General features: G+C 59.3%; 43 protein-coding genes (1 of these 43 cut by a window edge). 20 read left to right on the forward strand and 23 right to left on the reverse strand.

Going from position 1 to position 51,151, the window contains the following annotated elements; translation table 11 throughout:
• Together VJU77_17570 and VJU77_17575 are read right to left on the reverse strand one after the other, a co-directional pair.
• On the reverse strand, positions 1–3,559 hold the 5' portion of the coding sequence (locus VJU77_17570; GenBank protein ID HKP05163.1) for a hypothetical protein. It extends 230 nt beyond the left edge of the window; 3,559 of the gene's 3,789 nt are visible here — the first part of the coding sequence; it begins with the start codon at positions 3,557–3,559; the stop codon falls past the left edge of the window.
• A complete protein-coding gene (locus VJU77_17575) occupies positions 3,556–4,908 on the reverse strand; it encodes a toll/interleukin-1 receptor domain-containing protein (protein HKP05164.1) in 1,353 nt (450 codons plus the stop codon). The genes VJU77_17570 and VJU77_17575 overlap by 4 nt, the downstream gene beginning before the upstream one ends.
• 102 nt (positions 4,909–5,010) lie before the next feature.
• On the opposite strand from VJU77_17575, the gene VJU77_17580 reads away from it, so the two are divergent.
• The 3 genes from VJU77_17580 to VJU77_17590 all read left to right on the forward strand — a co-directional run bounded on the left by VJU77_17580 (position 5,011) and on the right by VJU77_17590 (position 10,509).
• On the forward strand, positions 5,011–5,817 hold the full coding sequence (locus VJU77_17580) for an FG-GAP repeat protein (protein ID HKP05165.1): 807 nt from the start codon (positions 5,011–5,013) through the stop codon (positions 5,815–5,817).
• A 141-nt stretch (positions 5,818–5,958) separates the two neighbouring features.
• Positions 5,959–8,031: an oligopeptide transporter, OPT family gene (locus VJU77_17585; GenBank protein HKP05166.1), complete on the forward strand. Its 2,073-nt coding sequence runs from the start codon at positions 5,959–5,961 to the stop codon at positions 8,029–8,031.
• Positions 8,032–8,142: 111 nt separating this feature from the next.
• Positions 8,143–10,509, forward strand: a complete 2,367-nt coding sequence (locus VJU77_17590) for an oligopeptide transporter, OPT family (protein HKP05167.1) — start codon at positions 8,143–8,145, stop codon at positions 10,507–10,509.
• A gap of 37 nt (positions 10,510–10,546) precedes the next feature.
• Here VJU77_17590 and VJU77_17595 read toward each other — a convergent pair whose 3' ends face one another.
• Positions 10,547–11,323, reverse strand: a complete 777-nt coding sequence (locus tag VJU77_17595; GenBank protein ID HKP05168.1) for a CPBP family intramembrane glutamic endopeptidase — start codon at positions 11,321–11,323, stop codon at positions 10,547–10,549.
• Between the two features lie 14 nt (positions 11,324–11,337).
• Entirely contained in the window at positions 11,338–11,655 is a 318-nt protein-coding gene (locus VJU77_17600; GenBank protein ID HKP05169.1) for a YkvA family protein, read from the reverse strand.
• A gap of 269 nt (positions 11,656–11,924) precedes the next feature.
• Between VJU77_17600 and VJU77_17605 the strand changes: the two genes are divergently transcribed.
• Together VJU77_17605 and VJU77_17610 are read left to right on the forward strand one after the other, a co-directional pair.
• Complete coding sequence (locus tag VJU77_17605; protein HKP05170.1) at positions 11,925–12,344, forward strand: YciI family protein; 420 nt, start codon at positions 11,925–11,927, stop codon at positions 12,342–12,344.
• Positions 12,345–12,357: 13 nt separating this feature from the next.
• Complete coding sequence (locus VJU77_17610) at positions 12,358–12,834, forward strand: hypothetical protein (GenBank protein HKP05171.1); 477 nt, start codon at positions 12,358–12,360, stop codon at positions 12,832–12,834.
• Positions 12,835–12,849: 15 nt separating this feature from the next.
• Here VJU77_17610 and VJU77_17615 read toward each other — a convergent pair whose 3' ends face one another.
• Both VJU77_17615 and VJU77_17620 read right to left on the reverse strand, forming a co-directional pair.
• A complete protein-coding gene (locus VJU77_17615; protein ID HKP05172.1) occupies positions 12,850–13,740 on the reverse strand; it encodes a DUF1684 domain-containing protein in 891 nt (296 codons plus the stop codon).
• 396 nt (positions 13,741–14,136) lie between these two features.
• Positions 14,137–14,610, reverse strand: a complete 474-nt coding sequence (locus tag VJU77_17620; protein ID HKP05173.1) for a VOC family protein — start codon at positions 14,608–14,610, stop codon at positions 14,137–14,139.
• Positions 14,611–14,851: 241 nt separating this feature from the next.
• Between VJU77_17620 and VJU77_17625 the strand changes: the two genes are divergently transcribed.
• Positions 14,852–16,405, forward strand: coding sequence for an alkaline phosphatase family protein (locus VJU77_17625; protein ID HKP05174.1), 1,554 nt, complete (start codon positions 14,852–14,854; stop codon positions 16,403–16,405).
• A gap of 31 nt (positions 16,406–16,436) precedes the next feature.
• Here VJU77_17625 and VJU77_17630 read toward each other — a convergent pair whose 3' ends face one another.
• From VJU77_17630 to VJU77_17640, 3 genes are all read right to left on the reverse strand, one after another.
• On the reverse strand, positions 16,437–16,772 hold the full coding sequence (locus VJU77_17630; GenBank protein HKP05175.1) for a helix-hairpin-helix domain-containing protein: 336 nt from the start codon (positions 16,770–16,772) through the stop codon (positions 16,437–16,439).
• Between the two features lie 71 nt (positions 16,773–16,843).
• On the reverse strand, positions 16,844–18,964 hold the full coding sequence (locus tag VJU77_17635) for a choice-of-anchor Q domain-containing protein (protein HKP05176.1): 2,121 nt from the start codon (positions 18,962–18,964) through the stop codon (positions 16,844–16,846).
• Positions 18,965–19,083: 119 nt separating this feature from the next.
• Positions 19,084–19,257, reverse strand: a complete 174-nt coding sequence (locus VJU77_17640) for a YqaE/Pmp3 family membrane protein (GenBank protein HKP05177.1) — start codon at positions 19,255–19,257, stop codon at positions 19,084–19,086.
• 133 nt (positions 19,258–19,390) lie between these two features.
• Between VJU77_17640 and VJU77_17645 the strand changes: the two genes are divergently transcribed.
• Complete coding sequence (locus VJU77_17645) at positions 19,391–19,522, forward strand: hypothetical protein (GenBank protein ID HKP05178.1); 132 nt, start codon at positions 19,391–19,393, stop codon at positions 19,520–19,522.
• 36 nt (positions 19,523–19,558) lie between these two features.
• On the opposite strand, the gene VJU77_17650 is transcribed toward VJU77_17645, so the two are convergent.
• The 6 genes from VJU77_17650 to VJU77_17675 are packed head-to-tail and all read right to left on the reverse strand — an operon-like array spanning position 19,559 to position 24,247.
• Positions 19,559–19,999, reverse strand: coding sequence for a hypothetical protein (locus VJU77_17650; GenBank protein HKP05179.1), 441 nt, complete (start codon positions 19,997–19,999; stop codon positions 19,559–19,561).
• The gene (locus tag VJU77_17655; protein ID HKP05180.1) at positions 19,996–21,504 is read right to left on the reverse strand and encodes an amino acid permease; all 1,509 of its coding nucleotides are present in this window, start codon (positions 21,502–21,504) and stop codon (positions 19,996–19,998) included. Before VJU77_17655 ends, VJU77_17650 begins: the two co-directional genes overlap by 4 nt.
• Positions 21,505–21,515: 11 nt before the next feature.
• Positions 21,516–22,283, reverse strand: a complete 768-nt coding sequence (locus tag VJU77_17660) for a 5-oxoprolinase subunit PxpA (GenBank protein HKP05181.1) — start codon at positions 22,281–22,283, stop codon at positions 21,516–21,518.
• Positions 22,280–23,269, reverse strand: a complete 990-nt coding sequence (locus VJU77_17665; protein HKP05182.1) for a biotin-dependent carboxyltransferase family protein — start codon at positions 23,267–23,269, stop codon at positions 22,280–22,282. The genes VJU77_17660 and VJU77_17665 overlap by 4 nt, the downstream gene beginning before the upstream one ends.
• On the reverse strand, positions 23,266–23,976 hold the full coding sequence (gene pxpB / locus VJU77_17670) for a 5-oxoprolinase subunit PxpB (GenBank protein ID HKP05183.1): 711 nt from the start codon (positions 23,974–23,976) through the stop codon (positions 23,266–23,268). The genes VJU77_17665 and pxpB overlap by 4 nt, the downstream gene beginning before the upstream one ends.
• 7 nt (positions 23,977–23,983) lie before the next feature.
• Positions 23,984–24,247: a hypothetical protein gene (locus VJU77_17675; GenBank protein ID HKP05184.1), complete on the reverse strand. Its 264-nt coding sequence runs from the start codon at positions 24,245–24,247 to the stop codon at positions 23,984–23,986.
• Between the two features lie 111 nt (positions 24,248–24,358).
• Between VJU77_17675 and VJU77_17680 the strand changes: the two genes are divergently transcribed.
• Genes VJU77_17680 through VJU77_17695 form a run of 4 tightly spaced genes read left to right on the forward strand, consistent with a single transcriptional unit; the run spans position 24,359 to position 27,027 of the window.
• Positions 24,359–24,934, forward strand: coding sequence for a hypothetical protein (locus VJU77_17680; protein HKP05185.1), 576 nt, complete (start codon positions 24,359–24,361; stop codon positions 24,932–24,934).
• Entirely contained in the window at positions 24,931–25,677 is a 747-nt protein-coding gene (modA, locus tag VJU77_17685; protein ID HKP05186.1) for a molybdate ABC transporter substrate-binding protein, read from the forward strand. The genes VJU77_17680 and modA overlap by 4 nt, the downstream gene beginning before the upstream one ends.
• A gap of 10 nt (positions 25,678–25,687) precedes the next feature.
• Positions 25,688–26,359 carry a molybdate ABC transporter permease subunit gene (gene modB, locus VJU77_17690; GenBank protein HKP05187.1) on the forward strand — a complete coding sequence of 224 codons (672 nt, stop codon included), beginning with the start codon at positions 25,688–25,690 and terminating at the stop codon, positions 26,357–26,359.
• A complete protein-coding gene (locus tag VJU77_17695) occupies positions 26,356–27,027 on the forward strand; it encodes an ATP-binding cassette domain-containing protein (GenBank protein HKP05188.1) in 672 nt (223 codons plus the stop codon). The genes modB and VJU77_17695 overlap by 4 nt, the downstream gene beginning before the upstream one ends.
• A 32-nt stretch (positions 27,028–27,059) precedes the next feature.
• Here VJU77_17695 and VJU77_17700 read toward each other — a convergent pair whose 3' ends face one another.
• From VJU77_17700 to VJU77_17720, 5 genes are all read right to left on the reverse strand, one after another.
• Positions 27,060–29,243 carry a hypothetical protein gene (locus VJU77_17700; protein HKP05189.1) on the reverse strand — a complete coding sequence of 728 codons (2,184 nt, stop codon included), beginning with the start codon at positions 29,241–29,243 and terminating at the stop codon, positions 27,060–27,062.
• A 120-nt stretch (positions 29,244–29,363) separates the two neighbouring features.
• Entirely contained in the window at positions 29,364–29,945 is a 582-nt protein-coding gene (locus VJU77_17705; GenBank protein ID HKP05190.1) for a YceI family protein, read from the reverse strand.
• An 83-nt stretch (positions 29,946–30,028) separates the two neighbouring features.
• The gene (recO, locus tag VJU77_17710; protein ID HKP05191.1) at positions 30,029–30,571 is read right to left on the reverse strand and encodes a DNA repair protein RecO; all 543 of its coding nucleotides are present in this window, start codon (positions 30,569–30,571) and stop codon (positions 30,029–30,031) included.
• Between the two features lie 177 nt (positions 30,572–30,748).
• Complete coding sequence (locus VJU77_17715; GenBank protein HKP05192.1) at positions 30,749–32,311, reverse strand: glycosyltransferase family 39 protein; 1,563 nt, start codon at positions 32,309–32,311, stop codon at positions 30,749–30,751.
• Positions 32,312–32,347: 36 nt separating this feature from the next.
• Positions 32,348–33,334, reverse strand: a complete 987-nt coding sequence (locus VJU77_17720; protein ID HKP05193.1) for a hypothetical protein — start codon at positions 33,332–33,334, stop codon at positions 32,348–32,350.
• Between the two features lie 285 nt (positions 33,335–33,619).
• On the opposite strand from VJU77_17720, the gene VJU77_17725 reads away from it, so the two are divergent.
• The 3 genes from VJU77_17725 (at position 33,620) to VJU77_17735 (ending at position 38,587) form a co-directional block, all read left to right on the forward strand.
• On the forward strand, positions 33,620–34,618 hold the full coding sequence (locus VJU77_17725) for a hypothetical protein (GenBank protein HKP05194.1): 999 nt from the start codon (positions 33,620–33,622) through the stop codon (positions 34,616–34,618).
• Between the two features lie 31 nt (positions 34,619–34,649).
• On the forward strand, positions 34,650–36,863 hold the full coding sequence (locus tag VJU77_17730; protein ID HKP05195.1) for a hypothetical protein: 2,214 nt from the start codon (positions 34,650–34,652) through the stop codon (positions 36,861–36,863).
• 104 nt (positions 36,864–36,967) lie between these two features.
• The gene (locus VJU77_17735; protein HKP05196.1) at positions 36,968–38,587 is read left to right on the forward strand and encodes a glycosyltransferase family 39 protein; all 1,620 of its coding nucleotides are present in this window, start codon (positions 36,968–36,970) and stop codon (positions 38,585–38,587) included.
• A gap of 17 nt (positions 38,588–38,604) precedes the next feature.
• Here VJU77_17735 and lpdA read toward each other — a convergent pair whose 3' ends face one another.
• The 3 genes from lpdA to VJU77_17750 form a co-directional block, all read right to left on the reverse strand.
• The gene (gene lpdA, locus VJU77_17740) at positions 38,605–40,011 is read right to left on the reverse strand and encodes a dihydrolipoyl dehydrogenase (protein HKP05197.1); all 1,407 of its coding nucleotides are present in this window, start codon (positions 40,009–40,011) and stop codon (positions 38,605–38,607) included.
• A gap of 118 nt (positions 40,012–40,129) precedes the next feature.
• Positions 40,130–41,377 (reverse strand): 2-oxoglutarate dehydrogenase complex dihydrolipoyllysine-residue succinyltransferase, encoded by a 1,248-nt coding sequence (odhB, locus tag VJU77_17745; protein ID HKP05198.1) that lies wholly within the window; start codon positions 41,375–41,377, stop codon positions 40,130–40,132.
• Between the two features lie 88 nt (positions 41,378–41,465).
• Complete coding sequence (locus VJU77_17750; GenBank protein ID HKP05199.1) at positions 41,466–44,219, reverse strand: 2-oxoglutarate dehydrogenase E1 component; 2,754 nt, start codon at positions 44,217–44,219, stop codon at positions 41,466–41,468.
• Here VJU77_17750 and VJU77_17755 point away from each other — a divergent pair.
• The 6 genes from VJU77_17755 to VJU77_17780 are packed head-to-tail and all read left to right on the forward strand — an operon-like array spanning position 44,196 to position 51,106.
• Positions 44,196–44,831, forward strand: coding sequence for a hypothetical protein (locus tag VJU77_17755; GenBank protein HKP05200.1), 636 nt, complete (start codon positions 44,196–44,198; stop codon positions 44,829–44,831). The genes VJU77_17750 and VJU77_17755 overlap by 24 nt on opposite strands.
• Positions 44,828–45,958: a trypsin-like peptidase domain-containing protein gene (locus VJU77_17760; GenBank protein ID HKP05201.1), complete on the forward strand. Its 1,131-nt coding sequence runs from the start codon at positions 44,828–44,830 to the stop codon at positions 45,956–45,958. Before VJU77_17755 ends, VJU77_17760 begins: the two co-directional genes overlap by 4 nt.
• 58 nt (positions 45,959–46,016) lie before the next feature.
• Complete coding sequence (locus VJU77_17765; protein HKP05202.1) at positions 46,017–46,952, forward strand: ATP-binding cassette domain-containing protein; 936 nt, start codon at positions 46,017–46,019, stop codon at positions 46,950–46,952.
• A 13-nt stretch (positions 46,953–46,965) separates the two neighbouring features.
• Entirely contained in the window at positions 46,966–47,721 is a 756-nt protein-coding gene (locus tag VJU77_17770) for an ABC transporter permease (protein ID HKP05203.1), read from the forward strand.
• A gap of 2 nt (positions 47,722–47,723) precedes the next feature.
• Positions 47,724–49,265 carry a GldG family protein gene (locus VJU77_17775; protein ID HKP05204.1) on the forward strand — a complete coding sequence of 514 codons (1,542 nt, stop codon included), beginning with the start codon at positions 47,724–47,726 and terminating at the stop codon, positions 49,263–49,265.
• The gene (locus VJU77_17780; protein ID HKP05205.1) at positions 49,262–51,106 is read left to right on the forward strand and encodes a DUF4340 domain-containing protein; all 1,845 of its coding nucleotides are present in this window, start codon (positions 49,262–49,264) and stop codon (positions 51,104–51,106) included. Before VJU77_17775 ends, VJU77_17780 begins: the two co-directional genes overlap by 4 nt.
• The last annotated feature ends 45 nt before the right edge of the window (positions 51,107–51,151 follow it).

Raw genomic sequence — 51,151 nt, forward strand, 5'->3', positions numbered from 1 at the left:
GCAAAAGACCGGCCTTCTCATCCAGGCCGAGGTAGGTCGTTTTGATTTCATTGCCGCGCTCGTCGTACTCCGCTTCCCATCCGTGGTGGCCGTTCTTGTGCAAAACGGGCTCGTCATGGGCGCCGTGAAACGTCATCCGGGTCATCCTGCCATGGACATCGTAGGTACCCTTGACGATCGCGAAGCCATTTTCCTGCGTGATTGGCTCCCCATCCAGACCGATAAACGTCCGGACGATCTCATTGCCATGATCGTCAAATTGCGCCTTCCAGCCGTGATACGATTTTTGGTAGAGCGCCGGACGATCATCGGGCCCAAAATAGGTCGCGCTGGTTTCATTTCCGCGCGCGTCGTAGCTCCACTTCACCGTGGCGTAACCGTCCGGCAGCAGGAGCGGTTTTCCGTCGAGACCAAAAAACGTTTTCGACGTCCTTCTTCCCCGCTCGTCAAAGCGCGCGTCCCAGCCGTGATGGCCTTCCTTGTGCAAAACCGGTTCGCCATTGACCCCATGCAAGCTCAGGCGGGTCTGCTTGCCGCTGGCGTCATAGTCCGACTTGATCGTCGCAAAGCCGGCGACAAGCAGCATCGGTTTCTCATCCAGGCCTACATAGGTATCGACGATCTCGTTCCCTCGCTCGTCGTATTCGGCGTTCCAACCGTGGTTGCCGTCCTTATGCAGCACCGGTTCGCCGTTGACGCCGCGATATCTCTTCCGGATCACCTTTCCCCGGCCGTCATAACTATTAACCGCCTTGTGAATCCCGGATTCCTTTTCAATCGTCGGATTCCCGCCCGCGTCGAAATAAGCGTGCTCCAGCTCATTGCCGTCGGAATCGTATTTCTTTCGAACGATGGCGTAACCGGCCAGCAAGGCAGCAGGTTTATCGTCCACTCCCAGGAAGGTAGTCGAGATTTCGTTTCCCCGGCCGTCGTATTCGGATTCCCAGGCATGGTTGCCATCCTTGTGCAGGACTGGTTCTCCATTGACGCCGAAGTAAGCTTGCCGGGTCTTCCGGCCCCTGGCGTCGAAGGTCGACTTCATCATCGCGTAACCTGAGGTCACCAGGGTCGGTTTCCCATCCAAACCGACGTAAGTGAGGGCAACCTGATTTCCGCGGCCGTCGAACTGTGCTTTCCAGGCATGGTTGCCGTCCCGGTGCAGAACGGGCTCACCGTTTAGGCCGTGGTAACTCATCCGCGTGGTCTTGCCTTGCTCATTATAAGTAGACCTGAAGATAGCGACCCCGGCCGCCAGCAGGGTTGGCTTCCCGTCCAGCCCCAGATAGGTCGACGTGATCTGGTTTCCGTGTTCGTCAAACTCGACTTCCCAGCCGTGATAACCATCCTTGTGCAGGACCGGCTCGCCATTTGCCCCGTGGAAGGTGCTGCGACGCAGCCTCCCATGTTCGTCAGTTTCGCTCTTGGAAATATACCAGCCATCCTTGACCGGCATCGGCTTCAGGTCGGGCCCCACGGAACGGACCTCGGTGACAAATCCCTTTTCATTGTAGGTGTACTGCAAGCCACAGTTGCCGGCGCTGTCGCGCATGTTCTTGCCGTCGGCGTCGAGCGAAAGCAGCTGAGTGACCTGGCCGCGAGAATTGTAAGTCACGCTTTGTCCAAACGCGCCGTCGGGTCCGGCAGCAGGGAGGTTCTTACCATCTCGATAAGTAATGCGGTCCTCCCATCCGTCTTTGTCGTAGTGGATGGAAACATACTCGGCCTGGGAGGCGCGTTGTATTTGCGGGAATCCATCCGGCCCCACGAAGTGAGCCAGCCGGGTGGACGACCGGTCCGTCCCAGGCAACGAATAGACGAAGCCAAATACCATGTTGCCGTCCCGGTCCAGCCCGCGCTCGTAGATGATTTCGCCGTTGTCGTTCGACACTAACTCCCATTGGCAGAAAGTGTGGAGACCGAGCCGCTCGGCGCGCGCTTGCGATTGGCCGCTTTCGCTGTCACCGGAATCCGAATCGCGTTTCCACAAGTAGGTCCCGAGGTTGTGATTCGTCGTTGGCTTCAGGTTGGAATCAACGACGACGACTCTGAAGGCGGGTTTCCACCGGACCCGCCACCCTTCCAAAGTAACGCCTTTGTTGATTAGGAGGTAGGAAACACCATGGTGGCGTGCTTCCTCCTCGGAGATGGGAATCGATCCCACGGGGAACCCGTTCCGCTTGATGAACTCGCTGTAGTAGGCCTTGTGTTCCTTGACGAAAACGTAGTAGCCGCCCCACAGGGTAGCCACCAGGGCGACCGCCAGGGCGCAGGCGATCGCGAACGTTAGGCGTTGCTTCCGCTGTTGCGCTACCTGTTGAACGCGGAGACGCTCTGCCTGGGCCAGAGCGTCGCGGGTCAGCCGCGAATCCCGGCTGGCTTTGATGACGGGAACGAGGACGTCATGGGTAAGTTCCACCCTGCGGGTGTGGTGGCGGTCTTCGTAGGCCAGAAGCCGGCGATTCACCAACTCATTGAGAATCGGCAGGGTCACATCCGGCCGGGTTAGCGCGTCATCCAGCGCGGAACTGTTGCGATGCCCGCTCGCGGTGAGGAGTTCGTCTTCGATAAAGAGGCGCACGCCCGGCGGAAAATCGTGAAGCGTGCGAAGGTAAAAATCCTCGAAGATCTTGTGCTGCTCGACATCCAGGAGGTCGGGCGTAATCTTCGCGTCCGGACCGCGCGTGAGGCGGCGCTCGTTCAATTCCCTCAGCACGAGACTGAGCAAGGCCGGGGCAACGGTCATCTCGCCGGTTTCAGCCGTGGCCCCGGCCACGTACTTCACGATGCGCTCCTCGACGCCCGGAGCCAGTAACCCGGCTCCGAGAGCAATCACCTGCCGCGCCTGTTTTTCGCCCATCGGCAAAAGGCGCAGGCGGTTCTGGCCGAGGGCACGGAATTGGGAGCGAATGCGATCGAGGTCCGCGAGATAATCTTCCCGCATCGCCAGGAGGACCTTGAGCGGCGCCGGCTTGAAGTTGAAACCTTTCACGCGTGAAGGATCCTCGCGCAAGGCCGCCGGCGGACGGTTCTCGACCAGGTCGGCAAGCTCGACGATGAATGCTTCCACCCGCGCCACGCGCGACGCCGTTTCCCGCCCGAGCGTGAAAGCTTCCTCGAATTGATCGAACGCCAGGAACGGCGTCACCAGGTCGTTCCGCGCGCTCCAGAAATGGTTGCCCTCGCGATGGAAATATTCCCAGAGCGTTTCATCCGGCTGCGGCTGCGGCGCTTCCACTCTCGCCGCGACCGCAGCCTCGGTGATGGCGTTCAGGATTTGTCGGGCCAGGGGCGCGGCGTCTTCGAGGAAATCCAACCGGATGGGGACGGGCAGAAAATTATCTTCCCGCAACGCCGGAAACAAACCGGCCTGGACCAATGATGTTTTCCCAAGACCCGAGACACCGTAGAGCAAAGTGAGCGTATCGCGCCGGACCAGGCGAACGAGGTCCTCAATCTCATCGCCGCGGCCGGCGAAAAATTCGCGATCGCCTTCGGTAAAGGAGGCCAGCCCGATCCAGGGATGCTGCGCGTCGGCCCGCTCGGCCACCGGTTCGCTCATTGGGCAGCGGCCTTCAAGCGGCGCTCGCGCACGATGTCGGTCAGAACCTTGACGAACTCCGGCTTGGGCTCGCCGCCGGCCGCGCGGGAATAGTGGAACTCGCGGAAGCCGCTAAAGCTCACCGCGCTCTCGGGCGTTTCATCAATGATCACCGGATGAATCAGCCGGGCCGTCGCCCGGTCCATGTCGCGCAGCCGCTCAAGGGCGCGATTCCATTCCCGAATAAAAATGCCTTCGTCGCGTTTGTTGGTGTTCGCGGAGATGACCGGCACAAAAACGTCGCAGCTGGCGATGTTCTGCTCGATCACCGGCCACCAGGGATCGCCCGAGCCCAGCCGTCCCTTGTCGAACCAGACATCGAGTCCGGCGCTGCCGAGCGTGCTTTGGAGCCGCTCCACCGATTCGACATCCTGGCTCGCATAACTCACGAAAACCGCCGGCGGCTTGGACGAGGTGAACGAGGCGTGCACCTCGGAAGGGGCGGGCTTGTCCGTGAATGCTTCCCATTTTTCGGATAACTGATCGACAAACTGGATCGGATTGGCGACGCCAAATGATTTCGTCTGCGGGCTGAAGTTCTCCAGGAAATCGCGCAGGTGAGCGTCGGACACCACCGCCCCATCGGCGACGAATTCCCGCGCTTCGTTGCCGCTATAAAGGCGCTCGCGGCGGCTGAGCCGGACGAAAAACCGCGCGAGCCAATCGGGGTGGGCATTGCCGATGAGCAACAGGCGCTTGGTCCGCAACTCGTCGAACAGATTCGCGAGACGCCCCGACATCGATTCTTCGTGGAGCTTCCAGATAAACTCGAGCGTCTCCTCGTCGATCAACGCGCTGTCCGGGATGCCGGAAATTCTTCCGAAAAGATGAAAAACGACTCGGTGAGGCGAGCGCGCGTAATCGCGCGGGATGTCGCAGAGAGCGGAATTCGGAGCGTAGGCGAAGACGTGATCCGCCGGGGCGCCGAGGGCTTTGGCAAGCAACGAATCCACCGTCGTGCTCACGAACAGACGAAGCGGCTCGATGGCGGCCAGCTTTCGGAGCGGCTCGGGAACTTCAACCTGTCCCTGCACCTCCGCGAGAATCTCGAAGCTCTTGACGTTAACGTCGTCGCGGGAATTGCGGCGGCTGGCGTTGAGATAGGCGGCGACCACCTGGTCGATGCTCGAGCAGGGACCGCATTCCTCGACTTCCAATTCCCGGGCCAGACGCCGCGCCAGATATTCGTAAAGAAGCTGTGATTGGCCCTCGATCTCGATTCGCAGGAGATCGCGGCCAACAATCGGGACCACAACGCCCTTGGAAATCGCCTGGAGCAATTTGCTCCATTGTTTCGAGTCGTCGTTCACGCTGGGCGTGAGATTGTCAGGAACCGGGCAAAATCGCAACTGTTCGCGTGCCGCCCTTTCCGGTCTTGTGTCGCTCTGGGGCGAACGGGCAGACTCCGCTTCATGAACCCACCCCGCGCCCTCGCGCTTACCGCTTTCCTGATGCTCTGCTTCTGCCGCCTGGCGGCGGGCGGCCCGGCGAACGTGATTATCGATTTGAAGAACAACTACATCCTCGGAGCGCTGGATAATGGAAAATGGCTCGATAGCGCCAAGGCCGGCGCTCTGCTGAAAGAGGGCACTTCGTTTCGCGCTTACGGCCTGGATCGAGAAATGGGCTCGACCAAAGCGGGCACACCAGAGTCGATGAGCGAACCGTGCCCCGATACGTGGACGGTGAAACTTTCTCCTCCGCGGGAAGAGGGGGCGATCGCGCTGAGTGGTTCGTGGAACGCCTTGCCGCGCAAACCGCGCAGCGCCGATGTTACCCAGCCCGTTTATGTGCAGGCGGTCCGCGAATTTCTTCAAACAAAAGGCCTGAAGGATCCCGAGGTCCACATCACGCAAATCCTGCGCGTCGACCTCGATGGCGACAAGGAAGAGGAGGTGTTGATCAGCGCGACCAATTACCTGACGAAGAAGAAGGGCATGCCGTCGAGCGCCACGGCCGGAAGTTATTCATTTGTCCTGTTGCGGCGGGTCGTGGAGGGCAAAGTGAAAACGCAGTCGGTCGAGGGCGAATTCTATCCGAAGCAAAAGGAATTCAACGCGCCCAGTCGGTATCGCGTCCTCGCCGTGCTCGATCTGGACGGCGACGGCAAAATGGAAGTGATCGTCGACAGCGAGTATTACGAAGGCGGCGCCACCACAATCTACCGATGCACGCCGGAGAAAATCGAAGAGCTGATCTCGACTGGCTGCGGGGCGTGAAGTTGGAGCGACGGCGTCGCTCCAAGGCGCGGGGACAGCCAGCCCACGCTTTCCTGTTGCAATTCGCGCCGGGAATCGTTCTCCTCGCGCAAGCGCAAGGATCCGCCGCCAGCCGAATTCATTCATAACCGGACGCCAACCATGGACCCAAATCCGCCAAGCCCAACTGCCGACCTCAGCGAACGAAGTCGCCCCGAATTAACGATTCGTGGCCTGATCATCGGCGTGATCATCACGCTCGTCTTCACGGCCGCCAACGTTTACTTCGGCCTCAAGGCCGGCCTCACTTTTTCAACCTCCATCCCCGCCGCGGTCATCTCGATGGCGATCCTGCGCTATTTCAAAAACGCCACTGTGCAGGAAAACAATATCGTCCAGACCGTTGCCTCGGCGGCCGGCACCCTGTCGTCGATCATCTTTGTTTTGCCGGGCCTCATCATGATCGGCTGGTGGACCGAGTTTCCCTTTTGGATCTCATTCCTGATTTGCGCGCTCGGCGGCATTCTCGGCGTGATGTATTCGATTCCGTTGCGGCGCGCTTTGGTGACCAATTCCGATCTGCCGTACCCGGAAGGGGTCGCCTGCGCGGAAGTGCTCAAGATCGGCAGCGGCGATCAAGCCCATGCGGCCGACATCGAACATAGCCGCGCTGGATTGCTCGCGGTGTTGTGGGGTTCGATCGTTTCCGCGGGTTTCGCCATCATCGTCGCGACGCAAATCTTCGCGGCCGATGTGGCGCAAACTTTCCGGATCGGCAAACGCGGCGCGGTCAGCGGTTACGATTTTTTCCTTTCCTTCGCGCTGCTCGGGATCGGGCACCTGGTCGGGCTCTGGGTTGGAATTGCGATGCTGGTCGGCGCGTTGATCGGCTGGGGATGGGGCGTCCCACATTTCTCCCAAATGGTGACCGACCTGATCAATTCCGGAGCCACCAATCTTCCGAAGGCGGTCGTGACTGCCGTCGGCACGGGCGACCCCGCCAAAATCACGGGGGCCGTGTGGAGTAATTATGTCCGCTTCCTTGGCGCGGGCGCCATCGGGGTTTCCGCGATTTGGACTTTGCTCAAGCTGGTGAAGCCGGTCGTGAGCGGACTGGCCGGCGCAATGGCAGCGAACCGCGCGCGCAAAGCTGGCCAGGCCCACACCTTGCCGATCACGGAGCGCGACATTCCAATCGGGATCGTGGCCATCGTCACTCTGGTTTGCATGCTGCCAATCGGATGGGTCCTGGCCTATTTCGCGAACTCAAGTGGCCTGGGCAGCCATATGTGGACTCTCACCATCGGCAGCGTTTTCTATGTTGTCCTGATGAGCTTCTTTGTTTCCGCGGTCTGCGGCTACATGGCTGGACTCATCGGTTCTTCGAATAGCCCGCTGTCCGGCATTGGCATTCTCGTCGTCATTGGCGCTGCCTTGCTCCTGGTCTTTGGCGTGAAATCGCAACTCCCGGCGGACGCGGGCAAGGCGCTCATCGCCTTCGCTCTGTTCACCACCGCCGTCATTTTCAACGTCGCCGCGATTGCCAATAATAACCTGCAGGATCTGAAGACCGGCCAGCTTGTGGATGCGACTCCGTGGAAGCAGCAGGTGGCGCTGATCATCGGCGTGCTCGCGGGCGCGGTCGTTATCCCGCCCGTCCTCGATCTGATGAACCAGGCCTACGGATTCGTCGGCGCTCCCGGCGCGGAGACGCGCGCCACCCCCTTGGCCGCGCCCCAGGCGGGTTTGATTTCTTCCCTCGCCAAAGGCGTGATCACCGCCGACATCGACTGGAGCCTGATCCAAACCGGCGCGCTGATTGGCGTCGTGGTCATTATTCTGAACGAGACTCTTTCCCGGACGACAAAATCCATGAGTCTGCCGCCACTCGCCGTCGGCCTCGGGATTTATCTGCCGACCCAGAGCACGCTGATGATTGTGGTCGGCGCGGTGGCCGGCTGGTTCTTCGACCGCGCCGCCGATCGGACCGCGAGACCAAAATCGACCAAGGATCTCGGGGTCTTGCTGGCGTCAGGTCTCATCGTCGGGGAAGGGATCATCGGCGTCGTGCTCTCCGCGATCGTTGTCTTCTCCGCCAAAGATGCGCCGCTCTCGGTGGTCGGTCCGCACTTCGAAACCGCCGCCGTCTTTATTGGCGGCGCAGCCTTCATCGCGATCGCATTCGTTCTTTATCGCTGGATTCTGCGAATGGCGAACAAGGCGGGGACGGCATAGCGCTGTAGCGGCGGTCTCGGACCGCCGAAATCGTGAACCGTAACTCATCCGTCCGACGGCCATCCTCCTTCGTTAAAACGCGTTCGGCGGTCAGAGACCGCCGCTACAAACATGCAGAATCCGCCTAACGAATTCCCGGACATTGTTGGCGTGGTCCCGGCAAACCCGGTCCTGGCCCGGTTCCGGCCGTTTATTCCACCCTCGGCGCGACTCCGCGAGCTCACTCCCGTGCCGGTCATCCTGGGGACGGCGCTCGGGATGCTCTTCGGCGCGTCCTCGCTTTATCTCGTCCTCAAAGTCGGGCTGACGGTGAGCGCGTCGATCCCGGTGGCCGTTCTTTCCATCACGGTTTTCCGGTTCTTCTCCTGGATATCGAAGGGCAGGCTTCGGAACGCCACCATCCTCGAGCACAACATCGTCCAGACCGCGGGATCGGCAGGCGAATCGATCGCTTTCGGGCTTGGCGTCACGATGCCCTCGATCATGATTCTCGGGTTCGATCTCGAGGTGACGCGCGTCATGCTCGTCGCCACCCTCGGCGGACTCCTCGGCGTCCTGATGATGATCCCGTTGCGACGCGCCCTGATCGTCCAGCAGCATGGATTTTTGAAATATCCCGAAGGCACCGCCTGCGCCGAGGTGTTGAAAGCGGCCGCCTCCCCCGAATCTCGCGATGCCGCCCATGCCGGCGACGCAGTGGCGCGGGCCGCGGCCGACGAAGCGGTCAGCGGCGGCAAAACTATCATCGGCGGCTTCGCGATCGGCTTTCTCTATTACGGGCTCCAGCAAGTCTTCAAAGTCATGAAGGAAGTTCCGGAGAAGATTTTCGGAAAGCCGTACGACGGCGCATCGATTTCTCTCGAGAATAATCCCGCTCTTCTCGGGGTCGGCTACATCATCGGCCCGCGCATTTCGGGTCTCATGATGGGTGGCGGCGTCCTTTCGTATCTGGTCCTGATTCCGGCCATCAAATATTTCGGCTCGGTCGGGAGTTTGCCGCTCGAGCCGGAGAAAACGCACAGCATCGCCGACATGTCGGTCGAGCTAATCCAGAAGCGCTACATTCTTTACATCGGCGCGGGCGCGGTCGCGGCGGCGGGCATTATCAGCCTCTTCCGGTCGATCCCTCTCATCTGGCATGGATTGAAAGGCGGGTTGGCCGACTTGCGCCGCTCCGGCACGGCCCAAACTGATGTCCCGCGGACGGAGCGGGATCTGTCGATGAAATGGGTGGTCGGCGGCATCATCGCCCAGCTCATCGTCATCATGATCGCGCCCCAGTTGAACCTGCGCTTTAACTTGTTAGGCGCGCTCCTCATCGTTTCGTTCGGTTTTCTCTTCGTCCTGGTATCGTCGCGGCTGACTGGCGAAGTCGGCTCCTCTTCCTGCCCGACCTCCGGCATGACGATCGCGACCGTTCTCCTCACCTGCCTGGTCTTCCTCCTCATCGGTTGGACCGCGCCGCCCTATTTTGTCACCGCGCTTTCGATTGGCGGGATCGTCTGTATCGCTTCGTCGAACGGCGGAACGATTTCGCAGGACCTTAAGACCGGTTTTCTCGTCGGTTCTACCCCCAGCGCGCAACAAATCGCGATCCTGATCGGCACGCTGGCCTCCGCCCTTATCCTCGGGCCGATCCTTTTACAGTTTAACCAATCCGCGACTGTTTATGTTCCCGTCGCCGGCAACGCTGATTTTGCCGCGCTCTCGGGCGCGCATGTCAGCCCGGCCGATTACCTGAAGGACGACCGCGGCCAGCCGAAGCGCGAACGCGTTTCGGGCGCGCAAGCTGGAAACGATTCGACCGAATATTTCGTCTATCACAAAACGGATACCGAGAATGGGCCCGCCGGCCGGTATCTGGTGAATAACGACGGCTTCCCGGTGTATCTGGTGGACCCTGGAATCAACGGCGTTTACGAAAAGCGGCCGGACGGCTCGAGCGTCGAGAAGTTCACCGCCCCGAAGGCGACCCTCGTCTCCTACATCATCAAAGGGATCCTGGGCGGCCAGTTGCCCTGGGGCCTGGTTTTGTTAGGCGTCTTCATCGCCATTGTCCTGGAACTCTCGGGCGTCTCGGCCCTGGCGTTCGCGGTCGGCGTTTACCTCCCATTCTCCACTTCCGCGCCGGTCTTTGTCGGCGGAATGGTGCGTTGGCTGGTGGATCGTTATACGCGGAGCAAGCACGCCGGATCCGCTTTGAGCGAGGACGAACTCATCGCGGAAGGCGACAAGAGTAGCGGTGTGCTGCTTTCCTCCGGTTACATCGCCGGCGGCACCCTGGCCGGGGTGATCTTTGCTTTCATCAACATTCCCTGGAAAGAGTGGCTCGACGCGTTTCAAAAGTGGGCGGAACTGCACAACCCGTTCTTCGAAGGGCCCCAGTCCGACTTGCTCTCGATGATCCCGTTCGTCGCGCTCTGCGTCCTCCTTTATCTGGTCGGACGCGAAGTCTGGTTTGCTCCGAAACGCAGGTAAGATCATCGCGCTGCGATGACTCGCGAACGGCGAAGCACTAGATTTGCCGCGCCGCGATCGCCACCTGAACGGTGGCGAGAACGTTTATGAGGCAGTGCAACAACATGGTCAGCAGGGTCGAGTTGGTCATGGCCCGCGCCGTGCCGAGGAGCAGGCCCAACCCGAACGCCAGGCAAATCCAATACCAATCGAATGTTAGATAAAAGATGGTCCACAGCACTGCCGTAATAATTGCGGCGCCCTGCCAGCGCAGGCGAGAGGCGGCCAGTCCTTTAAAGATGAATCCGCGGAAGCAAACCTCTTCGAAGATCGGCTCAGCCGTTACGACGACCAGCCAAAGCATCCAGCTCGGAGAGACAGCACCATAGGTTGCCAGCAGAAACCGCCCCACCATCGGACGGTGCAGCAACAAGGAGATCCAATCGAATAGCAAACAAAAGCCGAAGGTGATAAGACTCCAAAGCAGCACCTGTTTCAGAGGAGGCCACCTCAACGCCAGATAGTCTGTCGAGTTCGAACCCCGTTTCAGCCTCACGATACCGAGGACAAGCGACATGCCCACAAGCAGACTCGCGAGCGTGCAGTAGGCGTGAAAGCCCCCGTCGAATCGCAGTTCTCTGACGAATGCTGATACCGCCGCTCCGTTAGGCCTCAATGAAGCATACGCGATCATAGCAACAAACTCCGTGAGGACGAATACGACCGCGATCAAGACGCTCCAAAGCACGGTGGCGAACGGGCCCCACACCCCGAAGCGGGTTGGGTTCGCTGGCTCAGGCGGCTCAGCTACGGTTTGGGGAGCTTGAAATTCCACGGGCGGCTCGCGCCTTAGATCCGGGCCGTCTCCCACGCCATAAACGTGTCGAGATCGGCTCGAACCGATTTCAGCGCGAGGCTCACCACGAACGCGTCATCGATGTGTCCGAGCACCGGTATCCAATCGGGAATGACATCGAACGGCGAAACGAAATAAAGGATTGCCGCGATAATCGTGAGCAGGTTCGTCTCGGAGACGTCCCGATATTCCGCCCGATGATAATCACGGAGCACTCGGATCATCGCCATCAAATACGGCCAGGTATCGGCAAAGGGCCCGCGGGGAATCACGTTGATCTTTCCGATCGCGTCCTCCACCAGCTGGCGCATTCGATCCGGGGTCTCGCGCGTAGTTCTCCGCATCCATCGCCGCGCGGCGAAAGGCAGGGCTTCGCGTGATCTCGTCACCCACCGTTACGACGGGCTGGCGCGCGCTCGGTTTCGCCACGGTCTTGGCCGGGCGCCGGGCTCGGGATGCTGGCTTGGATTTTTTCATTGGACCGTCGCGAACACTATCTCCCCGATTCCCGCATCACAACGCCAAAGCGCGGCCGGAAATTTCCTTGTCTCCACCACCGCTCTGCTTCGAACATCGGGGAATGAAGATCAGGATTTTGGTTTGTCTCGGGCTCTTGCTCGGTCCACTTGCACTCATCGCGGAAGAAACAAAGCCGGCCGCCTCCGCGACGCCCTCTGCGAGTGCGCCGATGGAATTTGACTCATTCATCCTGGTTCTGCTGGTCCGTCCGGCGAACGCGCCGGAAAAGCCAAAGGCCGAATTGGACAAGCTTCAGGAGGGACACATGGCCAACATGCGACGGCTTGCGGACGAAGGAAAACTGTTCAAAGCGGGTCCGACCGAGGATTTCTCCGGGCGCAATGTCCGCGGCATCTTTATTCTGAAAACCGATTCGGTGGACCAGGCGCGCGAATGGGTCGCAACCGACCCATCCGTGAAAGCGGGGCGGTTGACACCGGAGTTTCTGAAGTGGTTCGTGCAAAAGGGCAGTTTGAAGTAAGCCCGGCGATCCCATGAACTCGACTCCGTCCCTTCCCTCGCCCGATCGAAATGAACGCTGGAAGTTCGTCCGGGACGTCGTCGTTTTTCAGATCAAGATGCTGCTCGATAATGTCCGCGACCTCGTCCTGATGCCGGTAGCGCTCGGGGCGGCGTTGATCGATCTCATCCTCCGCGGCGAGCGCGAAGGGACGCTCTTCTACAAGGTGCTGCGCTGGGGATGGCACAGCGAGAAGGTGATCGATGTTTACAGCGCGATCGAGGACCACCCTCCGGGCGATTTCGAGGTCGGCCGCAATTACACGGTGGATGGCGTGATCGCGCGGCTGGAAGACGTGGTGGCGCGCGAAGTAGAAAAAGGCGGCACGGCGGCGAGCATCAAGAACGCGATGGATCGCGCCATCGATCAGCTTCACGCCGGCACCGGCGGCGCGCGCGACGCCGTCGTTCGCACCGCCGACAAGATTCGGGAGAAATTCGAGACTGACTGATTACTTCAACGGGCCCTAGTGCCCGTGCCCGTACGTTTTCTCTCCGGCGTTCACCTCCACGTCGAGCTTGTTCCCTGGGGGCGGCAACGGGCAGGTCGCATAGGGCGTGAAAGCGCAGGGCGGGTTCTCCGCCTTGTTGAAATCGAGCGTGACTTCTCCGTTCACCGGCTTCTCGGCGTAAAGAAATCGCCCCGACTTGTAGGTCGCGTTTTCATTCGACGCGTCGCCAAAGATGAGAAAGAGCGTCCCATCATCTTCCTCCACCGCCTGAAGCGACGAAGGCTTTCCCTTCAGCGTGAATTTCAGCGTGCCCGGGCTCTTCATCTTGAAAAAGCCGCCGAGTACATTCGGCACTTTCATTTCCCTCGCTTCCGTGCCCGGTTCGAGCCGCGCGGTCACTTTGTAACTTTCGTCCACCGGGAACCAGTTCAGTCCTTTGAAATTTCGCCGCGCCTCACTATTGCTGTCCTTCAGCCGAATCCCAAAGCGCTCCTCCCGCTTGATCAGGTAAAATGTCTGCGTTCCCGTCCGAATCTCAGTCGGCTTCCCCCTTTCGTCGGAAACCAGAGTCTGTGGTCCCGTGATGCGTTTGCCATCGGCCTGCGCCTCGACTCCCTCAGCCACCTTCAAGACGGCCGCGTCATTCTTGAACTCGATCTCTCCGAATTCGCCGGGCGGAAAGTTGTTCGTCAGACGCACATCAAACTTGTCGCCGGCGCCGACCGTGTTCACTCCCTCCTTCAGCCAAAACAGTCCCGCCACCGTCAGCCAGCCTGTCTCCGTCTTGAGCCTCGTCTCCCGGTCGCTCCGCCATTTTTCAATCTCTTTGGCGTAATCCGTCTGCGCCCACGCCGAAGTCACTGACGCAAACGCCAGCGCCATCAAAATGCCAAGATTTCGTTTCACGGACCAAGTCTATAGCAAGATCCTGTTTCGTTCTTCTGTCTTTCAAGTGCCGGAGGCATGCCGGATTAAAGCCCGGAGCGAGCCCCGGCGAGGTCCGGGATCTCGCAGCAGAAATCCAAAGCCCCCGCGAGTTGCGACGGATGCGGATCATGTTCCGGCGCCCAATCGAACAACCGATATTCCGCCGCCCCTTCGGGGCTTTGAATCCTGGGGACAGCATGAGCCCGGCAGTTCCGCTGACGCTTCACTGCCGACTTTATTCCGCCGCCCCTTCGGGGCTAGAATTCTTGGCGATCGCCGTCCGGAGTTTCGCTCTCGCTGTACTCCCGGCCTCAATCGAACGCGTATGGTGCTTTGATCACAATCCCATTCGCGAAATCCGCGCAATCCGCGGTTTTATTTCCTTTCAAACGCGTTTTCCATCTTCGCCAGATCGAGCTTCACCATCTGCATTACTTCGTGCATGACCCGCTGCAAGCCGGCCGGGTCTTTCGCCCATTCGGAGAAGAATTTCGACGGCGTCACCTGCCACGAGAGCCCGTACTTGTCCGTGAGCCAGCCGCATTGGACTTCTTCGCCGCCACCGGCCGTGAGTTTATCCCAGTAATAGTCGATCTCCTCCTGGGTATCGCAGTTGATCACAAGGGAGATCGCTTCCGTGAACTTGAACTGCGGTCCGCCGTTCAAGGCCACGAATTGCTGTCCATCCAGCTCGAAGTCCACCGTCATCACCTGCCCTTTTCTCCCTGGCGGCTCGTCACCGTAATGCGTGATCTGTCCGAGCTTCGCATTCTTGAAGACCGACACGTAAAACCTCGCCGCCTCTTCCGCCTGCCCATCGAACCAGAGCATTGGAGTAATTCTTTGCATCGCTCACAATGTCGTCGAGGCAGGCGCCACGCAAGCCGATGGGGCGTGCGGTGCCCTCATAAATTGTCGCGAATCGCGAGTTTTGAAACGAACGGCCGAGCTGAAGGTGTCGAGACCGCAAGGATCCATGTGGTTCAGTCTTATGCCCCGCTAAAGTCTGGCGGGGCTCGCACCTTGTTGTATACTGCAACCGCCCGCCTCCACCCTGACCGAACCAACTTCTTCACCCAAAGGAGAGATCATGGAAAACCCCCAATCACTCTTGGAAACTTTCGAGCACGTCGTTGTCCTCATGCTCGAGAATCGCTCTTTCGACAACCTGCTCGGCTATCTTTACCAGAATGGCGTCCCGCCCGGAAAACAGTTTGCCGGCGTCGTGGGCAACAACCTGACTAACCCAGATGAGAACGGGAATCCGGTTCCCGTCTCGACCCAAACGGACTACCACCAACCCTACCCCGATCCGGGTGAGGAATTCGATCACGTTACCGCGCAAGTGTTCGGCGTTCCGGCCTCAGACACTCCGACTCCGACAATGCAGGGCTTCGTGCGGGACTATTTCAATACCCTGACGGCGCTGCCGAAATGGCCAGGTTCGGCCGACGCCCAGAGCAGGGAGATCATGCAATGTTTCACCCCGGATTCTCTTCCGGTGCTAAGCCAGCTGGCCCAGCAATTCGCGGTTTTCGATCATTGGTTCTGCGCCGTGCCCAGCCAGACATGGTGCAACCGGGCGTTCTGGCATGCGGCCACTTCCTGGGGCTGGGTTAACAATCCACCCGCGTACGGCGACCCTCCCTGGAACCTCGACAATTGGGCTGAATCGAGCAAGGGCGCAACGCTCTTCGATTTGCTGGAGACGAAATTTGGAACCGGCAGCTGGCACATCTACGAGGACCTGGCGGTAGGTTTGACCAAGCTGGTTCACTGGGGAGATTTGAAAGACAAAATCGGCGAAAACTACTTTCGTTACTTCGAAGGTGGCCAACCTTTCTTCCGGAATTTCTTCACCGATTGCGCGGCAGGTGAACTGCCGAAGTACTCATTCGTCGAACCGCATTTCATTAACTTTTTAGAGGACGTCCTGTGGCATGACGACATGCACCCCTCTTCGTTCGGCTCGGAGCTTTACTCGGATGGTGGCCCCGGCAGTGTCCTGCTCGGCGACCGGCTCGTCTGGAAGGTTTACCAGGCAATTCGCAATTCCCAAACCGCTAATGGCAACAACTGGCAGAACACTTTGCTGATCATCACCTTCGATGAGCACGGCGGCGGCTACGATCATGTTCCCCCGCCATCAATCGCCCCACTCGACCCCTGTGGATTTAACACCGGAGCCGGAGAGGAAGGTTTCACGTTCAATCGGTTGGGCGTTCGCGTGCCGATGGTAATGGTGTCGGCGAACATTGCGGCAAACACGATCGTGAACACTCCCATGCATCACTGCTCCTTCTTGCAGACAATGCAACAGAGGTGGGGCCTGTCTTCGCTCGGGCCTCGTCAGGACACCGCGCCGCCCTTTACCGAAGTGTTCACTGCAACCGCACGTGACCTCAGCACATGGCCTGATTGGACCGTTTATCCCGGACCGTCGTCAACCCTCGTTGAAGGTCTGATGGGGCAAGTCGAGCCGGGCGCTCAGCCGCTCAACGATCTGCAAAAATCAATTATTGAGGCGATTGGTAAGTTTTACGTACACGATCCGCTGTTGAGCGGCCTGTTGGTCAACAGCGCCGCGGATGCGAAGGAATTTCTTGAGAAGGTCAGGAAGCTTCGCCACCCGGGATTTTTTTGAGGAGTGGCAGAGTCGTCACGCGCTGTCGGCTTCAAGCGGGAAATTTCCTTTTTCGCTCCGCGGTATAGGACCACCACGGACGCGCGGGGGCTCCTTCCATGAAGCGAACGGCCGAGATGAAGGTGTCGAGAACGCAAGGGTCCTGCCGGGCGCGGGTTCGCTCGCATAAGGCCTGGTAAAGAGATTGCGGGTTCTTCCCGATCAAGTCCCGCGGCTGTTTGATCCCGATCGATCGCAGATCACGGGCGATCGATGCACCGACATTGGGGATGGCTTCGAGGACTGTGGCCAGCCGCGCCTGAGTCGCCTTGCGTGTGGTCAGCCTCGATGGCTGGCGTCTCCTGGTGGGCAAGCTGGACGTGTTCATCGTTAAGGTAATCCGGAAGGAGACGTTCTCATTACAACCTGGGAAGGACCAGACCGGTTTCCCCCGCGACGCTAATTCAGATTGTAGACTTCCACCAGGGCAACGCCGGTGGTGTTGTTGAAACCGCGGACAATGGCGGTGTAATTGCCGGGCGCCAGATCCCGCACAATCGCCGACTCCAGATTGTTTGATGGCGGGAGGCCCGTCGCATTGATTTCCGCTTCCTGATCGTCACGCCAATCGTAATTAATGGCGAGGAGTTGGCCATTGCCGTCGTAGAGCGCCACGACCGGATCTGCCAGCGCATTGGTAACGCCAAAATTCATCAGACTGGGACCAATGGCGCGGAAAAGCACCTTCGCCGGAGGACCTCCAACGATGATCGTGCCGCCAATCATCACATCATCGCCCGTCCCAACGAAGCCGCGCGTCGAGATGTTGGCCAACTTGGAATCGACCGTCTGGTCAAGGTCGTAGACTTCGAACAAGCCTGTGCCCACCGTATTGCCCGCTCCCCGGACAACAACAGTATACGACCCGGGAGCCAGCGCGCCCCAGAACGACGATTCCAAATCGTTCGCAGGTGACAACCCGCTCCCGATAATTTCCTGTCTCGTCGCAGCGTCCCGCCAGTTGTCGTTGGTAGAGAGAATCTCGCCCGCAGAGCCGTGAACTTCGATGACCGGGTCGGCCAGCGCTCCGGTCACAGGCAACGAAGGTCCAATCCCACGAATGATTACGGTCTTCGGCTCGGCGCCGGTAATGATGAACCCGCCGATCATGGCATTGTCGTCCGGTTGAACTCGCAGGCGCGTTGAAATGTTCGCAAGGGGAGCGGGCTGCCTACCCTGGTATTCGAAAGCGCCAATGTCCGGCGGACCCGATCGCAGATAAGAGCGTTGGTCCCGCGTGGGCGCGGCCGCGCTTCCGGCGTCGATGGCCGGGCTATCAGGTAAGAGCGGCAACGTTTCGGTTGGACCGCCATAGTTGCCCAGAGTGCCGAGCTTCGGATCAAGCCGCGTGGCGTCGGTCGTTCCACCCTGGAGATCGTCCGTTGTAATACCGCTGCAACCATCTGAACGGCCAAACAGATTGTGCCCCTGACTGGTAATCGCGGCATTTACATCCTGCCCTGTGGCGGCTCCGTCAGTCGCCGGCGCGCCGCCTCCCGCTCCGCCTACCGCAATATTCGGAGCAAAAATCGTATCGCGGGTGACCAAAACAGAGCCAGACGCGCTGTAAATCCCGCCTCCGGAACTCGGTGCGCCGTCGTATGGCCCAAAGATGGACGCCGTATAGGCATCACCTCCAGACGCAGAATTGTTCGCCAGGGTGCAATGCACAATTGACACGTTGCCGAAGTTCGCGACGCCACCGCCCTGCGCGGCGGCACCCTGGCTCGAGGTATCGCCAAATTGCCGAGCATCGGCGCCAACAGAAGTGTTCGACGTAATTGTGCAATTGCTCAGAGAGAGAGTGCCGGTGGCTGAATTATGGATCGCGCCTCCGGACCCCGCTCCACCGGTTGCGCCGCCAGAATGGATTCCCGTATGGACGAAAGTTCCGCCGGGACCGCCCAGAGCAGAGTTGTCGGCCACGGTGCACGCAACGAGGGAAAGGTTGGCTTGGTTAGCAATGGCACCCCCCAGGCCATCCCCACCCTTTCCGGCCTGCGTTCCAGAGCCGCCCCTTCCACCGAGGGCGGTATTGCTCTTGAAGGTGCAACCTTTGAAAACGAGCGTCCCTTGATTCAGAATGGCGCCGCCGATCCCTGGAGAGCCGTCGTCATCAAATGGACCGTCAGTTCCCTTGGCGGTACCATCGATGAGGGAAATAGCGGAAATTGCCACATTACCGTTGGTGATGTGAAAGATGCGGCCGGCGTGATTGCCACTGATGGCAATGCGCTCTCCAGGAGCGGCGATGTTCAAATCCTTGTCGATCACAATTTCCCCACTGAGAAGAGTGATTGTGAAAACGCCGGTGGCAACGTTGTAACCCGGATCGCTCGTGGGGATGTTGAACTCGATCGTGTCGCCCACGGCCGCCACCGCCACCGCCGCGCGCAGCGAATCGGCGCCAAAATCCTGGGTGTTTGTAACGATGAGAACTGCTGATTGGGCGGAGACCGTAGCCAGGACAATAATCGCGAATCCGAGAGAGACGCGGAGGGGTCTACTGGGGAATCGCATGCCCGCTTATACAAGTAAAGATACGCAAGACAAGGAAATTCGATGCTGTCCGCGTGGCTCACAAAGCCCAATCAAGTCGACGGTCCCGCAGTTGCGGGATAAACCGCCGCTCCTTGATCTCAGTGCCGATGCTCAGCCTGGTAATCGTTGACCACCAGGCAGGCGTGAATGACGCCGGGAACCCAGCCGAGCAGGGTTAGTAGAAGGCTCAGGATGAAGCTCAGAATCCGGCCCGTCATCAAGACCGCGATGGGCGGAAAGACGACACAGAAAAAGTAGCGGAGTGCTTTCAATTTGTGGTTAGCGGTGCGGCCATAACCTTCCATGCAACTCCGAAGACCCGCAATGACGGATTGCCGGCATCCCTGTGAGCACGCTGCGAATCAACCCATCCGCGGCGCCGGGCAAACACGTTTCTTCTGCATAATGAAAAAGAACCTGATTGCACTTACGTTCCTCTCACTGGCCGCGATTTTCATCACCGGCTGCTCGACCACGACTGAAACCACGACCACCACCACGCGCACCCGCGAGCAAAGCTCGATGTACGCCCGGTAAGCCGCAGCTATCGTGACCGCGCAGGGCCCTGCGCATCTACCTCAGAGGTCCTGCGGCTTCCAGCTCAAGTTCGTCCACCGCCCATCGTGGCGTCCTGTCTTCGAAATTGATGAGTCGTTCGTAAATCGGAATGAAAAGGTGTGCCCGGTGTCTCAAGATTGTGAGACGCCAGACGAGCTGTTTCGCTTCAGGCGGTCTGCTGTAGGGCGCTGGGCCGGCGAATCGAATCTCGAGGAAAACCCCGCTCTTGCCTTTCGGCGTTGGAATTACTTTACCGGTGAATGGCACAGCTGCGGTTGGCTTTCCCCCGTAAGGGCGTGAACTGAATGAGCCGGCCACGGTTTTTCCCGAGACTTCGAGCGTTACGATGAACTTCTCCTTCAACCCGGCGGCTGTGAAAGTGATCGGGGTTGCGAAAACACCAGGGACACCGAGGAATAAAGCTAGCGGCAATAAGAATGATCTGATCGTTTTCATGCGCTGCGGTCCGCTAAAAACCCGCGGCGCCAGATGAAATAAACCGGGATCCCACTCAGGACGAATAGATAACCGATTCCGGAAGTGGTGGGCGCCAGATAGGCCAGATCGGCGATGAGAAATCCGGCCAGAAGAAGGGAGATCACGGGGACGTACGGATAGCCCCACATGCGATACGGGCGCTCGGCTTCCGGGCGTTTCTTTCGCAGAACGACCACGGCCACGACGAGCAAGAGGTAAAAGACCAGGTCGGCCGAAACGATGTACTCGAGCAGCTGGGTATAAACGTTGCCGTAGGTGACGGCATCAGTCGCCGGGTCGCGAATGATGGTGCGCGGCAGCGTGAGCAGCACCGTCCAGATGGCCTGCGCAAAAAGCGCGGCCGCGGGAACATTGCGTCTGCTGATCGTGGCAATTCGCCGGAAAAACAAACCATCGCGCGCCATCGCGTAATAGACCCGCGCGCCCGCCAGGATGAGTCCGTTATTGCAACCAAAAGTCGAAATCATGATCGCGGCCGCCATCACGCTGGCGCCGGGCGCGCCAAAAATGGAATTCATGGCCGCAACCGCAACGCGATTCTGCGGAGCATGCTGAATCCCCGAGAGCGGCAGGATCGCGACGTAAGCGAGATTCGCAAGAACGTAGAGGACGACGACGACACCGCAGCCGCCGAGCAGGGCACGGGCGAGGTTGCGGCCGGGGTCGCGGATTTCGCCGCCAATAAAGGTGACGTTTGTCCACGCGGTCTGGGCAAAGACAGGACCAACCATTGCCTTGCCAAAAAGGAGCACGAGAGCGAGGCCGCCGGCGGCGCTGAGGCCCGGTTGGACTGTCTGTGGATTCCAGCCGTTCTTCCATGAGTTCCACCAATCCGACGCGCGCGCCGCGCTCTCGGGCTTCCAGCCTAACGACAGGCCGAGAACGATGAGTGCGAAAAGCGCCGCGGTTTTCGCGAAGGTGAAAGTGTTCTGCACAAACCGCCCAGTCTCGAGTCCGCGCGTGTTGACCCAGGTGAGCAAGAGAATCAGTCCGATCGCGACCAGTTGCTCCGTGGAGCAGCTGATCGCGTATCCGCCGAAAAGATGGATGGGAGCGACCAGGTAATTGTCGGAGGCGATCGCGGGCGCGAAGACGCCAGTGAACTTCGCAAACGCAATCGCCACGGCGGCAATCGTGCCGGTTTGAATGACGAGAAACAGGGTCCAGCCGAAAAGAAAACCGAGGGCTGGGCCGTAGGCTTCGCGAAGAAAAACGTAAACGCCTCCGGCCCGCGGCATCATGGCGGCGAGCTCCGAGCAACAGAGCGCCCCCGTGATTGTCATTACCCCGGCGACCGTCCAGGCGAGGAGCAGCCATCCCGGCGCGCCGACTAATCTCGTGGATTCCGCCGAGGTGATGAAGATGCCGGACCCGATCATCGAGCCGACGACAATCATCATCGCGTCGAGCGGACCAAGCCGACGGACCAGCTGGTGATTATCGGATCGCAGCGGCGTTTCCATCCCGGCGTCCTTTACGTCTCGAATTCAGGCGGAGGGGACGGCGCCGCGATCATCACATCTTCCTTGTCCAGGCGCTCGCGCAGCCTGCGCACGAACTCCACCGCCTGCGGATTGTCTCCATGCACGCAAACCGTGGTCGCGAGAACCGGCACGTCGGGGCCATCAACGGCCTGCACTTTCCCTTCCACCAGCATGCGGATAATGCGCTCGGCGGCTTCGACGGGGTCGTGGACAAACGCATCGTCTCGCGACCTAGGCACGAGCGAACCGTTCGAAAGATAATTCCGATCCGCGAAAACTTCCGATGCTGTTGCCAACCCAAGTTCCGTGGCGGCGTAATCGAGTTCGCTCCCAGACGGAGCGAAGAGAATCAGCTTCGGATCGAGATTAAAAACCGCATTCGCGATCACGTCCGCCAGCTCTCGATCGCGCGCGGCCATGTTGTAAAGCGCGCCATGCGCTTTCACGTGATTCATCCGGCCGCCCGCCGCCCGGGCCAGGGCCTGGAACGCTCCGATCTGGTATGCCACCAGCGAATAAACTTCCGCGGGAGGAATGGTGATCTCAGTGCGGCCGAAGTTTTCCCGATCGGCAAAACTGGGATGCGCCCCAATGGAGACACCTCGCTCGATGGCTGCCTGGATCGAGCCGAAGACCGACGCCGGATCGCCCGCATGAAAACCGCAGGCGATGTTGGCGGAGCTGACCAGGTCCAAAATCTCCAAATCGTGTCCGGCGCCTTCGCCCAGATCGGAATTGAGATCGACCACCAGGTTCATGGGTGGTGCAGGCTCAAGCCGACGCGGAAGCGAGAAAAATCCTCTTCGCGTTGGCGCAGGATTTCCTGGGCGCCCGCCAGCGAAACCTGGTGGAAGCGAACGGCTTCGCCGGGCCAGAGCTGGGCGGCAACGGGCAGGTCTACGGTGATCACGTGCGCGATTTTTGGATAACCGCCGATGGTTTGGCAATCCCCGAGCAAGAGAATCGGTTTCCCACTCGGTGGCACCTGGATGGTTCCCGGAGTTACTGCCTCGGAGATGAGATCGCCCGAGTCCAAGCGTTCCAGGGTCGCGCCTTCCAGCCGCGCTGCCATGCGGTCTGAGTCAGACAGGACTGTAAAAGCGCTATCTAAAAGAGAACGCTGGGCGACGTCTGTGAATCGTTCCCAATCCGTTCCTCTCACAATGCGCAGGACGGGCTTTCGATTCTCGGAAGAGGCCCAAATCGCAGGAGCGCCCCAAGGAGCGGCGGTTTGAAACCGCCGTTTCAATCGGTCGGCGATTTCAAATCGCCGCTCCTTGACGCCTAACGACAACTCATCGCCATCGCGAAGCGCGCGTCCTTCGTAACCACCAAAACCTCCGCGCAAATCCGTCGATCGGCTCCCAAGAATGAGCGGCACGTCGATCCCGCCAGAGAGCGCCAACCAGGCACGTCCCCCGGCATTTGGCGCTGTGATCGTCAGCTCCGTGTCTTTCGCGACAAATCCGGCGTGCCCGGGCGGAAGATTGTCGTCGCCAATCCGGATCGAGAACGCGCCGCCGCACCACGCGACCATATGTTCATCCTCAAACCGAAGTCGCACCCGGCCGAGAGTGAGTTCGAGGCCCGCCGCATCGTCGTCATTGCCGACCAGCGCATTGGCCACGCGGAGGGCAAAGGAATCGAGCGCGCCGCCGCTCGAAACACCGGATCGGCGGTAGCCCGCGCGGCCCCGGTCCTGGACGGAAGTCACAAAACCGGCGGAACGAACCAGGACATTCATTGGGAGAACGCGTCGAATTCCTCCCGCGAAATCTCCCGGAACTGGACGCGATCCCCCGCCCGGAGTCTTGTCGGGGGATCGTTCGTTACGTCAAATAGACGCTGCGGGGTGCGCCCGATAATGTTCCAGCCGCCCGGCGATTTTTTCGGATAAATCCCGGTCTGCGCGCCGCCGATGCCGACCGAACCCGCTGGCACTTCCTGGCGAGGACTAGCGCGGCGCGGCGTCGCAAGCTTTGGCGGCAGACCGCTCAGGAACGAGAATCCGGCGATGAACCCGACACAAGCGACGCGATAATTCGCGTTCGCATGGAGGCGGACGACCTCGGCCTCAGGCAATCCTGCTATCCGCGAAACATCGGCGAGATCCGGCCCCAGCTCTTCGCCGTAGCAAACTGGAATCTCGACCACCGGCGTCTCGATCGCCGATTCTTTTCCAAGGAACGAACCGCTCAAAGCGTTTCGAATCTTTGTCTCGAGCACATCGAAAGGCGATTGGCCGCCGGCGCCTGGTTCTACCCGCATCGGATCGTAAAAAACGCCGATGGTGGTATAAGCGGGCGCCATTTCGATCGTTCCCGGAAGTTTCGCGGCTTCCAGTTGCCGAAGCGCAGCCAGGACCGCGTTCAACGCTCCATCCGGATTTTTCTCGAAATCGTCGACCACGCGAACGATCAGCGCGGAATCGCCGAGCGGTTCGATTTTCATTCCGACGCTAGGCTTTCTGCGACGAAACCTTGTTCGACACGTCTTTTACCGATTCCTTGATCTCTTCGACCTTGGGATGCACTTCCTGGATCAGATCGTGCTCGGCCTTCGAAAGCTTTTCGATCCGCTTGGTGACGTCATGTAATTCCTGCAACATGGTTTCCTGCCGCGACGAGAGCCGGTGCATCCACCAAAAACAAACGGCCCAGCACGCCGTCCCGACCCAGGCCAGAAGCAACGCGACCGTCTGGACATCGAATTGCATGTTCATATTTTCAGTGAGGACCGGCGCGTAATTTGAAATCTCGCGTCATCAGGATAATAGGCAGGTATTAATCGCCGCACTTTGGCGCGAAAGCCAGTCCAGGCGATATCTCATGCCATGTCCGAACAATTCGTCACCTGCCTGATTGCGGTCGCGGCCAATTTGATCGGGATGACAGTCCTTTATTCCGCGATGAGTATTGCGATCGCCCGTCGCAACACGCTGGCGACGGTGGTGCTTATTGTGATCTCGCAATTATTCTGGATCGCGCCGGGAGTGTGGATCGTCATCCTGCAAGGCGCGGGTCTGCCCGGTGCGTATGCTGTATGGCTCGGCAACTGGCTCGTCGGCGGATTCAGCATCGTCCTTTTCAACAAAACGATCGCGCTGATTCCGGCTTCCCTGAACGACACGGTCCGGATGGATGGCCTGGGCTGGTTCGCGGCGTGGCGGCTCGCGGTCCTTCCATTCGTTAGGCGCGATCTCGTGATTCTCGGTATCTTCACGGTGATGGCGACCCTGCTGCCATTCTGGGGAGTGATTACTCAGCCCGAGGCCAGCAACGCCATAACCATTTTCCAGCGACTCTCGACCCCGACCGAACGCCTCGTCAGAATGGTCGAGGGTTCGCTTATCGGCGCATTGCCGTTGATCGCGATTTTCCTGGCAGTTCGAACCAAGGAACGCGCATGAAAGCCAGCGCCCTTCTTCTCCTGAGCCTGTTTCTCAATGCCACTCTCTCCGCCGCCGAGCTCTCTGTGCAGGCGGCCGCAAGTTTAGCCGATGCCATGAAGGAAATCGGCGCCGCTTATGAAATGAAAGGCGGCGACAAAGTGCAGTTCAACTTCGGCGCGTCGAGCCTGCTGGCGAGACAGATCGAACAGGGCGCCCCGGCCGACCTGTTCTTCTCCGCGGACGAGGCAAAAATGGACGACCTCGACAAGAAAGGCCTCGTGCTGCCAGCAACGCGGCGCAGCCTGCTCTCTAATTTGCTCGTCCTCGTCGTCGCAACGGACTCGACCCTGACCCCGAAATCGGTTTCCGATCTGACCCAGCCGGCCTACAAAAAACTCGCCCTCGCCGAGCCGCAAACGGTGCCGGCCGGAATTTACGCACGCGAGTATCTCCAGAAACTCAAGCTTTGGGACGCAATCAAAGACAAAGTCGTTCCGACCGAGAATGTCCGCGCAGCTCTGGCTGCAGTTGAATCGGGCAACGTGGAAGCGGGCTTTGTTTACAAAACCGATGCCCTTATTTCAAAGAAGGTGAAAGCCGCGGTGGAAATCCCCGCTGCCGAAGGGCCGAAAATTTCCTATCCGGTCGCGGTGTTAAAATCTTCCAGGGAACCGGAGCGGGCCAAGATATTTGCCGACTATCTCGCTGGCCCGGAAGCGCGAGCAATCTTCGAGAAATTCGGCTTCATGGTGGCGAAATAGCCGCCGCGTCATGACGGGCGAAGCGTGGCAGATCGTCTTCTTCACGATTGAGGTTTCGGCGCTTAGCACGCTCCTGATTTTACCGCTGGGGATCGCGATTGCGTGGCTGTTGGCGCGCCGGGACTGGCCCGGAAAGGCGATAGTCGAGACGCTGGTGATGCTGCCGTTGTTTATTCCACCGGTTGCGACCGGACTCGTTCTGCTGCTCCTGTTCGGCCGCTACGGGCCGCTTGGTTCCGTGTTCCAACGGAGCTTGGGATTGGAAGTTGTCTTTACCTGGCGCGCGGTCGTCCTGGCAGGCGCGATCATGTCCTTCCCGCTCCTGGTCCGCACCGCCCAGAGCGCGTTTCAAGAAGTGAATCCGCGCCTGGAAGATATCGCCCGCACTTTGGGCGCAAATGAATGGCGGATCTTCGGCACGATCACGTTGCCCCTGGCTTTTCGGGGAATCGTGGCCGGGGCCGTGCTCGCCTTCGCACGCGCCATGGGGGAATTCGGCGCCACGGCGGTAGTCGCCGGAATGATTCCGCGAAAAACCATGACCATCTCGCTCGCGATCTACCACAACATTCAGCTCGGCCATGACGTCGCCGCCGTGCCGCTCCTGTTGGTTTCGATCGGCATCGTCTTCGTCACCGTTTTTTGCGGACAGATTATCTCGAAGCGCAAACGGTCCGTATGAGTCTCCGCCTTCATCATATTCGGCTGCCGCTGGCCAGTTTCACATTGGAAGCGGACGTCGCTTTTGATCGACCCATCACCGGAATTTTCGGCCCCTCCGGCGCTGGAAAAACCTCTCTCCTTGATTTGATTGCCGGTCTCCGCCGGCCTGTCGCGGGAACGGTCCGGATAGAGGACGATCTTCTCTTCGACGCCGAAGCACGCCTGAACGTTCCACCGCGGGTCCGCCGGATTGGGTACGTCCCGCAGGACCTCGCTCTCTTCCCGCACCTCAACGTCCGCGAAAACCTCGTTTACGGTCATCGTCCCGCGCAGAACAAGAGCGACTTATTCAGTCTCGCTCACGTGGCCGAAGTAATGGAGATCTCCCACTTGCTGGGACGAGACGTCACCACGCTCTCGGGCGGCGAACAACAGCGGGTCGCATTTGCCCGTTCCATTCTTTCCGCTCCGCGCCTGCTCTTACTGGACGAACCGATGAGCAGCCTCGACTCCCGCCTGAAAAGCCGGCTCATTCCGCTGCTTCTCCGGATTCGAGACGAATTCAGAATTCCGCTCATCTACGTCACCCACGATGCGGGCGAGTTGTCCGCCCTTTGCGACGAGGTGCTGGTCCTGGAGCAAGGCCGTCTGGTTGAGCGCGGTGCCCCGGCTGACGTGCTCGGCTAACGCCAATCTGTCTCTTCGCCAGTCCGCCAGGCTCAGGGCGCCAGCGCGTAAACTTCCACGACAGCGATCCCGGTAAATCCGCCCGCGCCGCGCACCACGGCCGTGTAACCGGCGTTGTTGGCTGGCAATGTCGCCAGGATGGCCGATTCCAAATCGTTACTGGGCTGAAGCTGGGTGGCGAGAATGTCGGCTTCCTGGTCGGTGCGCCAGTTGTCGTTCGAAGCGACCAGTCCACCATTGGCATTGCGCAATTCCAGAGCCGGATCCTCCAGCCTTGTCGGAATCGGCAACGATGGACCGATCGCGCGGACCAATACTTTTTGCGGCGCCGGACCGGAAATGATAGTTCCGGCGATCAGGACGTTGTCCCCGATCTGGACGAGCCCGCGCGTCGAGATATTGAGCAGCTTCGAACTGTCCGTGCGGTCGAGATCGTAGACTTCCACCACCGCCGTTCCGATTCCGTTGTCTACTCCACGCACGACGGCGGTGTAGGCGGTGCCGGCCGCACTGGAAGGAAGGGTTGCCAAAATCACCGCTTCCTTTTGCGAGGAGGGAGCAATGCCGGTGTCGCTGATTTCCTGGCGATTGTAATTGTCCGACCAACTGTCGTTAGTCGCGATCAACGCCCCGGCGCTATCGTGCAATTCCAGAATCGGATCTGCGAGGGGATTGGCGATTCCATAGGCGCCGAGCGAAGGCCCATCCGCACGGACCAGAACCCGCTTCGGCGAACTGCCGCGCATGATAAACCCGGCAATCAGGACCTCGTCGCCCGTGCCGACCTGAAGCCGCGTGGAAATGTTCGCCAGCCGGGCCGTCGTGGGCAGCTGCTCAAACTGAGCAGCGAACGATTTCTGGCTTTGCGGCCAGATGGTGTTCGCCGAGGGAGCCGTGTCAGTCACATCGCTCACCGTCAGCAGGTAGGTTTGACTCTGGTTCAACGAAGGCACCGTGAGAATGACGGTGTCCGGATCGGGGCCGACTGCGGCCGCCGAAACCACCAATCCCTGGTCGAGGGTGTAGTTGGCCGGGACCACCGCCGAGGTGGGATCGACATGACTGTTGAAGCGAACGATGAGATGGCTCGCATCCTGATAGAGGTTTACCGAAATGATCTCGAATGGACTCGCGATCCATTGCCGCAGGTTCGCCATCGCGTTTTCGTCCACGACGTTTTTCGCGATCGGCGGCATTTTCTCTTCCCCCAGCGAATTGTCGCGCTGATACAGATCCGAACTCGCCAGGTCGCGGAAGAAGACCAGGTTATCGATCAGATTTTGATCCGGCAGCGGAGTCGCCAGGCGCGCGTCATAGCCGCCTCCGAAACCACCGGGGCGATGGCACTGCGAGCAATTGGCATCGATCCATGACCGCATCCGATGTTGAACCGTCGCGGTTTGATCCGTCACCGCCACAGACTTGAGGAACGTCGGAATCTCGCTCTCGCTGGGCGCGGGATTCAGCATGCCGAGGTGCAAAAACGTGCGGAGCTGATTGTCGGTCCGCCCGGTGGAGGGGTAAGTGAAGTCCTTATTAATCTGGTGGGTCTTGACCCCGAGGACATATTTGGCCGGAGTGTTGTGGCAGACCTGGCACTCCCCGTGACTCGGATAATGCCACGTTTGGACGCGAGTGGCGCCGTTGGCTCCGGTAATGGTGATGTCTTCGTCGAGACCGGGGGGAGCCACTAATTGCGCATCACTGGTGTTACCCGGCTCCCATCTATAGGTGACGCCATACACCTCGCCGGTGCCATCGCGAACCAGAAGACGCGTCTCGATTCGCCTCCGTTCGCCGGTCATTTCATTCACCGTCAGCTCGAAATGTTTGACGAAAACCGTGCCATTCGGAAACGTCCATTCTCCCGTCGGAGCAAAGCTAATCTGTTCGCTCGCTGCGTAAGGCGGGCCGTCGTTCGGCACGGCGATCCAGCGCGTCTTGACCGCGCCATCGGACCAGAGCGAAGAATTAACCGTGTAAGGAATGAGGCCCGGGGCAGGGGTAAGGGTCGCGGGGTCGCTAAACGCCCCCGTGGCGGAAAGCATTTGAGGAAAAGGAAAGTCGCCTTCGGCGGGCGGCATGATGTTGTTCAAATACGGACCAATCGCGGCTCGTGAGTCGAGGCCGTATTGCTGGGCGAACGCCGGTTTGGCGATCGCGAGAAGAAGAAGCGCCCACGGCGCCAAACCAAATCGGCAGAGTGATCGTGTCATTCTCATGAGTGAGGTCAGAGAAGTCCCGAGAACGGGAAAACTCTCGGCGTCATTTACACCGATTGTGCGTGATTTGCCAGCGCAAACGCGGGCTTCGCGGCAGACCGAACAAACTCCGCGCTAATTCGCGCGTTGCGCCTCGATTTCGATGTCGACCGTGACCTCGTCAGCGATCATCGACACGGTCTCCGCGCTCTTGCTGAACACCAAACCGAACTGACTTCGCCGGATTGGCGCGGTCGTGACTCGCCAACGAGTGGTCGGATTCTTCAGGGCCGCCTGCGGATCGCCCTGCAGCTGGACGTGAAGCGTGATGGGCCGCGTCACGCCGTGCATGGTCAAATCCCCGGTAATGTCGCCCGTAGCCGCCCCGGTTTTTTTCACCCCGCGGCTTTTGAAACTGATTTGCGGAAACTTCTCGACGTTAAAAAACTCGGCGCTCCGCAAATGGTCGTCTCGCTTCGCGATGGCCGTGTCGATACTGGCCGCCTGAATCGTGACGTTGACGGATGATTGTTCCGGATGCTCGCGATTAACGTCGATCGTCCCGTTGAACCTGGTGAATTTCCCTTTCGCGGATCCCAGCATGTGGCCGACCTTGAAGGCGATCGTCGAATGGGACGGTTCGATTTTGAAGGTGTCGCCCGCCTTTGCCGAAGTCGCCAGCGCAATTGCTGCCAATAACGCCAGACAGCGTTTCATAACGAAAGCGTAGCTCCCCAGGAGGAAGCGGCAAAGCTCCGTTGGTAACGCCGATGTTACCTTTGTATCTGGGGAAAATTCCGTTAATGCTTGAGCGCCTTCAAAAGCTCCGCGCGCGACGAAGGCAATCGTCCGAAAAGATTGGCCAAGGCCAGCGCAGGATTGCTTTTCAACATTTTCGTATCGTGAACGCCGGCGATCCGAGCCAGCTCCGTCTCGAAATGGAGCACCGCGCGCAGATCCGGATCGTTGTCATTCAAGTAATTGAACGCGCGGCGGAGCAAAGAGAAAAGCTCCGGCTCGTGATGATCGGATTCCGTGCAAAGCTCGACAAGCTCGACGAAATAGGAGGCCGCGCTGGTCCGCCGCAGGCTCGAACGAATCCCGGCGAAGGGATTCTTCAACGCAACCTCGGTCAGCGAATGCAGATTTGATTTCCGGCTCCGCGCGATCTGGATTTCCGCTTCGAAAAACAAATCGAGCTTTCCGGCAAACGGACTCTTTGACCGCCGCGCGCCCTTCGCCGCTGTCTGGATGCAGCCTAACGACTCCGTGCACCACGAGACAATCAGGCTCGTGTCGCTCAGCTTCCGTTTCCGAAGCAGGATGGCGGCCGTGCTTTCCACCAGATTAATATGGTGGATCGAGCGCTCCACCGCTCGATGTTTCTCGTCGCGGCCTTATTAACCGCTATCGAGCGACGGAGAGCTCTTCTGTAGCCGCGGCCCTGTGGGCCGCGCGAGACTTGGGACGCGTAAAACGCTCTGCCTCACGTCGCCCACAGGGCGACGGCTACAGAAGAGTTAATTCCACTTCTTTGCTTTGGGCCAGAGTGCCTGCAACGTCGTGTTGAGATCGCGACAAACAAAGATGTCGAAGTGTTCGTCGCGCCGCGAGTACGGATGGTTGGCCCGGCCCATCGCTTCGACACTCGCGAAATGCTCGCGGTCGCCGGTGCCGTCGCTCCCGAGGACGATCACGCTTTCCCCAGTGTACTCCCGCGGTCCCCAGAGCCAGTAATTCTGATGGCTACAAATCGCCTTCGGCAAATCGTATTTCTTGCCGAAGAAATCGATCGCGCCGGCTTCGCCGTAATTGTTGGCAAAGATCGCGGTCGCCGCGCGCTGTTCGGGTGGAAGCTCATGGTAGATTCGAGCGACCTCCCGCGCCATCTCCTCCCAGCCAAACTCATCGGCGAAATGCTGCGGTAAGGGGCCGGTCGGCTGGTTTTCCGCTTTCGGTGGCTCGATACCGAGCGCTTTCTGATAGCGGACATATTTCCGGGCCGGCAAAACTGGCACGGAGAGCGGCGCCAGAAGGCAAAACGCCAGGACGATCAAGGTGACATAGACAGCGCGACTCCAGCGACCGCGTTCGCGGGTTAGCCTCTCGAACCCAATGGCGCCGGCGGCGAAAAGCATCGGATACGCGGCAGAGAGATAATAATTCTTCCCTTTCAAAACGATGAAAGCGACCAGGAGCAGGACGTAGGTCAAACCGAGAATGCGAAAGCGCCGTCCGTCTCGAGTGAAACAAAGCCACCCGAGTCCACCCAGCCAGAGAGGAAACAGGACTGGGTTCAGGAGCATGGCCTGATCGATGACGAAAGCGATCGGGCCCCGCACCACGTCACGATGAGTGCCGCGAATGTTGTGCATCAGTTCCAGGAATGGAAACCCGTGACGAATCTGCCAGATCAGGTTCGGAAGAAAGATCAGGAACGCGCAAAGGGCCCCGAGCCAGATCCAGACGTTCGAAAGAAAACGTCGCTGGGGCGAAAGAAACAGCCCGATCAAAACCGCGACGGCGAAGAATCCGGTAGTGTATTTGTTCTCCATCCCAATCCCGATGATGAGGCCGAACAAAAGCCAGTAGCGCGGCTCAGCCTGGTTGATCGCGCGGACGATGCACCAGGCCGCGGCGACCCAGACCAGGGGTTCGAACGCGTTCATGGTCAGCCAGTGATGCAGAAGCAGGTAAACAGGAGCAATCGCCACGGCGAGCGCCGCCATGGCCTGGGCGAAAGCGCGGCCACCCATCTCGCGCGCCAGTTTCCCCGTCCACCAGACCGTGGCGGCGCCCGCCAACGCGGGAAGCAGCCGCAGGCCGAGAAGGGATTCGCCGAAAAGATGGCGCGCAATCCAGGCGACAAAGGCGATGAGCGGTGGCTGATCGACGTAGCCGAAGTCGAGGTGCTCGGAGCAGGCCAGGTAATATAATTCGTCGCGAAAGATTCCGTAACGGCCGGCAATCAGAAGATGAAAAACCAACTTCGCGGCCGCAAGCAGCCAGACGATTACCGGCCCCGGGAGAAATTCCCGTTCGACGGGAGGGCCGGCCCGCGTGAGGTGAATTGCCCTTTCCATTTTTAGCGCTCCGGATTTTCCGAGAGACAATCTCCGCTAATCGGCGCTCCGAAAAATATTGATTACCGCCGGAGTTTTCCCGGGACGATACATCGCCGCGCCATAACAAACCGCGGCAGAGCCTTCCTTGGCAAAACGAATCTTGTTCAGGTTCGAATCCCAGCGTTCGAGGTAACTGCAGTTCGCGGTTTTCGTCGAGTTGGGGATCGGAACATAACGATTGTAGGTCATGGTTAGAAACGCGCCGTCGCCCGGCAACGGGAACGGCGCGGCCCAGTTTGGCGAGAGCCGAACGAACCGACGCTTGGTCAGGTCGAGCGCGTAATCGGTATCGCCGTCGGTGCTGTTTAGGTGGACCCCGAAAAAGGCAAGACGCAGTGGCGGATCGAAAAGAAATCTCGTGGGCTTGGGGCCCTTGCTCTCCAATTGCTCGACCGCCCCTTCAAAGCCCGGGATCTTGGGAAACTCGGTCGACTTGCCGGACTTCAAATCGCGCAAGACGTAATGCTTGCCGTGTTCTGGCCCATTGACGGAATCGTTCTCGTCGCCTCGGACCTCCTTGAGGATCAGCTCTACGGAGCCGTCGGGTGCGCGAAACTTCTGGGTGCGCGAACCGAAACCGGGTGCGCTTTCGTCATCCCCTGAACCCTCCATTTCGGGCCAAACAAAGTAAGTTGAAGCCGGACCGTCCAAGTACCAATGTGGTGCAGCGCCGAGCCGCTTGAGTCCATCGCCGCTCGGCTCAATGCTCCATTGTTCGGACTGGTTTTCGGCGATTTCGCGCGTGAAAACGATGGTCTGACCATCATCCGCAAACATCGGATCGGTGTCCTGACCACGCTCTTCGTTTGTAAGTTGGCGGACCAGGGTGCCATCCTCGCGATAAAGAAAAAGGTGCGAATGGCTTTCGCCTTCCGACTGGAGATATCGGATCGCGACCACGATTTCCGCCGCAATCTGCGCGCGCGCCGTTGCCAGGGACAGGCAGGCCGCGACCGCGAACAACCCAAGCGCTCGTCTCATTTCGCTCGCCGGTTTGCCGGAAGGCGCGGTCTTTGTCAATAACGCCAGTCCAAAGGTGCGGTGGAGTTGCCGTGCCAGAGATTTGCCTGGGGGCGGGCCGGCGTATTCGCTTGTGTTTAAGACACTCAAGGCGTAAAAAGAGGGACACCGTTCGTTAGGTCCGCCAACCTGCGGCCCTGGCTCTTTCACTAACATCCCTATCCATTGAGATATGAGCCCCACGAGCCACGAAACGGAAACCTCCCGCAGCCGCTTGATCGCAGGCGAACGACACGCTTTCAGTCGATGAAAGCGGCGGCGACGCTGCTGCTGGTATTATTGTTGAGTTCGCAGGTGCGAGCCCAGTCCGCGCTGGACGGCTTCGATCCGAACCCGAACAGCTCGATTGACGTAATCGTGGTTCAGCCGGACGGCAAAATTCTTATCGGCGGCAGCTTTACCACTCTTTCGCCCAACGGCGGACCGACAGTCACGCGCAATCACATTGCCCGGCTAAACGCGGACGGAACCTTGGACAGTGCCTTCAATCCCAACGCGAACGACTCTGTTATTTGCATCGCGTTGCAGGCGGACGGTAAGATTTTGGTGGGCGGCTATTTTGAATCAAACTTCGGCGAGCCCACCATAGGCGGACAGATACGCAATTTCATTGCCCGGCTCGATCCCATAACAGGCTTGGCTGATTCGTTTAACCCAAACGCGAACTTCTACGTTTATTCAATCGCGGTGCAGCCGGACGGCAGGATTTTAGCGGGCGGCTCTTTTGGCGTTATCGGCGGACAGTCGCGCAGCGGCATCGCCCGCCTCGATCCCACCACCGGCTTGGCTGATTCGTTCGCCCCGGGCCCTTCCGGCAGTGGTGTCCATTCCATCGCACTGCAGGAGGACGGCAAAATTTTGGTGGCTGGAATTTTCTTCGCGATGGGCGGCCAGTCGCGGAAATACATCGCCCGGCTGGATGCCACCACCGGCCTGGCAGATTCATTCAACCCGAACCCGTCTAGTTTTGTCCAGTCGATGGCGGTGCAGCCGGACGGCAAGATTTTGGTTGTCGGGATGTTCAGCGGGGCGAACAGCATTGGCGGCCAGTCGCGCAATTACATCGCTCGGCTCGATCCCATTACCGGTTTGGCTGATTCGTTCAACCCAAACGCAAACGATTACACCTATTCGATCGCGGTGCAGGCAGACGGCAAGGTCCTGGTCGGCGGCTTCTTTATTACGGTCGGCGGTCAGACGCGCCACCACATCGCCCCGCCTCGATGCCACAACCGGTTTGGCTGATGCGTTCGACCCGAATCCGACGAATGGTCCGATGGACCCAACCGGTCCTGTCTTTACCATCGCAGTGCAGACGGACGGCAAGATTCTAGCGGGTGGCGACTTCGACACCGTGGCGCCGAACGGCGGAGCCGCGGTAACCCGCCATAACCTTGCCCGAATGGAAATCGACGGGAGGGTTGACCAGAATCTCAATGGCGGTGTCGCCGGCTCCTCGGTTGATGCCATCGCCATTCAGCCAGACGGTAAGATTCTGATTGGCGGCGATTTTTATATGGTGTCAGGCGTGTCACGCAACAATCTCGCTCGCTTGAATACGGATGGCACACTCGACACCGTTTTTAATCCGCCAATGTACCCCAACACCCCCGGTTACGTTGCGGTCCAAACGGACGGCAAAATTCTAGCGGCGGGCAATATATCCGGCCCGGGTTCTGTCTTCGGAATCACGCGGTTCAATGGCACGATCGGGACGGTGGATGATTCCTTCCACCCAACCACAAACAATTTTGTTAAAGCCATGGCACTGCAGCCGGACGGCAAGATCCTCATCGTCGGCGGCTTTCACCCCCCAGAAGACAGGAGTGTTAGCCGTCTAAATACGGACGGCTCAGTCGACACGTCCTTTGACCCGAAGGTGGGGGGCGCTATTTGCATGGCGCTGGAGCCGGACGGTAAAATTTTGATTGGCGGTATCTTTACCAGTGTCGACGGTCAGACGCGCCATCGCATCGCCCGCCTCAACCCGGACGGGACCCTGGATGCTGCTTTTAACCCGAACGCTGACGAGGATCTCGTCACTGCAATCGCGGTTCAGGCGGACGGCAAAATCCTGGTAGCCGGCCATTTCGCCGATATCGGTGGACAGCCGCGTCACCGTATCGCGCGGCTCGACGGGACGACGGGAGCGGCCGATTCATTCGACGCCCAGGCGGACGCCACGATTTCCTCCATGGTGATCCAGGCGGACACCAGGATTTTGGTGGCTGGGTCGTTCCACAGCATCGGCGGGCAGATGCGCGACCACATCGCCCGACTCGACCCGACTACCGGTCTGGCCGATTCGTTCGACCCGAACGTGAACGGGTATCTGGATTCCATGGCCGTGGCGGCGGACGGCAAGATTCTGGTGGGCGGCAATTTTGGTTCCATCGGCGGAACGCAACGCGTGAATTTTGCCAAATTATCCCAAGACACTGCGGCCCTGCAAAACCTCGCGGTAACACACACTGGCATTTCCTGGACGCGAGGCGGATCGAGTCCGCAATTTGCCCACGTCACGTTTGAGTCTTCAACCGACAACGTGAATTACGCGGCATTGGGCGAGGGCACGCGGGCTGGCAGCAACTGGATTTTGAATGGATTGAGCCTCCCAACCGAACAAAACATCTTTATCCGCGCGCGCGGTTATTGTGGCACCGGCGAGTATAACGGCTCCGAGAGCCTCGCGGAATCTGTGCGGAAAGTATTTTTGCGGAAGCCAGCGACTCTACGAAACATCTCGACGCGTGTCCGGGTCCAGACCGGCGACAACGCCGTGATTGGCGGATTTATCATCACGGGCACACAAACCAAGACCGTGATCGTTCGTGGAACCGGGCCCTCGCTCCCGATCCCCGGAGCGCTGGCCGATCCAGTCATCGAAGTTCACGGTTCCTCCGGCCAACTCCTCGCGACGAACGACAATTGGAACGACTCCCTGACCAGACAGCAAATTATCGATAGCGGGCTGGCGCCATCCAACGATCTCGAATCGGCGCTTTGGGGAGTAATCGATCCCGGGGCTTATACGGTCGTCGTCCGGGGCACCCACAACGGCACGGGAATTGGCTTGTTTGAAGTTTACGACCTGGATCCGCTCGCTGATTCCAGGCTGACCAACGTCGCGACGCGTGGTCTGGTCGAGACCGGCGACAACGTGATGATTGGCGGCACTATCATTGTAGGAGCTGCTCCAGCGAGGCTGCTTCTTCGCGCAATCGGGCGCAGCCTAACGAATTTCGACATCGCAAATGCCCTGGCCGATCCCGTCCTGACACTCTACGACGGCAACGGCGAACTCATCGCGATCAATTACGATTGGCGTGACGATCAGGAAGCGGAAATTGCCGCGACTGGGTTGCCACCATCGAACGATCGGGAGTCGGCCATTGTGAAAAATCTCGTGCCCGGTAACTACACCGCGATCGTTCGCGGATTCGACAACACCACCGGCGTGGCGTTGATCGAGGCGTACGACCTGGAGTAGAGCATCCTGGAAGTTCGGCGCTGCCATCCCAATCGCCTCTGAGGCGGTCTGTCCTACTGATCGAGGTAGTAGGCTTCCGCCTGGAATTCGGTCGGCTCTCCATTTTGTCTCGAATTCAAGTGATCCTGACCGAACATGCGGTCGTGTCGAGCACGCGAAATCGTATTTTTTTTTCTGCGCTCATACTTTGTCTGGCGGCTCTTCTCCGGGTTGGCCCCGTCTTCTCCGGTCTGCCCTACTCCGATTACATCGATGAAGGCTTTGTTCTTCATCAGGCGAGTCATGTCTTGAAGAGCCGAGGCGTCGACGCGCGTTGGTACGGCTATCCAACTCTTCCGGCCTACTTGACGGCAGGAGCGATGCTGGCAGGCGGTCCGATTTATCGCCAATGTCACGGCCACAGTTTCCGCAGGGACCTGCCAGGCGGCGAAATTGGGCAGCCGTTTGCCTATGACTACGACCTCATCTCGCCGCAGGAATTGATCATCGCCGGGCGGCTCGTGGCGGCCGCATTGAGTATCGCGACCGTCGTTCTCACAGGTTTGCTTGGGGCGCGATTGCAAGGTGGCATGGCGGGCGCATTAGCGATGATCCTGGCGAGTGTTTGCCCGGCACTCGTGCTCCGAGCATCGAATGTCATCGTTGATACTTTTGCGTGCTTTTTCGTAACGCTCACTCTTTACCTGTGCGACCAGATCCGTTCGGAACGGCGCCGTTCCTGGAGCCTTGGCTGGGCAGCGGCCGCCGGTCTTGCCGCAGGGGCCAGTTTTGCCTGCAAATACACCGCCGGGGTTGTGTTCGTCGCCGTCTTGGCCGCGGTTTTCCTCTTCCCATTCACAAAAACGCTGCGTCTTCAGTTAACTGCCGCTGCGGGCACTGGATTGATCGTGGGCATCGTCCTCGGCGTTCCTGCGATTATTTTCGATTGGCGGACTGTCACCCACGATCTGGCCGTAATAGCGAGGAATTACGGCACGATGGCTTCCGTTCCAGGGTATTTCGGCCAGGCAATTCAACCTTATGAACTAGGCTGGCCTCTCGTCCTCGCGGGTTGGGTTGGAATCGCAGTGGCATTTCGCCAGAAGCCTACCCGCATGGTCATGGCGATCTGGAGTCTTTTCGCTGTGCTCTCTATCGCCGTGCTTCTGCTGAAGCCTTTCCAACCTTTCCGCAATCTATTGCCGCTCGTCCCGCCATTCTGTGTCGCCGGCGGCATCGCGTTTGCCAAAGTGTTCGGCTCGTTCCCCCTTGCGCGCCCGTCGTCAAAGATCGCCGTCGCAGTGATACTCGGTGGGATTGCAACCTCGTCGCTGGGCTTTCATTCGGTGCAATCTCTTTATCAGCGTATGACCCATCGGGATAGCCGGATCGAGGCGATCGACTGGCTTCGACAGCATACGAGTAAGGACGAGAAGATCCTCGCCATCAGGGAACTCGCCATTCTGCCGGAGGAATCGCGAAGAGTTTCCGCCACTTCGGTCACCCGCTCGTTCGTCGAAGCGTCCGACCTTCTCGACCAGGAACATTTCACTTACGTGGTCACGGGCGATTTAGACCAGCGTTTCGCGGAGAACCCGGATAGTGTCTCGGAAAACATTGCTCGCTGGCGTGAGAAGACCGCCAAGTTCACCGCCCAGGCGGAGTTCGGCTCCGGTCCGACGTTTGTCGTCCCGAATGTTTGGCGGACCAACGATGAGCGAATTGTGATCTTGAAGGTCAGATAAAGGGCGCGCGCGCTGCTCTACCGATTACCGATGTGAATGGCGCGTTTCTCGACGTGCAACGCAGCTTCCTTCACCGCTTCGCTTAAGGTCGGATGGGCGTGCACGGTGCGACCGAGATCTTCGGAGCTCCCGCCGAATTCCATGACCGCGACCGTTTCCGCGATCAACTCCGAGGCCGCATGCGAGAGAATGTGCGCGCCCAGAATCCGATCCGTCTCCGCGTCGGCGACGAATTTCACGACGCCTTCGTAATCTTCGTTGGCCACGGCCCGGCCGTTGGCGCGGAAAGGGAACTTGCCGATCCGCACATTCATACCTTTTTCTTTCGCGCCATCTTCGGTAAGCCCGACCCCGGCCAGTTCCGGGTTCGTGTAAATGATGCCGGGGATGACCTCGTAATTCACGTGACCCGCTTTGCCGGCAATCATTTCCACGCAGGCGATTCCTTCCTCCTCCGCCTTGTGCGCCAGCATGGGGCCGGCGATGACGTCGCCGATTGCGTAGACACCTTCGATGTTTGTCTTGAAGTGCTCGTCGACCTTGATCCGGCCGCGATCGTCCATCGCGACCTTGACGCTGTCGGCGAAGACTCCCTTGGCGAAGGCGCGGCGGCCGACCGAAACGAGCACTTTGTCGGCTTCAAATTTTAGTTCTTCGCCGCCTTTAGTGGCGGTGGCGGTGGCCCGGCCGTTCTCGACGGTCACCGAGCTCACCTTGGTTTCCAGGTGAAATGCCATGCCCTGGGAGGCCAGCGATTTCTGAAGCATATTGGCCAGCTCGAGATCGAACCCGAGCGCGATCCGGGGCAGAAATTCGAGCACGATCACTTCCGAGCCGAGCCGGCTCCAAACCGAGCCGAGCTCGAGCCCGATGGCGCCACCGCCGATGACGAGCAGTTTCTCTGGCGCCTTTTCGAAAGTGAGCGCTTCCGTGCTGCTCACGATAACGTCGCCGTCGAACTTCATGTTCGCCAGCTCGACCGGCACGCTGCCGGTGGCGATGACGACGTTGGTAGTTTCGATTTCCTGCGTCTTATCGTCGTCGCCTTTAATGGAAATTTTTCCTGGCGCGGTCACTGTCCCAAGGCCCTGGAAGGTCGTGATCTTGTTGCCCTTCATGAGCATTTTCACGCCGCCGTTCATGGTCTTCACAACCTTGTCTTTGCGGGCGAGCATCTTCGCCAGATCCAGCCCGACGTTTTCGAGAACGATGCCGTGCTTGGAGGCTTCCTTCTTTGCGAAGACATAATGGTCGCTCGAAGTGAGGAGCGCCTTGCTGGGAATACAACCTACGTTGAGACAGGTGCCGCCGAGTTCCTTGTCCTTCTCGACGATGGCGGTCTTGAGGCCTAGCTGCGCCGCGCGAATGGCGGCGACATAGCCGCCGGGGCCGGAGCCAATGATCGTAACGTCAAATTTTTCCATGATGAAAAATGACGAATGACGAATGACGAATGACGAAGGAATGACCAAGCCCAAATGACAAAGCACCGTGCGAGCGGAGCCATTCATCATTCGTCATTGTTTCGTCATTCGTCATTCGTCATTTCGATTCGAAATCGAGCGGGAGCTTCGTCGGGTCCTCGATGCACTGCTTCACGGTCACGAGAAACGTGACCGCTTCCTTGCCGTCGACGGCGCGGTGATCGTAGCTCAACGCCAAATACATCATCGGTCGAATCTCAACCGCGTCCTTCACCGCTATCGGGCGCTTCACGATCGCGTGCATGCCGAGAATCCCGCTTTGAGGCGGATTCAGGATCGGTGTCCCCATGAGCGAACCGTAAACTCCGCCGTTTGAAATCGTGAAGGTGCCGCCCTGCAAATCCTCGATCTTGATCTTTCCCTCCCGCGCTTTCCCCGCGAAATCCGCGATGTCCCGCTCCACTTCCGCGAAACTCTTCTTGTCCGCATCGCGCACGACCGGAACCACCAGGCCGCGTTCTGTTCCGACCGCGACCCCGATATCGTAGAAGTGATTCAGGATAAAATCTTCGCCTTCGATCCGGCTATTGATCGCCGGCACGGCCTTCAACGCCTCAACCGCCGCCTTAATGAAGAAAGACATGAACCCCAGCTTAAGGCCGTTCTTTTTCGTGAAGGCGTCCTGCGATTTCGCCCGTAACGCCTGGACTGCGGTCATGTCGCACTCGTTGAAGGTCGTAAGGATGGCGGCCGTGTGCTGAGCCATGACAAGCTGCGCGGCGATCTTGCGGCGCAGGGGCGACATTTTTTTGCGGGTGAACCGTTCGTTCCCGGACGCCTGCGCCGGTTTTTCCTCCGCGCGATCGCCCGCAGGTTTCGGCGCCGGAGCCTCCGACGGAGCCGGGCGATTCTGGGCCGCACTGAGCGCATCTCCTTTCGTGATGCGCCCCCCTTTCCCGCTCCCGCGAATTTCCTGCGGATCCAGTTTTTCCTCTGTCACCACGCGGCGAGCGGCTGGTGAAAGCGCATCCGACGATTCCCCAGCCGGAGCGGGTTTCTGCCCGTCCGGCTTTGCCTCGGCCGGCGCAGCCGCGGCCTCGCTTTTTGGCGCGCTCGGTTTCGGGCTGCTCCCAGCGTCCTCAATCATCGCAACCACCTCTCCGATTTTCACCTCCGCGCCTTCCGCGACCATGGTCTGCAAAACGCCATCCCGCTCCGCGGTGATCTCGGTGGAAACCTTGTCGGTCTCGAGAGTAAAGAGCGGATCGCCGGCGCTCACCGGCTCACCCGATTTTTTGTGCCAGACCGAAACAATCCCGCTCTCAATCGATTCGCCGACGGCCGGAATTTTTACCTCGATGCTCATGAAGGCGTTACATTATGCGCAAAAGTGGAAAGTGAATAGTGATCAGTGCCTTGTGATCAAGAACCATTCACTTATCACCATTCACCTATCACAAGCTGAACGCCTCCGCGATCAGCTGGGCCTGCTCACGCTTATGGACCGCGAGCGAACCGACCGCGGGACTCGCGCTCGCGTTCCGCCCCGCGTAAACGATTTTGCGGCCGAAAAGCGCCCACAAACGCGGCTCGATGAAACTCCAGGCGCCCATGTTTTGCGATTCTTCCTGGCACCAGATCAGTTTCGCACTCTTGGGGAACGGTTTGACCATTTCCCGCAACTTGTGCTCGGCCAGGGGATAGAGTTGCTCGACCCGGATGATCGCGGCGTTGGTGATCTTTTCCGCGTCCCGGTGATTCAGCAGATCGTAATAAACTTTGCCGGTGCAGAGAATGACTCGCTTCACTTTCTCCGGGGGCCCCACTTCGGGCGAGCCGAGAATCTCCGAGAATCCTCCACTCGTGAAATCTTCCGTGCGCGATGAAGCCTGTTCGGAACGCAACAGGCTCTTCGGCGTCATGATGATGAGAGGCTTGACGAAATCGCGTTTCTTCTGCCGCCGCAGAACGTGAAAGTACTGCGCGGAGGTGGTGAGATTGCAGACCTGGATATTATCTTCGGCGCAGGCCTGGAGAAAGCGCTCGAGTCGCGCGCTGGAATGCTCCGGGCCTTGTCCCTCGTAGCCGTGCGGGAGAAGAAGCACGATCCCGCTGGGCCGCTGCCATTTCGATTCGGCCCCGGTAATGAACTGGTCGATGATGACCTGGGCGCCGTTGGCGAAATCGCCAAACTGCGCTTCCCAAAGGCAGAGCATGTCCGGGTAATCGAGCGAATAGCCGTAATCGAACCCGAGGACGGCCGCCTCTGAGAGCAGGCTGTTGTAAACACAGATGCGGGCCTGGTCGGGCGCGAGGTGGAGCAGCGGCATATACGGCTGCCCTGTCTTCGCGTCGTAAATGAAAGCGTGGCGCGTGCTGAACGTTCCGCGGCGGCTGTCCTGACCGGAGAGCCGCACCGGCGTCCCTTCGAGAAGCAACGATCCGAAGGCGAGCGCCTCGGCGTAATGCCATTCGTATGGACCGCCCGCTTCGAAAACCTCGCGCCGCCTATCTAGCACCGTGCGCTTTATCTTTGGAATGACCTGAAAATCTTCCGGAACGCGCGTCAGCCCCTCCACGATCTGGCGCAACATCTCGGGACTGATCGCCGTCGGCTTGCACTCCGTGGTGTATTGAGGCTGAAAGACCGCGGTCGATTCCTGGAACCTGGCCTTCTCGCCGGCTTGCTCTTCCTCGATCGACTTCACCTCCTGCAGGACCAGCTCCAGCCGCATTTCGAACTCCGCTTCCAGGCTGGCCGCCTCGTCCGCGCTTAATCTTCCGGCATCGATCAGCTCCTTCTTGAAAAGCTGGGCGACCGGGAGGCGCTTCTGGATCTTCGCGTAAAGATCGGGCTGGGTGAACGACGGTTCGTCGCCTTCGTTGTGGCCGTAGCGGCGGTAGCAATACATGTCGATGACGATATCGCGCCCGAACTCCTGGCGAAAATCCAAGGCCAGTTCAGTGACAAACTTAACCGCGAGCGGGTCGTCCCCGTTCACGTGAAAAATCGGGACCTCAACCATCTTGGCGATGTCGGTGGCATACATGGAGGAACGGGCATCCTCCGGCAGGGTCGTGAACCCGATCTGGTTATTCACCACCACGTGGACCGTCCCGCCCGTCCCGTAACCGTGGAGCTGCGACATGTTCAGCGTCTCGGCCACGATCCCCTGCCCGGCGAAGGCGGCATCGCCGTGAATGAGCAAGGGGAGAACTTTGCGGCGCAATTCGGTATCGCCGCGGATCCGTTGGCGCGCGCGCGCCGTCCCTTCCACAACCGGGTTGACGGCCTCGAGATGGCTTGGATTGGCCGAGAGACGAATTTCCACCTCCGCGCCTGACTCGAGCTTTCGGACCGTCCGGTAGCCAAGATGGTATTTCACGTCCCCGTCGCCGGCTACGAGGTCAGGGATGTAGTTGGTCGAGAACTCCGTGAAAAGCACCTGGAGCGATTTCTTGAGGAAATTGGCCAGGACCGTGAGCCGGCCCCGATGGGCCATCCCCATGCAAATTTCCTCGACCCCGTGGCGCAGGCAGCGCTCCAGGATGGTGTCGAGAATGACCATGAGCGACTCCCCGCCCTGAAGAGAAAACCGCTTCTGGCCCACATAGCGGGTATGCAAAAACGTTTCGAAAGTTTCTGCTTCCAGGAGAGCGCGAAGCAGCGCGATCTGCGCTTCCCGCGCCGTGTCGTGTTTGGGCGGACGCGATTCCAGCCGGTGCCGGACCCAGTTGCGGACACGCGGATTTTGAATGTGCTGAAATTCCGCGCCGATCGAATCGGCGTAGATGCTTTCGAGCAGCGCGATCATCTCGCGGAGGGTCATTTTGCGACCGTCGAGAAAGAATTTCGACGAGACCGAAAGCCCGAGGTCCTTCTCGCTAAAGCCGAGTTCTCGGAGACTCAGGAGCGGGTTCTGCGGGCGCTTATCCGCCAGCGGATCGATCCGGGCGATGGTGTGCCCGAGGGTTCGATAGGCGTAAACCAATCCGTCCACCCGGGTTTGGAGCGGGCCTTCGGCGATTTCCTGGCGCGGTTGGGCCTCAGCCGCGGCGGCGCCATTCCGGAGATGAAGGTCGCCCAGCTCGAACCCTTCAAAGAAAGCGGACCAGCCGGAGTCCACCGAATCCGGGTCCTTCTGCCAACGCGCATAGTTTTCCTCGAGTAATTCGAGATTTACATGGGTCGCAAAAGAGGGGCGCATGGTGGCTTCAATCTGCAAGGATCGATGGGCTCCGGCAAGTTGACAGTGCGAAGAGTGTTCCTTTACTTGCAACCCCAGATGACGGCGGAAGAAATCTACGAATCTGTCACTAATGGCGGGGCCAGTGATTTCGCGCAGGTTGTCGCGATTCTACGGCGTCACGGCCCATGGTGTCTGATCGGCGGCCTGGCGGTGAACTGCTACGTCGAGCCGGTTTACACCATTGATGCGGACATCGTCGTGGTTTCGCAACATCTTGAAGCGATCCGAGGAGAACTGGCCGCATCCGGTTTTCAGATGGAGCAATTCGCTCATTCGCTCAACGCGAAGAAAGCCGCCGGCAAGTTGAATATTCAATTCACCCAGGACGACCGTTACCAGGCGTTCATCGCGCGAGCACAAGCGCGCGAAGTTCTCGGACAAAGCGTTCCAGTGGCGGACTTGAACGACCTTGTGCAGGGGAAAATCTGGGCGTGGACTGACGAGAAGCGAAGAGTGAGCAAGCGCAAAAAGGACGAACTAGACCTGATCCGGATCGCAGAGGCGTACCCCGAACTTCGGGGAAACATGCCGAAAGAGATTACATCGCAGCTTGAGGAGGACCCTGCTTGAGAACGAACCGACTGATGACCGCGGTCTTGCTGCTTACCGCACCCTCTCTTTTCGCCCAGGCCGATCCCGCTTCGGAGCCGGCCGTGCTGGCAGTGGCGAAGGTCCTGCCGGCAGTGGTCAATATCAATACCGAGCGGATCGTCCGGCGGCGGGTCCGCGATCCGTTTGAGGATTTCACCGCGCAATACTTTGGAACTTACCGAAGCCGGCCCCGCGAAGTCCGGCAGACTCTGCAAAGCCTCGGCTCGGGTTTCATCGTTGATCCCGCTGGCTACATCGTGACCAACGAGCACGTGGTCCAGCGCGCGGCCGATCTCAAAATCGAGGTGACCATGAACGACGGGAAAACCTATAGCGCCCGCTACATTGCCGGTGACGAGAAGAAGGACCTCGCTCTGATCAAAATCGAGGCCAAGGGCGATTTTCCTTTCATGAATCTCGAGAGCATCTCGCCGAACCTGCTCGGCCAGACTGTTCTCGTTGTCGGCAACGCCCTGGGCTATGGCAGTTCGATCAGCCGCGGCGTTCTGAGCGGCACAAAGCGCGATATCACGATCGACGAGACCGACTACAAGGACCTCCTGCAAACCGACGCCGCGATCAATCCGGGGAACAGCGGCGGCCCGGTCGTCGATCTCTCGGGACGCCTGGTTGGGGTCAGCTCCGCGAAAATGGCTTTCACGCCGCAGGGCGTTCCGACCCAGGGGGTCGGCTTTGCCATTCCGGCGGAGACGGTCCGCTCGAGCGTGGCCGAATTCAAAAAAATCGCGCAAAGTCCGCCGGCGCCAAAGAACAAGCCGGAGAAGGAGCCAGCCAGCGCAAATGCGATCCGGCTTTTCGGGATGCAACTCCAGAATCTCACCGCTGACCTGACCGATGCCCTCGGCTATGCCGCCGGCCAGGGAGTCCTGGTCACCGGGGTCGAGCCCAATAGCCCTGCGGACCAGGCGGGCATCCAGCGCGGGCTCGTGATTTACCGGGTCGGGAAATACAACGTGACTTCCGTGAAACAACTGGAAGGCTTGCTCTCGCGCGTCGGCTCCGGCACCAGCGTCGATTTTACGATCGGCATTGTCCGCGCCAACGGCCAGGGCCAGCAGGAAACCGTGCCTTTGACGGCGCGTTGAAACACACAAAAATTCGAAACGCCCGGCAGTTTCCGTTGTCTCACAGGATTACTTCCTCATGATCAAAGTCGAAAATCTCACGAAACGCTACGCCGGCCACACCGCGATCCAGGATTTGAGTTTCGAGGTCGGCAAAGGCGAAATCATGGGTTTCCTCGGCCCGAACGGCGCCGGCAAGAGCACGACGATGCGGATCCTGTCGAGCTTCATGCCGCCGACTTCAGGCCGAGCCACCATCGCCGGTTTCGACATCTTCGATCAATCGCTCCAGGCCCGCGCCCATCTCGGTTACATGCCGGAGAACGTCCCGCTCTATAACGACATGCGGGTGACCGAATATCTCGATTACCGCGCGGCCTTGAAGGGTGTGCCGCATCGCCGGGTGGCTGAGCGGGTCGGCGACGTCAAAGAACTTTGCGGCCTCAAAGAGGTGGAGAAGAAACTAATCGGCGCGCTTTCAAAAGGCTTCCGCCAGCGGGTCGGCCTGGCTGATGCGCTCGTCCACGAGCCGGACCTGCTCATTCTTGACGAACCCACGAGCGGTCTCGACCCCAATCAGATTCGCCAGGTGCGCGACCTGATCAAAAACCTGGGCAAACAGCACACCATTCTCCTTTCGACCCACATTCTTCCGGAGGTCGAGATGACCTGCAGCCGGGTGATCATTATCAACAAAGGCCGGATCGAAGCCTGCGATACGCCTGAGAATTTGCTGGGCCGGATTCGGACGGCGGGCGGCGTCTTCGTGGAAGCGAAAGTTGGCCATGATGATGGCGCCGAGGAGTTGAAGAAGATTCCCGGGGTGCGCGACGTAACGGTTTCGACCGATGGCGACTGGCAGGTGTTCGCCCTGCGCGTCGAAGCGAACACGGATGTCCGCGAGGATGTTTACCAGCTTGCGAATGCGCGGCGATGGACGTTGCGCGAGCTCTCGCAGCGCCGGGCCACGCTGGAAGACGTGTTCGTGGAGATAACGCACCCGGATGCGGAATGAAGCGGGGGGCTCAATGAGAAAATTCTACACACTCCTCTCCCGCGAAGTCCGGAGCTACTTCTACTCGCCGATCGCGTACGTGGTGCTCGTCTTCTTTCTTTTCGTGAGCGGAGCGGACTTCTATTTCCAGCTCTCGTTCATGAACGGGCGCCCGATGTCGTATTCGATCCAGGAAGCTTTCTTTAATTCCGTCTTTTTCTGGTTCGCTTTCGTCCTGATTTTTCCACTGATCACGATGCGGCTGTTCGCAGAGGAATTTAAGCTCGGAACCATCGAGCCGTTGATGACCGCGCCGGTGCGGGACTGGCAGGTCGTGCTCGCGAAATTCTTCGGCTCGCTGGTGTTCTACATCATTCTCTGGCTCCCCACCCTGCTGTATTTCTGGATCTTCCAGGCCGTGACCCACCAGCCGGCGGCGAACTCCACCGGCGCCTATCTGGGCGCGTATCTCATGCTGCTCCTGCTGGGCATGTTTTATCTGTCAATCGGATGTCTGGCGTCGGTAGTGACAAAGAACCAGATCGTGGCCGCGATCATTTCGTTCTGCGTCATCACTCTGCATTTTTTCGCGGGCCTGATCTCTTTCGTCCTCCAGGAGATCAGCTCGAGCACGCGGCAAGCGCTCGGGTATTTCTCGGCCATCGAGCAAATGGGAACGCTCTCCCGTGGTGAGATCGATACGCGGCCGGTGGTTCTTTACGTGAGCATGACACTCCTCGTCCTGGCGCTGACCTATCAGGCGTTTCAATCCCGGAAGTGGAGGCTGTAAGGATGGAAACCGACGAATCGCTTCCAATCAAGCCGCGCAAGATTCACCGCGTTCGCATTGGCTTGAACGTCTTGGTGCAAATCGGGCTCCTTCTTTTCCTCGCCATCATGGCGAACTATCTCGGGTTCGAGCATTACCGGCGCTGGGACCTGTCGCGCGACAAGAAATACGCGCTCTCGGATAAAACCAAGCGCTTCCTCGAGACCATCAAGGGCAAAGTCCGGGTGACGGTCTTCTTTTCGCCGACGAATCCGATCGGCCAGGATGTGCAGGCGTTGCTGACCGAATATCAGTACGCGGGGAAAGGGAAGATGGACATCGAGCATATCGATCCGGAACGAAACCTTTCCCGCGCCAAGGAGCTTTTCGACAAATACAAAGTGGTGAGCGACGAGAGCCTCGTCATCCTGGATTACGACGGCCGCAACAAGACCGTGAAGGCGTCCGAGATGGCGGAGGTGGACCAGGGAAACCCGATGCTGGGCGAGCCGCCGAAGGTCACCGCCTTCAAGGGCGAGCAGGCCATTACCAGCGCGATGATCGACCTGGTGGAGGGGAAGAAAAACACACTCGGCTACGTTCTTGGTCACAAGGAACCGCCCATCGCGGACACGGCGCCCAGTTTGTCGCCGACGTTGGCTCCCGATCCCGGCACTCGCAGCCCGATCTCCCTGGTCAAGACCGTGATTGAGAATGAAAACATCAAGTTCCAGGAGCTGAACCTGTTCGAGGTAGGCGCAATCCCGGCGGACGTAAAAACCATCGTCATCAATGGTCCCCAATACGATTTCTCCGATCGCGAGATGAAATTGCTTCGGGATTTCTGGGAGAAGCAGGGCCGCATCCTTCTTCTGCTCGATCCCTCCGCGAAGACGCCGAAGCTGAACGCCTTTCTCAACGAACTGGGCGTGAAAGTTAATGACGACCGGCTCATGGCACTGGTGAAGACCGGCATCCAGGAAATGGCCCGGGTCCGGGACGTGGTCGGACGTTTTCTGCCCGACAACATCATCACCAAACGGCTCGGAGACGTTCGCGGGATCTTCCTGGGCGGCACTTGTTCGCTAACCCTGGAACAGGACCGGGTCCGCGCCGTGAATGTGCGGCTCCAACCTTTGGTTCAGGCCGAAAAAGGATACTGGGCCGAGACGGATTATAACTCGACCGATGAAGAGAAGCTCCAGGCCGACGCCGCCCAGGCTCCCACGACGCCGCTGACGATCGCTGTCTCAATCGAAAAAGGCGGCAGCGCCGACGAGCGCGTCCAAGCCAACTCCTCGCGCCTGGTGGTGGTGAGCAACTCAACGTTCATCCAGGACAGCGCGATCACCCAGGACCAGCAGGCGCTCGACTTTTTCTCGGCCAGCGTGAACTGGCTTCTGAGCCGCGAGCAACTCATCGGCATCGCGCCCAAGGTTCCCAAGACCCTCACCTTTACCCTCGAAGACAAGTCCCTGCGCAATCTGAGGTGGCTGATCCTCGCGCTTATCCCACTAATCCCGGCTATCCTCGGGTTCGCTGTCTGGTGGCAACGCCGCACATGAAGACCAGGACGACGCTGCTCTTGCTGACGGTGGTGATTGCGGTCGCCGCCTACATAAAGTTTTACGAGAGCAAACGCCCCAATACAGAGGAGGCCAAACAAAAGGCGGGAAACGTGGTCAACTTCGAACGGGACGCGCTCGAAGGAATCGTGATCCAAAACGGTGAGGACAAAATCGATCTGCGCAAACAAGACCAGAAATGGAGGCTCGAAGCTCCGTTCAAAGACCAGGCTGACCGGGGCGCGATCGAGAGTCTGCTGGCCGACCTCGATTCATGGCAGAAATTCGATGCCATTCCCGCAAACGAAATTGCCAGGGACAAGAGCAAGCTGGACGAATTCGGCCTGAGCAAGGGAAAGCTCAAGTTGAAGCTGATCGGCAAAGGGATGCCGCCGGAAATCACGTTTGGAAACGACGCGGCGCTCCAGGGCAAAATGTATGTCCGGGTAGGCGACGGGAATGATGTCTTCATCGCCGCGCAATCGGTCCGGAACGATATTGCGAAGAAGCCCGAGGACTTTCGGGACAGGAAACTGACCGACCTGGCTACGGCCCAGATCACGCGCGCGTTGCTCAAGACGGCCGCCGGCGAAATGGAAGTGGAAAAAAAAGCGGATCACTGGGAAATCGTCAAACCACTCCGGGCGCGCGGCGACGATCAGAAAATTTCCGATTTGCTCGCGCAAGTGACCACGGCGCAGATCCAGCAATTCGTGGCCGAAGACCGGGGCGATTTGCGGCCGTATGGCCTGGCGGAACCGCGCGGTTCCATCACGGTGTTTTCTGGCGAAGACAAGACCGGGCAGAGTCTCCAGATCGGCGGTCCGGTTGCGGCCACGGGAGAAAAGGACAAGGACCAGGTTTACGTCCGTTTCACGGGACGCAATGCGGTCTATACCCTGCCGAAGAAGATCGAGGAATTACTGGCTGTGAAGCCCGCCGATCTTCGCGATCGGCATTTGGTTCGAATCGATCCGAACATTCTGGACCGCATCACCATCGAGGCGGCGGACAAAGGAAAAACGGTCCTCGCTCGCGCGGAGGAAAACTGGACGATCGCGAACAAGAATAACCTGCCCGCCAATGCGGGGGAAGTCATCCGCATGCTCGACCTGGTCCGCGCCGAGCAGGTGACGAAGTTCGTCGAAGATGTGGCGTCCGATCTGCCCAAGTACGGCCTCGATAAACCGCAGCTCCAAGTCACTTTCAGTTCCTTCTCCTCGGAGAATACGCCCGAGAGCACGGCCGGCGAACATCCCTTTGCTTCGATCGCGTTTGGAAAAGTGGAGGGCGAGGAGGTTTATGCGCGGCTGGGGGACGAGCCGTTCATCGTGGCCGTCCGCCGCAGTTTGCTCGACAACATTTTCCCTGATCCGTTGCAGTGGCAGGAGCTGGCGGTGTTCCGGTTTAAGCCGGATGAGGTGCACAAACTGACGGTGACGACCGATCGCGAATATGCGCTCGTCCGAAATGACAAGAAGGAATGGACTTGGGTGAAAGGAAGCGAGCCAATCAACTCGGTGAATGTGCAGTCCTTGCTGAACACGCTGTCAGTCGTGCGCGCCGTTCGCTGGGCGGGCGCGACGACGCCGGCGCATGGCGTCGATAAGCCGCAAGTCACGATTACGTTCACGACTTCGCCCGACGACAAAGCGGTCCACAAGCTCGTGGTCGGCGCATCAGCCGGCGAAGGCATGTGGTTTGCGCGCTCCGACGAACGCGAAGGAACCTTCGTGATGAGCAACCCGGAATTCAACGCGCTGAAGCTGCCCCTGGTGGCGGCGCCGAGTCCAAGCCCGACAGGGACACCGACACCAACAGCCGCGCCTTCGCCGCACTAGGTGGATCGCGCGCTACGTCGCGCGATGGAGGCGACTCTCATCGCG

The sequence above is a fragment of the Chthoniobacterales bacterium genome (assembly GCA_035274845.1).
Classification (GTDB): Bacteria; Verrucomicrobiota; Verrucomicrobiia; order Chthoniobacterales; family UBA10450; genus AV80.

Bases quoted from the DNA above. Each gene is read 5' to 3' on its own strand.
- VJU77_17600 (HKP05169.1), bottom strand. From the start codon at position 11,655: ATGCGCCAGCTGGTGGAGGACGCGATCGGAAAGATCAACGTGATTCCC.
- VJU77_17635 (HKP05176.1), bottom strand. From the start codon at position 18,964: ATGCGATTCCCCAGTAGACCCCTCCGCGTCTCTCTCGGATTCGCGATT.
- VJU77_17630 (HKP05175.1), bottom strand. From the start codon at position 16,772: ATGAACACGTCCAGCTTGCCCACCAGGAGACGCCAGCCATCGAGGCTG.
- VJU77_17660 (HKP05181.1), bottom strand. From the start codon at position 22,283: ATGAACCTGGTGGTCGATCTCAATTCCGATCTGGGCGAAGGCGCCGGA.
- VJU77_17765 (HKP05202.1), top strand. From the start codon at position 46,017: ATGATCAAAGTCGAAAATCTCACGAAACGCTACGCCGGCCACACCGCG.
- VJU77_17585 (HKP05166.1), top strand. From the start codon at position 5,959: ATGGACCCAAATCCGCCAAGCCCAACTGCCGACCTCAGCGAACGAAGT.
- VJU77_17625 (HKP05174.1), top strand. From the start codon at position 14,852: ATGGAAAACCCCCAATCACTCTTGGAAACTTTCGAGCACGTCGTTGTC.
- pxpB (HKP05183.1), bottom strand. From the start codon at position 23,976: ATGAAAATCGAACCGCTCGGCGATTCCGCGCTGATCGTTCGCGTGGTC.
- VJU77_17755 (HKP05200.1), top strand. From the start codon at position 44,196: ATGGGTCGCAAAAGAGGGGCGCATGGTGGCTTCAATCTGCAAGGATCG.
- VJU77_17730 (HKP05195.1), top strand. From the start codon at position 34,650: ATGGACCCAACCGGTCCTGTCTTTACCATCGCAGTGCAGACGGACGGC.
- VJU77_17705 (HKP05190.1), bottom strand. From the start codon at position 29,945: ATGAAACGCTGTCTGGCGTTATTGGCAGCAATTGCGCTGGCGACTTCG.
- VJU77_17645 (HKP05178.1), top strand. From the start codon at position 19,391: ATGAAAAAGAACCTGATTGCACTTACGTTCCTCTCACTGGCCGCGATT.
- VJU77_17580 (HKP05165.1), top strand. From the start codon at position 5,011: ATGAACCCACCCCGCGCCCTCGCGCTTACCGCTTTCCTGATGCTCTGC.
- VJU77_17665 (HKP05182.1), bottom strand. From the start codon at position 23,269: ATGAATGTCCTGGTTCGTTCCGCCGGTTTTGTGACTTCCGTCCAGGAC.
- VJU77_17770 (HKP05203.1), top strand. From the start codon at position 46,966: ATGAGAAAATTCTACACACTCCTCTCCCGCGAAGTCCGGAGCTACTTC.
- VJU77_17620 (HKP05173.1), bottom strand. From the start codon at position 14,610: ATGCAAAGAATTACTCCAATGCTCTGGTTCGATGGGCAGGCGGAAGAG.
- VJU77_17695 (HKP05188.1), top strand. From the start codon at position 26,356: ATGAGTCTCCGCCTTCATCATATTCGGCTGCCGCTGGCCAGTTTCACA.
- lpdA (HKP05197.1), bottom strand. From the start codon at position 40,011: ATGGAAAAATTTGACGTTACGATCATTGGCTCCGGCCCCGGCGGCTAT.
- VJU77_17775 (HKP05204.1), top strand. From the start codon at position 47,724: ATGGAAACCGACGAATCGCTTCCAATCAAGCCGCGCAAGATTCACCGC.
- VJU77_17610 (HKP05171.1), top strand. From the start codon at position 12,358: ATGAACTCGACTCCGTCCCTTCCCTCGCCCGATCGAAATGAACGCTGG.
- VJU77_17780 (HKP05205.1), top strand. From the start codon at position 49,262: ATGAAGACCAGGACGACGCTGCTCTTGCTGACGGTGGTGATTGCGGTC.
- modB (HKP05187.1), top strand. From the start codon at position 25,688: ATGACGGGCGAAGCGTGGCAGATCGTCTTCTTCACGATTGAGGTTTCG.
- VJU77_17725 (HKP05194.1), top strand. From the start codon at position 33,620: ATGAAAGCGGCGGCGACGCTGCTGCTGGTATTATTGTTGAGTTCGCAG.
- VJU77_17650 (HKP05179.1), bottom strand. From the start codon at position 19,999: ATGAAAACGATCAGATCATTCTTATTGCCGCTAGCTTTATTCCTCGGT.
- VJU77_17590 (HKP05167.1), top strand. From the start codon at position 8,143: ATGCAGAATCCGCCTAACGAATTCCCGGACATTGTTGGCGTGGTCCCG.
- VJU77_17715 (HKP05192.1), bottom strand. From the start codon at position 32,311: ATGGAAAGGGCAATTCACCTCACGCGGGCCGGCCCTCCCGTCGAACGG.
- VJU77_17655 (HKP05180.1), bottom strand. From the start codon at position 21,504: ATGGAAACGCCGCTGCGATCCGATAATCACCAGCTGGTCCGTCGGCTT.
- VJU77_17680 (HKP05185.1), top strand. From the start codon at position 24,359: ATGTCCGAACAATTCGTCACCTGCCTGATTGCGGTCGCGGCCAATTTG.
- VJU77_17700 (HKP05189.1), bottom strand. From the start codon at position 29,243: ATGACACGATCACTCTGCCGATTTGGTTTGGCGCCGTGGGCGCTTCTT.
- odhB (HKP05198.1), bottom strand. From the start codon at position 41,377: ATGAGCATCGAGGTAAAAATTCCGGCCGTCGGCGAATCGATTGAGAGC.
- VJU77_17750 (HKP05199.1), bottom strand. From the start codon at position 44,219: ATGCGCCCCTCTTTTGCGACCCATGTAAATCTCGAATTACTCGAGGAA.
- modA (HKP05186.1), top strand. From the start codon at position 24,931: ATGAAAGCCAGCGCCCTTCTTCTCCTGAGCCTGTTTCTCAATGCCACT.
- VJU77_17675 (HKP05184.1), bottom strand. From the start codon at position 24,247: ATGAACATGCAATTCGATGTCCAGACGGTCGCGTTGCTTCTGGCCTGG.
- VJU77_17720 (HKP05193.1), bottom strand. From the start codon at position 33,334: ATGAGACGAGCGCTTGGGTTGTTCGCGGTCGCGGCCTGCCTGTCCCTG.
- VJU77_17605 (HKP05170.1), top strand. From the start codon at position 11,925: ATGAAGATCAGGATTTTGGTTTGTCTCGGGCTCTTGCTCGGTCCACTT.